The 52,343-nt window shown below is 61.9% G+C and carries 42 protein-coding genes (1 of these 42 cut by a window edge); 25 read left to right on the top strand and 17 right to left on the bottom strand.

What is annotated here, in order from left to right; genetic code table 11:
* Window positions 1-678 precede the first annotated feature (678 nt).
* Entirely contained in the window at window positions 679-3,336 is a 2,658-nt protein-coding gene (locus tag NKH28_RS20820; RefSeq protein ID WP_352980317.1) for a TrlF family AAA-like ATPase, read from the top strand.
* Window positions 3,337-3,338: 2 nt separating this feature from the next.
* Window positions 3,339-3,779 carry a GNAT family N-acetyltransferase gene (locus tag NKH28_RS20815; protein ID WP_352980316.1) on the top strand — a complete coding sequence of 147 codons (441 nt, stop codon included), beginning with the start codon at window positions 3,339-3,341 and terminating at the stop codon, window positions 3,777-3,779.
* Window positions 3,780-3,919: 140 nt separating this feature from the next.
* Here the strand turns inward: NKH28_RS20815 and NKH28_RS20810 are convergent, their stop codons facing one another.
* A complete protein-coding gene (locus NKH28_RS20810) occupies window positions 3,920-7,357 on the bottom strand; it encodes a class I SAM-dependent DNA methyltransferase (RefSeq protein ID WP_352980315.1) in 3,438 nt (1,145 codons plus the stop codon).
* Window positions 7,358-7,932: 575 nt separating this feature from the next.
* On the opposite strand from NKH28_RS20810, the gene NKH28_RS20805 reads away from it, so the two are divergent.
* Entirely contained in the window at window positions 7,933-8,358 is a 426-nt protein-coding gene (locus NKH28_RS20805; protein ID WP_352980314.1) for a DUF309 domain-containing protein, read from the top strand.
* A gap of 102 nt (window positions 8,359-8,460) precedes the next feature.
* On the opposite strand, the gene NKH28_RS20800 is transcribed toward NKH28_RS20805, so the two are convergent.
* The 5 genes from NKH28_RS20800 to NKH28_RS20780 form a co-directional block, all read right to left on the bottom strand.
* Complete coding sequence (locus NKH28_RS20800) at window positions 8,461-8,928, bottom strand: Ros/MucR family transcriptional regulator (protein WP_352980313.1); 468 nt, start codon at window positions 8,926-8,928, stop codon at window positions 8,461-8,463.
* A 225-nt stretch (window positions 8,929-9,153) separates the two neighbouring features.
* Window positions 9,154-10,473 (bottom strand): DUF2130 domain-containing protein, encoded by a 1,320-nt coding sequence (locus NKH28_RS20795; RefSeq protein ID WP_352786909.1) that lies wholly within the window; start codon window positions 10,471-10,473, stop codon window positions 9,154-9,156.
* A gap of 127 nt (window positions 10,474-10,600) precedes the next feature.
* Entirely contained in the window at window positions 10,601-11,383 is a 783-nt protein-coding gene (locus NKH28_RS20790) for a hypothetical protein (protein WP_352980312.1), read from the bottom strand.
* A gap of 46 nt (window positions 11,384-11,429) precedes the next feature.
* A complete protein-coding gene (locus tag NKH28_RS20785) occupies window positions 11,430-12,473 on the bottom strand; it encodes a nucleotidyl transferase AbiEii/AbiGii toxin family protein (protein ID WP_352980311.1) in 1,044 nt (347 codons plus the stop codon).
* Window positions 12,470-13,135 (bottom strand): DUF6088 family protein, encoded by a 666-nt coding sequence (locus tag NKH28_RS20780; RefSeq protein ID WP_352980310.1) that lies wholly within the window; start codon window positions 13,133-13,135, stop codon window positions 12,470-12,472. The genes NKH28_RS20785 and NKH28_RS20780 overlap by 4 nt, the downstream gene beginning before the upstream one ends.
* Before the next feature lie 241 nt (window positions 13,136-13,376).
* Between NKH28_RS20780 and NKH28_RS20775 the strand changes: the two genes are divergently transcribed.
* From NKH28_RS20775 to ligD, 4 genes are all read left to right on the top strand, one after another.
* Window positions 13,377-14,135, top strand: a complete 759-nt coding sequence (locus NKH28_RS20775; RefSeq protein ID WP_352980309.1) for an ImuA family protein — start codon at window positions 13,377-13,379, stop codon at window positions 14,133-14,135.
* Window positions 14,050-15,573: a Y-family DNA polymerase gene (locus NKH28_RS20770; protein ID WP_352980308.1), complete on the top strand. Its 1,524-nt coding sequence runs from the start codon at window positions 14,050-14,052 to the stop codon at window positions 15,571-15,573. Before NKH28_RS20775 ends, NKH28_RS20770 begins: the two co-directional genes overlap by 86 nt.
* Complete coding sequence (locus NKH28_RS20765; protein WP_352980307.1) at window positions 15,570-18,830, top strand: error-prone DNA polymerase; 3,261 nt, start codon at window positions 15,570-15,572, stop codon at window positions 18,828-18,830. The genes NKH28_RS20770 and NKH28_RS20765 overlap by 4 nt, the downstream gene beginning before the upstream one ends.
* Window positions 18,831-18,894: 64 nt before the next feature.
* Window positions 18,895-19,902, top strand: a complete 1,008-nt coding sequence (gene ligD / locus NKH28_RS20760) for a non-homologous end-joining DNA ligase (protein WP_352980306.1) — start codon at window positions 18,895-18,897, stop codon at window positions 19,900-19,902.
* Between the two features lie 27 nt (window positions 19,903-19,929).
* On the opposite strand, the gene NKH28_RS20755 is transcribed toward ligD, so the two are convergent.
* Window positions 19,930-20,520 carry an SOS response-associated peptidase gene (locus NKH28_RS20755; RefSeq protein ID WP_352980305.1) on the bottom strand — a complete coding sequence of 197 codons (591 nt, stop codon included), beginning with the start codon at window positions 20,518-20,520 and terminating at the stop codon, window positions 19,930-19,932.
* Window positions 20,521-20,576: 56 nt separating this feature from the next.
* On the opposite strand from NKH28_RS20755, the gene NKH28_RS20750 reads away from it, so the two are divergent.
* Window positions 20,577-21,086 carry an SOS response-associated peptidase family protein gene (locus NKH28_RS20750; protein ID WP_352980320.1) on the top strand — a complete coding sequence of 170 codons (510 nt, stop codon included), beginning with the start codon at window positions 20,577-20,579 and terminating at the stop codon, window positions 21,084-21,086.
* Window positions 21,087-21,142: 56 nt separating this feature from the next.
* Here the strand turns inward: NKH28_RS20750 and NKH28_RS20745 are convergent, their stop codons facing one another.
* Window positions 21,143-21,385, bottom strand: coding sequence for a DUF982 domain-containing protein (locus NKH28_RS20745; protein ID WP_352980304.1), 243 nt, complete (start codon window positions 21,383-21,385; stop codon window positions 21,143-21,145).
* 372 nt (window positions 21,386-21,757) lie between these two features.
* Here NKH28_RS20745 and NKH28_RS20740 point away from each other — a divergent pair, with 372 nt between their 5' ends.
* The 5 genes from NKH28_RS20740 to NKH28_RS20720 all read left to right on the top strand — a co-directional run bounded on the left by NKH28_RS20740 (window position 21,758) and on the right by NKH28_RS20720 (window position 27,187).
* Complete coding sequence (locus tag NKH28_RS20740) at window positions 21,758-22,954, top strand: DUF932 domain-containing protein (RefSeq protein WP_352980303.1); 1,197 nt, start codon at window positions 21,758-21,760, stop codon at window positions 22,952-22,954.
* Window positions 22,955-23,240: 286 nt separating this feature from the next.
* Window positions 23,241-25,391, top strand: a complete 2,151-nt coding sequence (locus tag NKH28_RS20735) for a ParB/RepB/Spo0J family partition protein (protein WP_352980302.1) — start codon at window positions 23,241-23,243, stop codon at window positions 25,389-25,391.
* A gap of 73 nt (window positions 25,392-25,464) precedes the next feature.
* The gene (locus tag NKH28_RS20730) at window positions 25,465-25,941 is read left to right on the top strand and encodes a UCP036055 family protein (protein ID WP_352980301.1); all 477 of its coding nucleotides are present in this window, start codon (window positions 25,465-25,467) and stop codon (window positions 25,939-25,941) included.
* An 84-nt stretch (window positions 25,942-26,025) separates the two neighbouring features.
* Complete coding sequence (locus NKH28_RS20725; protein WP_352980300.1) at window positions 26,026-26,418, top strand: hypothetical protein; 393 nt, start codon at window positions 26,026-26,028, stop codon at window positions 26,416-26,418.
* On the top strand, window positions 26,375-27,187 hold the full coding sequence (locus NKH28_RS20720) for a DUF1419 domain-containing protein (protein WP_352738423.1): 813 nt from the start codon (window positions 26,375-26,377) through the stop codon (window positions 27,185-27,187). Before NKH28_RS20725 ends, NKH28_RS20720 begins: the two co-directional genes overlap by 44 nt.
* Window positions 27,188-27,617: 430 nt before the next feature.
* Here NKH28_RS20720 and NKH28_RS20715 read toward each other — a convergent pair whose 3' ends face one another.
* Window positions 27,618-28,808 carry a DUF1173 domain-containing protein gene (locus tag NKH28_RS20715; protein ID WP_352980299.1) on the bottom strand — a complete coding sequence of 397 codons (1,191 nt, stop codon included), beginning with the start codon at window positions 28,806-28,808 and terminating at the stop codon, window positions 27,618-27,620.
* A 184-nt stretch (window positions 28,809-28,992) separates the two neighbouring features.
* Between NKH28_RS20715 and NKH28_RS20710 the strand changes: the two genes are divergently transcribed.
* The 8 genes from NKH28_RS20710 (at window position 28,993) to NKH28_RS20675 (ending at window position 38,738) form a co-directional block, all read left to right on the top strand.
* Window positions 28,993-33,507, top strand: a complete 4,515-nt coding sequence (locus NKH28_RS20710) for a strawberry notch-like NTP hydrolase domain-containing protein (RefSeq protein WP_352980298.1) — start codon at window positions 28,993-28,995, stop codon at window positions 33,505-33,507.
* Between the two features lie 13 nt (window positions 33,508-33,520).
* Window positions 33,521-34,585: a DUF7146 domain-containing protein gene (locus NKH28_RS20705; protein ID WP_352980297.1), complete on the top strand. Its 1,065-nt coding sequence runs from the start codon at window positions 33,521-33,523 to the stop codon at window positions 34,583-34,585.
* A gap of 245 nt (window positions 34,586-34,830) precedes the next feature.
* Window positions 34,831-35,772: a DUF2493 domain-containing protein gene (locus NKH28_RS20700; RefSeq protein WP_031241826.1), complete on the top strand. Its 942-nt coding sequence runs from the start codon at window positions 34,831-34,833 to the stop codon at window positions 35,770-35,772.
* 63 nt (window positions 35,773-35,835) lie between these two features.
* Window positions 35,836-36,096: a type II toxin-antitoxin system prevent-host-death family antitoxin gene (locus NKH28_RS20695; RefSeq protein ID WP_352443212.1), complete on the top strand. Its 261-nt coding sequence runs from the start codon at window positions 35,836-35,838 to the stop codon at window positions 36,094-36,096.
* Window positions 36,086-36,505 (top strand): hypothetical protein, encoded by a 420-nt coding sequence (locus NKH28_RS20690; protein ID WP_352442715.1) that lies wholly within the window; start codon window positions 36,086-36,088, stop codon window positions 36,503-36,505. Before NKH28_RS20695 ends, NKH28_RS20690 begins: the two co-directional genes overlap by 11 nt.
* Window positions 36,506-36,793: 288 nt before the next feature.
* A complete protein-coding gene (locus NKH28_RS20685; protein ID WP_352980296.1) occupies window positions 36,794-37,327 on the top strand; it encodes a hypothetical protein in 534 nt (177 codons plus the stop codon).
* Between the two features lie 700 nt (window positions 37,328-38,027).
* Entirely contained in the window at window positions 38,028-38,351 is a 324-nt protein-coding gene (locus tag NKH28_RS20680; RefSeq protein WP_006205585.1) for a DUF736 domain-containing protein, read from the top strand.
* A gap of 57 nt (window positions 38,352-38,408) precedes the next feature.
* Window positions 38,409-38,738 carry a hypothetical protein gene (locus NKH28_RS20675; protein WP_352980295.1) on the top strand — a complete coding sequence of 110 codons (330 nt, stop codon included), beginning with the start codon at window positions 38,409-38,411 and terminating at the stop codon, window positions 38,736-38,738.
* Window positions 38,739-38,855: 117 nt separating this feature from the next.
* Here the strand turns inward: NKH28_RS20675 and NKH28_RS20670 are convergent, their stop codons facing one another.
* Complete coding sequence (locus tag NKH28_RS20670; RefSeq protein WP_352980294.1) at window positions 38,856-39,263, bottom strand: hypothetical protein; 408 nt, start codon at window positions 39,261-39,263, stop codon at window positions 38,856-38,858.
* Window positions 39,260-40,021, bottom strand: a complete 762-nt coding sequence (locus tag NKH28_RS20665) for a nucleotide-binding protein (RefSeq protein WP_352980293.1) — start codon at window positions 40,019-40,021, stop codon at window positions 39,260-39,262. Before NKH28_RS20665 ends, NKH28_RS20670 begins: the two co-directional genes overlap by 4 nt.
* 358 nt (window positions 40,022-40,379) lie before the next feature.
* On the opposite strand from NKH28_RS20665, the gene NKH28_RS20660 reads away from it, so the two are divergent.
* Entirely contained in the window at window positions 40,380-40,787 is a 408-nt protein-coding gene (locus NKH28_RS20660; protein ID WP_352656991.1) for a hypothetical protein, read from the top strand.
* Entirely contained in the window at window positions 40,784-43,021 is a 2,238-nt protein-coding gene (locus NKH28_RS20655) for a relaxase/mobilization nuclease domain-containing protein (protein ID WP_352980292.1), read from the top strand. Before NKH28_RS20660 ends, NKH28_RS20655 begins: the two co-directional genes overlap by 4 nt.
* Window positions 43,022-43,471: 450 nt before the next feature.
* Here NKH28_RS20655 and NKH28_RS20650 read toward each other — a convergent pair whose 3' ends face one another.
* Together NKH28_RS20650 and NKH28_RS20645 are read right to left on the bottom strand one after the other, a co-directional pair.
* Window positions 43,472-44,662: an NADPH:quinone reductase gene (locus NKH28_RS20650; protein WP_352980291.1), complete on the bottom strand. Its 1,191-nt coding sequence runs from the start codon at window positions 44,660-44,662 to the stop codon at window positions 43,472-43,474.
* A gap of 52 nt (window positions 44,663-44,714) precedes the next feature.
* The gene (locus tag NKH28_RS20645) at window positions 44,715-45,233 is read right to left on the bottom strand and encodes a YybH family protein (protein ID WP_352980290.1); all 519 of its coding nucleotides are present in this window, start codon (window positions 45,231-45,233) and stop codon (window positions 44,715-44,717) included.
* Window positions 45,234-45,330: 97 nt separating this feature from the next.
* Between NKH28_RS20645 and NKH28_RS20640 the strand changes: the two genes are divergently transcribed.
* Entirely contained in the window at window positions 45,331-46,230 is a 900-nt protein-coding gene (locus tag NKH28_RS20640) for a LysR family transcriptional regulator (protein ID WP_352980289.1), read from the top strand.
* A 55-nt stretch (window positions 46,231-46,285) separates the two neighbouring features.
* Here the strand turns inward: NKH28_RS20640 and NKH28_RS20635 are convergent, their stop codons facing one another.
* The 4 genes from NKH28_RS20635 to NKH28_RS20620 are packed head-to-tail and all read right to left on the bottom strand — an operon-like array spanning window position 46,286 to window position 50,594.
* Window positions 46,286-46,744, bottom strand: a complete 459-nt coding sequence (locus NKH28_RS20635) for a nuclear transport factor 2 family protein (protein ID WP_352980288.1) — start codon at window positions 46,742-46,744, stop codon at window positions 46,286-46,288.
* Between the two features lie 59 nt (window positions 46,745-46,803).
* On the bottom strand, window positions 46,804-47,787 hold the full coding sequence (locus tag NKH28_RS20630) for a VOC family protein (RefSeq protein WP_352980287.1): 984 nt from the start codon (window positions 47,785-47,787) through the stop codon (window positions 46,804-46,806).
* A 60-nt stretch (window positions 47,788-47,847) separates the two neighbouring features.
* Window positions 47,848-49,647 carry an FAD-dependent oxidoreductase gene (locus tag NKH28_RS20625; RefSeq protein ID WP_352980286.1) on the bottom strand — a complete coding sequence of 600 codons (1,800 nt, stop codon included), beginning with the start codon at window positions 49,645-49,647 and terminating at the stop codon, window positions 47,848-47,850.
* A gap of 59 nt (window positions 49,648-49,706) precedes the next feature.
* Entirely contained in the window at window positions 49,707-50,594 is an 888-nt protein-coding gene (locus tag NKH28_RS20620) for a fumarylacetoacetate hydrolase family protein (protein WP_352980285.1), read from the bottom strand.
* A 283-nt stretch (window positions 50,595-50,877) separates the two neighbouring features.
* Between NKH28_RS20620 and NKH28_RS20615 the strand changes: the two genes are divergently transcribed.
* Window positions 50,878-52,343, top strand: the 5' portion of a protein-coding gene (locus NKH28_RS20615; RefSeq protein WP_352980284.1) for a benzaldehyde dehydrogenase. 16 nt of this gene lie beyond the right edge of the window; 1,466 of the gene's 1,482 nt are visible here — the first part of the coding sequence; it begins with the start codon at window positions 50,878-50,880; its stop codon lies off the right edge, out of view.

Genomic DNA, 52,343 nt, shown 5'->3' with positions numbered 1-52,343 from the left:
ACCGCGCGGGTTCGGACCTCGGGAGAGAACTTGTTGGTCGTCTTGCTTGTCATGGCTCCACCTTCTCAGGAGTTGGAGCCTCCGATCAACCCGGCGCGGTTCATATCGCCTCAAGCTGATCGATACTCAATGAACTAAAAGGTCGCCTCATTCCAAATCCCCCAGTTCGATTTCGCGCCTATAAGCTGATCGGAGTCAATCGTGCCATTCAGCGGCGTACCTCAGATCAGCCGAAGAAGCAGTCGTGGCCTCTCCCACAATCGGACGCCAGAAAGTGGCTCTGCCGATGCTTGGTTATGGCGCAGATGGCACGCCTCGAAGGAGGCCGTTCACAACCGGCCGGCCGTCTTGAGCCGAGTCCCGGATGCTTCTCGATTTTCTGTCCAACCATCGAGGATCCCGTTCGGCAGCGGATCCGCATCCATCTTAGATTGGCTTTGTCGAGAGGGAAACGCAAAGCGCGCACGGCCGGCCTCCCTGAGGCCTTGGCTCGTCCGCATACACGTGTCGCCCATCAAGAAGACCTTCCTAGGCACCTGAGCATCTGGCCCAGTTATCGGTCGGCTGAAGACACTCTCATAACGCCATGGCAGTCTCCCGCAGGCGCGCCAAACATGCTGGCGTTGTGAAAATAACGATCCATATCGCGCGGCGCTTGTGGGTGTGATACTTGTGCGAATGCTTCCCGATCAACAGAAGGCAAATAGCTTCGAAACATTCTTCCCCAACGGTTCCGCCTGGGTCCGGGTAGACTTCCATCTGCACACCAAGGCCGACAAGGAATTCGTCTACAATGGGCAACACACCGATTTCGTCAGCGGATACATCGCTGGCCTGAAAGCCTCAGGCATTCGGCTTGGCGTGATCACCAACCACAACAAGTTCGACCTCCAAGAATTCAGAGCTCTCAGAAGAGCTGCTAGGCAAGAAGGCATCGGCCTGCTCCCGGGTGTCGAACTCTCTGTCAACGACGGAGCAAATGGTGTCCATGCCCTCATTGTGTTTTCCGACGAGTGGCTCGAAAAAGGCCACGACTTCATCAACGCGTTTCTCGGAAACACCTTCAGTGGCCGCACGCCAGCGCAGTACGAAAACGAGAATGCCCGCTCGAACGAAGACATCGTTTCAACTCTAAAGACCCTTGAGCAGTTCAACCGCGATTTCCTCGTTGTCTTCGCTCATGTTGAGGCATCCAGCGGGCTCTGGAACGAAGTCAAAGGCGGGCGCATGCAGGAGCTGGCCGCCAATCCGCTCGTGCAGAAATACTGCCTCGGCTTCCAGAAGGTCCGCACGCACGATGTGCCGGATCGCGTCGGCCGGACGAAGGTCAAACAATGGTGGCCGCAGTACCCGGCGGAAGTCGAAGGTAGCGACCCGAAGAGCATCGAGCAGATTGGCAAAGGCGAGCATACCTTTCTTAAGCTCGGTGACCTCACCTTCGAGGCCGTGAAGTTCGCTCTGCGCGATTTCGAGTTCCGCGCAGCGGGAGCTGCACTCAAACTGACACACGGCTATATAGAGGCTGTACGCTTTGAAGGCGGGCTGCTGGATGGTGTCCGCATTCCGCTCTCGCCGCACCTCAACTGTCTGATTGGCATCCAAGGCAGTGGTAAGTCATCCGCCCTCGAATGCCTTCGATGGGCGCTCGACATTCCATTCGGCGATAGACCCCAAGATCGAAAGTACAAAGAAGACCTAGTCCCGTTCGTACTGAAGAGTGGCGGTCGCGTTATCGTCGAGGCGGTTGATCACCTCGGATCAAAATATGAGGTTCGCAGGATCTTGGGACACGACCCGGAAGTCTATCTGAACGGCGTCCTACGCAGAGGAGTCGCCGTCAGACAAAGTGTGATCCGAAACCCGCTCTACTTCGGGCAAAAAGACCTCTCGGCTGCAGGCCAGGATTTTGGAAAGGACCTGGTCGAGAAGCTAGTCGGTGAGTCTCTGCGACCTATCCGTGAGTCGATTGCGACCAAGGTTGGTGAGCTTAAGTCAGCGGTTACGCTACTGCAGGCGATCCAAACCGACACCGAAAAACTTACCGGTTTTCGCCAGGAGCTTGCTGCTCTCGAATACCAGATCGAACAGTTTGACAAGCATGGCGTGAAGGACAAGCTGGAAAAGCAGCTTGCCTATAATCAAGACGCCTCGTTCGTGACATCGGTCGGTCAGAAGGCGGAAAGTTGGAGTGAAGTCGTCGGTGATTTAGCCGACGAAGGCATCGAGCTGCTCGATGCTCTCGCTGTCCCGAGCTCAAAGTACAACGCCGCTTTCTTCGCCGACTACGCGGTAGCTCTCGCCGAACTGAAAGCTTCTGTAGCCTCGATCAAGGCAGTTCAAACAGCCATCGACACCGTCCGCGACAAGCTTGGCGAAAAGCACGCCGCTCTGAACGGCACGATCAGTGGTCTCAAGGAAGAATTTGCCTCCGTGGAGCGCGAGCTTCTCGAAGCGCTCGCCGACAAAGGTGTTACCGCGCTTCAGCCCGATGACTATCTCAAGAACACTGACCGAAAAACGCTGATCGAAGGGAAGATCGCTGAGCTCGTGACCGCAACTTCTAAGGCTGCGGACCGTAGAGAACTCGCCGCCAACACGAGCAGTGCGCTCAACGAAAAGTGGCTCGAAGAGTATCGGGTGACGGCCGCCGCCCTCGACAAGATCAATAATGTCCAATCTGAGCTAAAGATCACCCCGACGTTCAAGGGCGACAAGAAAGCCTTCACGATCCGGCTAGAGGCCGCCCTCAAGGGTAGCAGTGTACGAAGCGAAAGCATCGAAGCCATCTGTGGAAAGTACGTGGATTTCGCGGCTATCTACGCCAACCTCGACGAGGCAGCAGCCTTGGCGAAAGGACGTGCAGATGCTTTTCGTGAATACTTCCTGAGAGCGCTGCCCACGCTCCTGACCTTCCAGGTGCCCAACACTTACGAAATCAACTATCACGGACGCCCTCTACGTTCGCATTCCCTCGGTCAGCGTGCTTCCGCGATGATGCTCTTTTTGCTGAGCCAGCAGGAACACGACCTCGTTCTGGTCGACCAGCCTGAAGACGACCTCGACAGCCAAACGGTTTACGAAGAAGTTGTGAAGCGCATCCGCAAGATCAAATCCAACAGGCAGTTCATCTTCGCCACCCACAACGCAAATTTTCCGGTACTGGGAGACTCGGAGTCTGTCTCCGCATTCAGCGCATCCGATGACAGGATTGCCGTTTCCTCTGCCAGCATCGACGCCGCCGACACCCAGAAGCTAATCATCAGGATCATGGAAGGCGGCCCCGAGGCGTTTGCCCGCCGCAAGACAATCTACGAACATTGGAAGGCAGGCCTATAGCGATGGAGCGGACACACGCTTCCCAGATTGCCGAGCTGCTCAATGCGCAGAACCAGCTTGCGATAAAGTACGACGCCCAGCATGTTCTTGATCATGCGAACGAGTATGTAGTCGACCTCTCGGAAGACGGTCGCGTCGTGTGCTGTGCTCAACTCAAGCGCGTGCAGTGGTATCAGGCCGAAATTTCCCACGTGACCACACATTTTGTTCGCCAGGGACGAGGCGCACGATTGATAGAGGCGGCAGAGCAACGCGCGCGTAAAGATGGGGCGCGTTTACTTCAATGCACGGTGCGAACTGGAAACGGCCCAAGCGAGGGCATGTTCGCGAAGGCCGGTTTCCAACGTGGCCCGACATTTGGAAATCCTCAGACCGGAAACAATGTGACAGTCTGGAGCAAAGCGCTCATCCATCCTCAAAACAACCTGAGTCGCGACGGCTAAGGCAAAGCGGGGAAATGACGATGCTCAGGACCCGTCGATGGCGATTTCGCCAAATTGGTTGTGGAAGTGGCCAGTCCGCTTCCTGCCCTCACCAGGCAATGCGATTTGGCTTGGCGGCAAGTGTTTTCGAGAAGCAAGCCTTAGGCGGCTCGGAAAAAGCTTCTTCCTTTATCGTAGCTTTCCGCTTGGCCAAGCCGGACCAAGGATTGAAGCACGTCGCGTACATCGGCGACGGTCTCGTCCGGTGACGTGAACGCGACCGCGATTTCTTCTGCCGACAGGGGCGCTTTCGCACGCGTCATGAGATCGAGGACAACCCGCGCCTGGTCCAGTCGCGCGGCCGGGAACGGGGTTTTCTTCGCCCTGACTTTGGTCGCCAAGATCGCCTGGACGCGGTCGCCGCGATGGGCCAGCGGACCGATTTTGTCGATCTGATACTCGGGGCGCAGCCATTTGATGAAGCCCCGGCGCTCTTCGGCGGCCCGGACTTCGTTCAACCTGACAAGGCCGTCAAGGGTTTGCTCGACGTTAACATCCGCGTGCCACCCGTAGGATTTCAAGACGGCGGCGTCCAGCCGATCATGAAGCTCTCGCAGGATCACAATACGGCCACGGCTTCGGATGTCCTGATCCTTGCGCGAGACTGCGCTGCCCTTTCGGACGGCTTCGAGAACATTGTAGAGCGCCGTCAGGGACAGGTCGGAATGCTCGGCGAGGACCCGCTTGCGCGTGTCATCGAGTTCTTCGGCGATGGCACTTATTTCAGCACGAGCCGACGCACCTGCATCGGGATGCGGGAAGGGATCAAAACACAAGGACTTCGAATACCTTGGATCGTTGCCAACGCCCTGGCGGCCTCCGGTGCGCAAAGCCCAAGCCACATGCACCTTCGAAGACAGCACGCCGAGATGGAAGGAATCATCCGATGCAATCGCGACCAGCATGTTGTCTGGAAGCACCTCGGCCTCCATGAACTGGAAGATGCGGTGCTTCATGGTTTCGACGGTGGCGATGTAGCGGGACAAGCCGTCCAATGCTGGCCGGAGTTCCCTTCGTGGCTCACCGAACCACCACCATTTCTCTCGATATGAGGGCCGATTGTTTCGGTCTCGCTCCGGCTTCACCGTATCCAGCAAGTGTTGATAGACCTCGGGGAATTCTCGTCGGACCTCATCAGCGGCGGTGCCGAACAGGTCGATAACCATCACACCACGCGGCCGTGATGTCAGATCCTTGCCATTGCGGTATTCGCGGATGAGCCGATCGAGGCCCGGCCGCTTTCCAAGGCCGAGCTCAATGGCCCTTTCACGCGTGATGATGAAGCCATTTCCGTGCAGCTTCACGCCCGGTGAGCAGATCGCGTCGTTAGCCAATAGTGCCTTCGATTTGGTGACATCTACGCCAATCGTGAGATCGGGATTGATCTTCCCTTCACGTTCAGCGAACTCGATCTTGGGCTCATCGGTATCAAGGTCTGCCTCTCTCGTCACGATGCGCACAACCCCATCCCGTTCGCCAGCTTCAGCAACGGTCATGGCAATCCTGACCGCAGCGGCTTCTTTTGACGCCTTAGTCCATGGATGGTCCGGAATGGCGAACACGAGGGAAACTGGCCAGGGGCCCGCCAGATGTCTCTCAAGGACTCGCCGCTGGAATTTCTGCGTTATCGAGTTCGTGGTAACGAAACCGAAGCGGCGCAGCCGGGTTTCCTTCCTCACAAGCAGATCGGCTGACCTATCCCACCAGTACATCACGAAATCCGCTGCAGGATTCATCTGCGGGTTGGCGCTCCACAAGGCTTCGGCGTAGCCCGCGCCCAGTCGCGCGCGAATATCCTTCCCGCCAATGAACGGGGGGTTGCCGACAATGAAGTCGGCCTCCGGCCAGTCGGCGCAGATCGCGTTCGGATAGAAGTAGGTTTCGTTGCCTTGGCCGTCGGACACGGGCTTGCCGAGCGCATCGCGCTTGAGATGCGGATGGGGATAGCCCGACCAGGTGAGCAGCGCATCCTTCGCGTGAACATGGTCGCTGCTGCCCAACACCGGTTCTGAAGGCACGGTCGACCGAGTCCGCATGTGCCACTGGATGTATCCGATCCAGAGCACCAACTCGGCAATCTCAACCGCCCGCCTGTTGATTTCCATGCCGAAGAACTGCTCCGGCTTCACCGAGATGTTAGCGACGTGTGCGACCGCTTCGTCGCCGCCGATGTCCTGCAATTGCTTGAGCGCTTCGCCTTCCAACTGCTTCATCCGGCGGAGGGCAACGTACAGGAAATTCCCCGTGCCACATGCCGGATCGAGTACCCGTACGGACGCTAGGTGCCTGAGGAAGTCTTCAACCTCGTGAATGGCGGCCGCGTTTGAGCCATTGCGAATCGCACGCTCGGCCGCCGATTGATGGCCGATCCAGTCTTTGGTGAGGGGTTCGACGATCGTGGCATCCACCACCCGTTCGACATAGGCACGGGGCGTGTAGTGTGCACCGAGACGTCTGCGCTCGATCGGGTCCAGTGCCTGTTCGAAAAGAGTGCCGAATATTGCAGGCTCCAGATCGCGCCAATCGGCATCCGAGGCATCGCGGAGAAGGCGTATTTCGTCCTTAGTCAGCGGGAGTGACGCGGCATTCTTGAAGAGTTTGCCATTGAACCGAAGCAGTCTCTCGCCGATGCCGGGCGAGTAGTCGCCGCGATCCATATGCCGCCAGAGGTCGTCGATTTCGAAGGTAAACCGCGTCGGGTCGTCGAGACACTTCGTCAGAAGCTCCGTGAAACCCTTCTTGCGGAGCAGCCCCACGTCCTCGACGAACATCGTGAAGAGGCACCGCATGAGGAAAACTGCTACGCTGCCGGCCTCGAAGCCTCGCCCTTCGAGGGCCTTCGAGATTTCTGCCAGCTGCCCGGCAATCTCTCTGGTAACCTTGGCCGTCTTCTGTGCTGGATCAAGGGATTGAGGTTGTTCCCATACCGTACGCAACAGTTCTCGGGTACCCGAACTGGCCAGCTGACTAAGTTCGATGCGAAACTGCCGCGCATCTGGAAACTGGGCGTAGTGGCGTCCGTGACCGGAAAAATCGGCGTAGAGCTCGACAGCTCGCCCCACGTCGCAGGCTATGATGAAGGGCGGATACGGATGGTCGGAGGGCAACGATGCTGCATATCGCTCGGCCTGCCGGCGGGCCTGGACCATAACGTGATCGAGACCAGGCAATGCCGTGCCGGCGGGTCCACCCTCCGCCGTCACGAATAGGTCTACCTGGCCTTCTGGCACCGCTTTCTTGCCACCACGGAGGCGGCTCTGCTTTGCCTCTAGGATAAAGCACCCTCGCTTGTAGAGATCGATGCGCCCAGCTTCGGTCGTCCCATCCGGACGTTTTCTTTCAACGCGCCGTTCGAACACGTAGTCGTTGAAGTCATGGGCGGCTAGCGCAGGATCAGGTCGCCTGACTCCAATCACATCACAAAGCTCTGCCAAGAAAAGAGAATAATTTGCTCTCTCTTGACCTCCGTCGAGATTTGCCCATCGCCTAATGAAGTTGGCGACCGTTAATAATTTATCAATATCTTCGCCGTGTCCCACGCAGCAAAGTGACATTGCTTAGTTACTAAATCCATAAAGTGGACGCGCACCGTGCGCTGGGTCCGATCTGGTATTTATATCGGCTTGATGGCGCAGTCTATCCGGAAGAACGGATAGGTACGGACGACTATTCTACGCAGCTCAATCGATGCCCGCGAGAACATTACTCGGCTGCTTTCAGATAAATTCGCCTTAAAGCGGGCTGTCAGCTCACGGCCCCGTTCCAGCCATTGCTAATGCTTGCCAGAACTGCGGAATTGGCAGGGCTATTGACAACGCACTCTAAATGTTCGCCTTTTGTGCTTCGAAAGTCGCATAAGTGGCAGTGTGGAATTGGAGGGAGATCTCCAGAAACCGGAACTCAGCCCCATTCACGGCCTCAGCTCTGACAGATGAAGCCTATGCCGTCAGCTCCATGTGACATGAATTGCCATCAACGCGCTTTCATGCTTGCTGGGCCGATGTCTCGTCCTCGCTTGCTGCCCGAAAAGAGTTTTCCCACCTATGCGTATCTGCCTGGCAAGTATCCGCATCCGGTACGTCATCCCTTGGGCCATAGCTACCGAAACGAGCCCGTGACCATCGCCCTTGCGGAAGCACTAGGCTCGGATGTCTTTCGATGGGGAATCGACCTTTTCAACCACGGCTATTACTGGGAAGCCCATGAGGCTTGGGAGCCTCTTTGGCACGCTGCGAAACGAAGCACCCAGCACCGCCTGTTCTTCAAGGGACTGATCCTATTGGCGGCGGCCGGGGTAAAAATACGCGAGGGAAAGCGGGTCGCTGCCGTGCGCCACGCGACAAGAGCTGCCGCGCTTTTTCGTCAGGTGGTGACGGTGCCGAGCCGGCTCTTTGAGACTGCACTCGGGATGACACCTGCCGCGCTTGCAGAATATGCCGAAGCGGCCGTAACTTCCCGGGTCATTTTGCCAGAGCCAAAGCCTGACCAGCCCGAGCCCGTTTTCGATTTTGTTCTCGCACCAAAATTGGAGAGTGTCTGATCGGCAACCCTTGGTACCGTTCAACCCAGCTTCGCCTGTGGAAGGCGGGTTACTCCCGCCTTTTTTGTGTCCGGACTACATAGGCCGATGGACCTGCAGCAATCAGGCCGCGGTCTTCTTGCGCGTCCGCTTCACCGGCGCCGGCTTTTCCGGTTCTTTCGGCTTTCGGCCGAGCCCCATCGTTTTGGCCAATGCCGAGCGCGCTGCGGCATAGTTCGGCGCGACCATCGGGTAGTCCGCTGGCAGGCCCCATTTGGTGCGATATCCGTCGGGCGTCAGGTTGTGGTGGGTCGCGAGATGGCGTTTCAACGACTTGAATTTCTTCCCGTCCTCAAGGCTGACAATGTAGTCCGGAGTGACCGATTTCTTGATCGGCACGGCAGGCTTGAGAGCCCCGGACTTATCCGGCGCAGCACCGCCGCCGGCGGTGCCCTTCAATGCGGCGTGGATCTGACTGATGAGGGCCGGCAAGTCACCGACCGGAACCGGATTGTTCGAGACATAGGCCGAGACGACGTCGGCAGTGAGTTCGATCAGGTTGTCGGCATTGCTTTCAGCTTCTTCTGTCACGAAACTCTCCTGGCGGCTTGAAAGACAGTCGGCGAAATTGTCCGTTTCATAGTGGCGGTTGGCGCCAAACGCAACGAATGCATTGGGCACTATTGCGATGCCTGTTCGGCACAGCGGTCATGGCAACGCATCCCGCGTCGTGCGCGTGTTGGTCCGTCCCCTGTTCGTCTGGGCAAGCCGTTCCAGATTGCCAATCGTTTTTCTGTTGAGCTGCATGCCGATTGCCTATTCGGCATCGGGCAGAGATGCTTCGATGGCCAGAACCTCCAAGCCCTCAATTTCTTGCATCACCTTTCCAGCGATACCTTGCAAATCGCCGTACATCCCGACGGTCGATTCGATTACGACTTGTATTTGAGCTTCCCGTTTCGCCCACAGGCGTGTTGTGGCCTTGCGTTCCTTGGCCAGGTCCTCCTGCATATCAGAGAATTTTTCGACGATGGCCTCGACGCGGTGGCGGAACCGCGGACCGGTCAGATAGCCATAGACCTGCTCCATTTTGGTGGCCTGGCCGTCCTGGGCGAGGCGGGAGTTCGCCAGCTCGATGAGTGATTGTCGCAGCATGATTGCGATCGGCATCGCGCATTTGGGATGGGCGACATAGACCCCGTCTAGAAGATCGAAGGTTTCCACACCGGGAGGCAGAGCTTCCGAGATCATCAGCGCGATATCCGCCTTCGCCGCCCGCTGATCGGCCCTGAGCTTTCCCAGCCAACCCTGGCTCCAGTTCTTGGTGCGTTTCGATTCCCACAAAATGGCGCCGCATGGCTGGCCGGCCGGTCCGACCACGCGGTGCAGGACATCTCCGCCGAACTCACCCTTGGCAACCGGTTCAATGACGTCCATCGGGAACCGGCCGGCAATGAGGGCTTCCAGCTCGAGCTCCAGCACCTCGCCCTGGAGCTGCTGGGAGCCCTGTTCCGCACGGCGCTTCAGCTCCTCAATTTGACGCTGCATGCCGGCGATCTGTTCTTCTTTTTCCGCAACCTTCATCTTAAGGCCGTCTTCGGCTTCCGACCTCGCCTTGACGCGAACGGCGTCCAATCCTTCCTGGATCTTCCTCTCGATGGTCAGCGCCATCTCTCGCTTTTCGTCGTCGAGCGCACGCTGCTTTTTCAGGAATTCCGCCTGTTGCTGCTGGGCCTCGGTGAGCTTTTCGTCGCGCGCCTTTAACGTCGCCTCCAGCTCGGCAAGCTTCTTATCCTTGTCCTCCAGGTCTACCGAAAGCAGCAATTTTGCCTTGCGGGCTTCCTCGACCGCGATCCCGGCACGCTCAAGCTTGATTTGCTCTGCCACCTGGTTGGCGATCTCCTCTCTGGCGGCGGCGATCTCGGCCTGCTGGCGCTTGAGCTCCTCTTCTCTGGCAGCCATCGATGCCTTGCTCTGCGTCAGGCGCATTTCGTATTCTTCACGCGTGGCGGCAATCAAAGGGGCGGCGAGCGACTCATTGAGCTTGATTTCCGTCTTGCAGCTTGGGCAGCTGATCGTCGGTTCATTGGGAATCCTGTCCCCCTGCAGCATGGTATTGGTGGGCTGGATGGTCATCTGCGCGCTCCTCCCTAAGGAATCTGCTTTAGGACACGCCAGACTATACCTCGCCACGCGTTTTCGGAAAAGAACAAAGAGTGAACTGATGGGTTATCCCCGCCTCTCCCCGCTGTTCCGCTCATGACTAGATTTTCTGGCGCTCCATCTCCGCCAACATCTCACGGGCAAACTCGTCGATCGTCACATAGTCCTGCAGAAGCTGGGCGTGGAACACGGCGCGGGGAGACTTGTCCGTGACCGAGTGGGTCATCCATGGTCGCCAAATGCCCAGGACCCTCTGCTCCGCCTGCAGCTTGTCGTAGAGCTCGAAATCCCGCTTCTGGATGGCATCGCCACTCGCCTTCTCGAGTTCGTTGTACCTGTCGACTGTCTCGGGCGTGACGATGAAGGGCGGGATGTACAGGGGTATCCGGTGAGCGAGGCTGTCGCGGAACCCTTTGAGATGCTCGTCTATCCAGCCTTGACGCTTGCCTAAATAGGCGAGGAACTCGTTGCTAAAGGAAGCGCGGACTTCCTTGCTTTTCGGGCCGAGGCCCACTCGGAGAGACTCGAGCTCCTTGCACTCGGCGTTGAGGACCGGCTTCTCGCAGACCCAGATCCAGGCCAAATTATCGAGACACCCGAACGCATTCACTACGAATGCCTGAATAGCCAGCGTCGCGTCGACGACCGCGTCCCTCTCGGGGACTTCGTCCAGCTCTGGGGGGAGCTTCTCGAACACGACGTCAACAGCCCTGACCATGGTACCAAGGCGCCGCGAGAACCCATGATATGCGAACTCGTGGCCACGCTCGGTTTGATACTTACGACCAAGAAAGCGATCCCGCAGTTCAGCGAACTGCCGATGCATGTCCTCTCGGCCAGCGTGAAGTTTTTCGATGTCCTCGGGTTTGAAGTAGCAGACCATTTGCTTGACAACGCCTTGATGATGCCCCGGCGACGCGGCCAGGCGACTAGGAATGGGTGTTGATGTCCTGCTCAATCTGCCGTGCTGATTCCAGAATGTCATCGAAACTCGGCGGAGTGCCGAAGATCATGGCCGCCGTATTGGCATAGTCGCGCGTGAGCGCGTCCACCATCTTTGGAGCGGGCGCGATCGCGAAGCTGCCCGGGACTGCTGAGGCGAGGTCATAGTCGGGACGGTCGAAAAACATTCGTGCATGCCGCACACAATCGGCGCCAAGATCGAGATCGCCGAGCGCGGCCTTTCCGGTCTCGGATCCGAGAAGACAGTGCAGGTCATAATAGTGCCGAGACACCCGCTGGCCTTCCTGCCGCAACTCGCCGCGCCGCTCGTACCAGCGGCGCAATCCATGGGCGATCACCACCTTGTCCCAAAAGGTGCGTGTCGCCTCGATCGTGGTCACGTCGGCGACGGTGAGATCAATGCCTGCCGCTTCCTCCGCGACATAGGGCGTAATCGTGATGGGGCGATTGGGATCGAGCGCCGATTTCGCCCCGGATTCGAGGCGTATGACCGGTCGCACATAGGCGCCATCACGCGGCTCGACCTCGGGATACCAGAGCAGCAGGGTCTGACCATCGGCATCGGCTTCGTCGACCTCCACCCGGCCGGCACCGTTCGTAATGTCGGCAAGTTGAGCGGTGAGGAAGTCTCGCAACGGGCCTGTGATATAGGCGCGGCAGGCGTCCCGGATGGCGTCGAGCTTGGCGCGGCGCTTCTTGTTCGACAGTCCCTCAAGCTCTTCGACGGAGGCAGCCTCGTCGAGATCGTCGCGGAACACGGTAACATCGATGTCCTCGGAAAAACGCTGGATGAGCCCATAGCCTTTTGACAGCGACGTCCCGCCCTTGAAAAGCAGCCGTGGCTCCCCCGCAGGCCGTTCGTGGTAGAGCGAATTGAGGGTCCAGCAGACCCAGAAATCCTTTTCGACATTGCCCACCGGAGCTCCGATCCGATTGGCCGTGGCGAGGAACAGGTCGAGCCGGTCACGTGGGGATGCCGCGATGATCTGGCGGTAAGCATCGGTAGTCATGGCTTCGCCTCGTGCGGGTCCGCGCTCAGGATTTCGCGGAGGAACTCCTGCATCCAGATCGGCACGGCGGAGAGACCAGCGCGCAGATCCTCGCGAATGGCCTCGCCGTGCTTGGGGTCGGCAAACAGGCGGCGCAACGTCGCCTGGATACGCTTGCGTTCGCCCTTCTGGGTCAGCATGTCCTGCATCCAATGCAAGGCCTGGACGACCCGCATCCCCGGCCGATCCGCCCAATAGAGGCGGCTAGGGGCAGCGTATTTGAAGTGGATTTCCTGCGTGCCGAGCTTGATTGGCTTCAACCGCGCATCGACCAGCACTTCTATTCGGGCGGGGACGGCGGTCGTCAGGCCGAGGTCGTTGGCGGCCGTCATACCATCGATGACGGCGCGCGCCCGATCGCGGCGCGTGACGGTGCGGATCACAGCGCGATAATCCGGCACGGTGGCGCGGCCAGTCAGGTTGTTCGTGCGCGGCCGGTCATAGAGGCCTCGGTCGATCCGGCGCAGCTCCCCGGCGGCTGCCAGGCGCTGCAGGGTTTTGTCCACGGCGGCGCGCGCGCCGAGATCGGCGAAGTCGCCGGGGGTCCAGACCTCGTCGGGTTTGGACTGAATGCGGGCAAGCAGGCGCGAGCGAAGATCGGTATCGGGCTCAACTATGGGCATGTCCGAAATATGCTACAAGTTTCGGACAAAGGCAAGATACGAGTCCGAAGTATGCTACAATTTTCGGACACTCGTGGCGCCCAAACTCCAAAAATGGAAACCGCATTCTCGCATTGAAGGGTATGGCCCCAAGCATCGAATGCCTCCTTCCGTAGGGGCACGACATCATCCCGGTTGACTCTTAACCAAGACGAGAACAAATGTAGAACATATAACAGGCTTTCCGCGTTTCAAGGGTCAGATGAGTGTATCGGCGCCCCCTGCTGCCATTTCAGACCTTCGAGAACGCATCGCGCGCCTCGAAGGCGGAAATGCGCGCGAGCGTACGGTTTTGCCGTTCGGAGTGGCCGCGATTGACAGGGTTCTGCCGGGAGGGGGATTGGCTTTTGGCGGTCTGCACGAGGTCGCAGGCGGTGGCAATGGCTCCGTCGATGGCGCAGCCGCGGCACTCTTCGCGGCAGGAATTGCCGCTCGCACGGTCGGCAAGGTGCTGTGGTGCGTTACCCGGCCAGACCTGTTTGCGCCGGCGATCGAACAGGCCGGCCTTCCTCCGGGAAGGGTGATCTATGTCGAGGCCGGTGACGAAAAATCTGTTCTAGCCTGTTTCGAAGAAGGTCTTCGTGGTGGTTTTGGCGCGGTCGTTGCCGAGATTGCCCGGCTTTCGATGACGGCCTCACGGCGGCTTCAGCTCGCCGCCGAAAGCTCCGGCGCCATCGGCATCGCCATTCGCCGCTGGCGTCGGCAGACGGAGGCAACGGATTTTGGGCAGCCAACCGCCGCAGAGACACGCTGGCGGGTGTCGGTCCTGCCGTCGACGCCATTGCCTGTTCAGGGAGTCGGGCGTGCGCGCTGGCAGCTTGAACTGATCCGATGCCGTGCAGGCGAGAGTGCAGATTTCATAGTGGAGGCTTGCGATGCCAAGGGTCGTATCGCTCTTCCTTCCGATGTGGCCGACAGACCGCTTCAGAAGGAAATCGGGCGACGCCGCGCCTCCGCCTGAGACGCCGCTCGTTTTGATCGGCCGCGACGGACGCCGCCGTGTTGTGCTTGCCGCCGACGCGGCAGCGCACGCAGCCGGCCTGCGCATCGGCATGCCGGCGAGCAAGGCGCAGGCCCTTGTTCCGGGCCTGATTGTTCACGACGCTGAGCCCGACGCCGACGAAATCGCGCTCAAGCGCTTGGCGCTGTGGGCGTTGCGCCGCTACGCGCCAATCGTCACGGCCGATCCGCCGGACGGCCTCGTCATCGACACCACCGGCGCCGACCATCTGCATGGCGGCGAGGCGGCAATGCTCACCGATATGGTGGATCGCCTTGCCGCGTCGGGCCTCATCGCACGGGCTGCGGTTGCCGACAGCGGGGGTGCGGCCCACGCGCTGGCGCGCTTCGGCACCCGGGCCACGATCGTCGTGCCAGCTGGCAAGACAGCCCAGGCGATCCTGCCATTGCCGATCGCGGCGCTTCGCCTGCCCGCCGCGACGATCGACAGCCTAAGGCGGCTGGGATTCGAGACAATCGCCGACCTCGCCGGCACGCCGCGCGCGTCGCTCGCTCTGCGTTTCGGTCCGGAACCCGGTCGCCGCCTCGACCAGGCGTTTGGGAGGGTGAGCGAACTGATCGAGCCGATCCGGCCGGAGGAGATCGTCGAGGTACGCCGCAATTTTGCCGAACCGATCGGCGCGCCAGAGACGATCGCCCGCTATACAGGCAAGCTGGTGGCGGAACTCTGCATTGACCTTGAGACGCGGGGGCTTGGCGCGCGCCGGCTCGATCTTCTGTTCTTCCGTGTCGACAATCGCATCGAGGCGATCCGTGTCGGCACAGCAACGCCGGTTCGCGACACGAAGCGCATGACCCGGCTCCTCACCGACAAGATCGAGACGATCGACCCGGGATTTGGCATCGAGCAGATGCGGCTAGCCGCGACTGTCGCCGAGCCGCTGCGGGCGAAACAGACGATCTCTTCACTTGCCGAGGCGCCGGAGCCGGACGTCTCGGATGTGATCGACATCATCGCCAACCGTGTCGGCGAGGGCCGGCTCTATCGCTTCGCCCCGGTTCAGAGCGACGTTCCCGAACGCTCCGTTCAGCGCATTGCCCCGATGGCGCCTGATACCGGCGAGGGCTGGCCGGGCCATTGGCCGCGACCGTCGCGGCTGCTGCCGCGGCCCGAGCCGATCGAGACGGTAGCACTTCTTCCCGACCATCCGCCCGTGACCTTCACCTGGCGCGGCGTTCGCCGGCGCGTGAAGCGTGCGGACGGCCCGGAACGGGTCTTCGGGGAATGGTGGAAACGCGACGCCGAGCTCGCGGCGGTGAGGGACTATTTCCAGGTCGAGGACGAGAATGGCGAACGTTACTGGGTCTTCCGTGCCGGCGACGGCGAGGATGCGGCGACCGGATCGCACAAATGGTTCATGCACGGGATCTTCGGATGACTGTCGGAACCCGATATGCCGAGTTGCAGGTCACCTCGCATTTCTCCTTCCTGCGTGGGGCATCGTCCTGCGACGAGCTGTTTGCGCAGGCCGCGCTGCTCGGCGTCGAAGCGCTCGCTGTCGTCGACCGCAATTCGCTTGCCGGCATAGTCCGCGCCCACGAAGCGGCGAAGGCGACAGGCGTCCGGCTAATCGTCGGCTGCCGTCTCGATCTCGCCGACAGCATGTCGGTCCTTGTCTATCCGACCGACCGACCGGCCTATTCGCGTCTCTGTCGGCTGCTGTCACTCGGCAAGGGTCGGGCCGGAAAAGCCAAGTGTCATCTCGACTGGGCTGATGTCGTTGCCTATGGCGAAGGACTGATCGCGGTCCTGGTGCCGGACGAAGCCGATGATCTTTGCGCCGTTCGGCTGCGGCGGTTGCGCGACGCCTTCGACGATCGCGCCTATCTGGCGCTCACCTTGCGCAGACGCCCGAACGACCAGGTGCGACTTTACGAGCTGGCTAACCTCTCGGCCGCGATGCGCGTGCCGAGCGTCGTCACCAATGACGTGCTCTTCCACGAGCCGGGGCGCCGCATGATGCAGGATGTCGTCACCTGCATTCGCCATAACGTCACCATCGATGACGCCGGCTTCCGGCGCGAACGTCATGCCGATCGCTTCCTCAAACCGGGCGACGAGATGGCGCGGCTGTTCAGCAATTATCCTGAGGCGCTGGCGCGCACCGTCGAAATCGCCGGCCGCTGCCGGTTCTCGCTCGACGAGCTCGCCTACCAATACCCGGAGGAAAAGACGATGCCGGGGCTCACCGCCCAACAGGCGCTGGAAAAACTGACCTGGGAAGGTGCAGCCCGCCGCTATCCCGAGGGTCTTCCCGACAAGGTGATCGGCATTCTGAAGCATGAACTCAGGTTGATCGAGACGCTCGAATATGCGGCGTACTTCCTGACCGTCAACTCGATCGTCCGCTTCGCGCGCAGCCAGGACATCCTTTGCCAGGGCCGCGGCTCGGCCGCCAATTCCGCCGTCTGCTATGTGCTCGGCATCACCTCGATCGATCCCGAACGCAACAACCTTCTGTTCGAGAGGTTTGTCTCCCAAGAGCGGCGCGAGCCACCCGACATCGATGTCGACTTCGAGCACGAACGGCGCGAGATCGTCATGCAGTGGGTCTACGAGACCTACGGCCGCGACCATGCAGCACTTTGCTCCACCGTCATCCGCTATCGCACCAAGGGCGCGGTCCGCGATGTCGGCAAGGCGCTTGGCCTGCCCGAAGACATGACCAAACTGCTGTCCTCGCAGGTCTGGGGCCATGGTGAGGCGGTCGATGAGCAGCGCGCGAGAGAGCTCAACCTTAATCTCGGCGATCGGCGGCTGCGCCTGACCCTGGAATTGGCGGCGCAACTTGCCGGGACACCGCGCCATCTTTCGCAGCATCCGGGCGGCTTTGTCCTGACTCACGATCGGCTTGACGATCTCGTGCCGATCGAGCCGGCGGCAATGAAAGACCGCCAGGTGGTGGAATGGGACAAGGACGATGTAGACGCTCTCAAATTCATGAAGGTGGATGTCCTGGCCTTGGGCATGCTCACCTGCATGAAGCGGTCATTCGATCTCCTGTCCGAGCACAAGGGCATCGCTCTCGACCTGGCGACGATCCCGGCCGAGGATCCGCGCACTTATGCGATGATCCGCAAAGCCGATACGCTCGGCGTGTTCCAGATCGAATCCCGCGCGCAGATGTCGATGCTGCCGCGCATGAAGCCCCGGACATTCTACGACCTGGTCATCGAGGTCGCGATCGTTCGGCCGGGGCCGATCCAGGGCGACATGGTCCATCCCTATCTTCGCCGTCGCGATGGGACGGAAGAGGTGACGTTTCCGACACCAGAGCTCGAGCGCGTTCTCGGCAAGACGCTCGGCGTGCCGCTGTTTCAGGAGCAGGCGATGCAGGTCTCCATGGTCTGCGCCGGCTTTTCCGCCGGCGAGGCCGACCAGCTGCGCCGCGCCATGGCCACTTTCAAGCACACTGGCGGTGTCTCGAAATTCCGCGACAAGCTCGTCAACGGCATGATCGCCAACGGCTACACGCCAGAGTTCGCCGAAAAGACCTTTTCGCAACTGGAGGGATTTGGAAGCTATGGTTTTCCCGAAAGCCACGCCGCCAGCTTTGCATTGATTGCCTATGCCTCGTCCTGGATGAAATGCTGGCATCCAGATGTCTTCTGTGCCGCACTTCTGAATTCGCAACCGATGGGCTTTTATCTGCCGGCCCAGATCGTGCGCGACGCACGCGACCATGGCGTCGAGGTGCGACCGGTCTGCATCAATGCCAGCCGCTGGGATTGCACGCTTGAGCCGACCGATGTCGAAGATCGCTTCGCTGTCCGGCTCGGCCTGCGCATGGTGAAGGGTCTCGCCAATGATGACGCGGCCCCGATCGTCGCGGCGCGGACCGACGAACCCTTCCTCTCCGTCGACGATCTCTGGCGCCGCGCCGGCGTGCCGGCGGCGTCGCTTGTGCAGCTCGCCGAGGCCGACGCATTTCTGCCGGATATGAATCTTGCCCGCCGCGATGCGCTCTGGGCGATCAAGGCGCTGCGGGATGAGCCTTTGCCTCTGTTTGCGGCCGCGACATCCCGCGAGCAGAAAACCGTTCCGGAGATCCAGGAGCCTGTCGTGGCGCTCAGATCGATGACGGCCGGTCGCGAAGTCGTTGAGGATTATGGCCATGTCGGACTGACCTTGCGCAGCCACCCTGTTTCGTTCCTGCGTGCCGATCTTCGTCGCCGTCGCATCGTGACCTGTCAGGAAGCCATGCAGGCCCGAGACAAACGATGGCTTGAAGCAGCCGGCCTGGTATTGGTCCGGCAACGGCCGGGCTCGGCCAAAGGCGTCATGTTCCTCACCATGGAGGATGAGACCGGCGCCGCCAACGTCGTTGTCTGGGTCAAGGTGTTCGAGAAATTCCGGCGCGTGCTTCTTTCGTCGGCCATGCTCGGCGTGCGCGGCCGCATCCAGCGCGAAGGGGAGGTGGTGCACCTCGTCGCCCACGAGTTGACCGATCTTTCGGCCGAGCTGGCCAGCGTCGGCAACCGCGAGACGCCGTTTCCGTTGCCGCACGGCCGCGGTGACGAGTCGCACCATGGCGGATCGGGGATCGATCCGCGCGGCATGCCGAAGGCGCGCGACATCGTCGATCCCAATGACCATATCGACCGGATCAAGGTGAAGACGCGGGATTTCCGATAGAAGCTGCAGCGGATATACCGTCATCATGTGGTAGTCTGGCTCGCATGACGACGCTTTACCTCAATTGGCGCGGAAGACGGTGAATCCCACAAAGCCGAATAAAACGCATCCGCCGAAATGGATCGAGCCTCAGCTGACGCGCCTGGTCGACGAAGCGCCCAACGGCCCTGATTGGCTTCACGAAATCAAGTACGACGGATACCGCATGCACGCGCGGATCGACGACAGCGACATCCGCTTGCTCACCCGCACCGGCCTCGATTGGTCGCATCGCTATCAAGCGACGATAGCGGCCCTCCGCGCGCTCCCGGTGAAAGAGGCCTATGTCGACGGGGAGCTGTGCGCCGTTCGGGCAGACGGCGTCACCTCCTTCAGCCGCCTGCAGGCCGCTATGGACGAGGGCCGCACGGGCGATCTTGTCTTCTTTGCTTTCGATCTTCTGTTCCTGAACGGAGAGAGCATTGCGAAGCTGCCGCTCATCAATCGCAAGGCGCGTCTGGAAGGTCTGTTTTCGACCGACTTGCCTGGCCTGCGCTTCAGTGATCACGTGATTGGCGACGGACCTGCCTTTCGCAAGCACGCCTGCCGGCTTGCACTTGAGGGCGCTATCTCAAAGCGGATCGACAGCGGCTATGCATCCGGCAATCGCGGCCTATGGGTCAAGTCAAAGTGTCTCAACAGAGAGGAGTTCATCGTCGTCGGCTGGACCGATCCGACTGGAAGCCGCCCGCATATCGGCTCGCTGCTTCTCGGCTACTACGCCGATGATGGTCGTCTGATGTACGCGGGCCGCGCCGGCACGGGCATCACGGTTGCAGAGCTCAAGCGATTGGCTGGCCGGCTTGAGCCACTTCAGGCAGCTCGAATGCCCCTCGACGCCCCACCGCCTCGTGAGAGCCGGTTCGGCTCGCCGCTTGAGCTGTCGCGCGTCCATTGGGTCAGGCCTGAAATGGTGGTCGAGGTCGCCTATCTCACCTGGACGGAAGACGATCTCCTGCGTCAGGTCTCGTATCAAGGTGAGCGGCAGGACAAGCCGGCCCGGCAGGTGGTGCGTTCCGTGCCCCATCCTTGATCGGCATCGGTCGCCGATCGCTTCATTTCATCCGGCTTGCTCCACCTGCAGCGTGCCGGGTGGAAGGGGCTTGATCAGCGACTTGGCCGACACCGAAGGGTCGAGCCAATCCGCCCACGCGCTGCTATCGAGGATGACGATCTGCCGGTCATGATAGGGCGCGATGTCGGGTCCTGGCTCCATCGTCAGCATGGTGAATGCCTCGCCGACCTCCGGCGTGTCACGCCAGATTCCAGCAATGCAGAAGATCGGCTCGTCCTTCTTTGTGAAGAGCCACTTGTCTTTTCGCTTCTTCTTGGGATCTATCGGATCGGTGAACTCGTAGAAGCCGTCCGCCACGATGAGACACCGGTTCGACGAGAACTCCCGGCCCTCTGAACGGAAATTATAGACGGGTCGCTTGTTCGGTCCGGGCCAGCTCCAACGCCGTTGCACCAAGTCGCCCTCGCCGAGCACGCCCTCGATCGTCCTGATGATCGGCGCCATGTCCGTGATCTTGATGTCTTCGCGCGCCTCGATGTTCGGCGCGCCTTCGCCGAAACGGATCTTGATCTTGAGGTCGGCGAAGTCCTCCACGATCGAAGCGACATCCACCATCAATCGATAGTCATTGCACATCGGTCCTCCGTCCGATCGCCATTGCAGCGCGACCGTGTTCTTGTTATGTTCGCGTAATCATGAGCGCGACGGTTTTCGATTCCGACGCATCGCTCGACGAACGCCGCGTCATCATAAGGCGCTACGGCGGCGATGTTGAGATGGCAGAGCTGCCTTGGGGCCTTCAGCCCAGCGAAGTTGGAGGCAGGCCCTTCACCGTTGTGCGCGCTGAGGGCAGGACGTTTCCCAGTCACCGTTGCCTCGTTCCGGCATCCGAGTTCCGGCACCGGAGTAGGGGCAAGGCCTATAGCTTCTCGCTCGCCGACGGTGACTGGTTCTATTTCGCTGGAGTCTGGCGCCCGGCGACACGGGACTGGCCTGAGGCTTATGCCATCCTGACGATCGACGCGAACGACGACGTGGCGCCCTTCCACGACCGGCAGATGGCGGTGCTGCGGCGCGATCAGCGGATGGCTTGGCTCGACCGGACCTGCTTGGAGGGAGAGCTACTTCGGCCGTTGCCTGCCGGCACGTTCGTGGTTTCGAAGCCTCGCGAAGCATCTGCACAGGCGGTGCTCGCATTTTGAACCAAAAACCCGAACTTGGTGATCTCGCCGGCCATCCGGCCAATATCATTTGGACCTCAGTCGCTGCGTAGGATGTTCGCTTCCAACGCCGCTGCAACGAAGGCCCGTCTCGCAACCGGCGTCCGAGCTTCACCGCGCAGAACCTGAAGACATGCATCCATAGCCAGTTTTCGCTTCTCCGTCTGATGAGGCAAACTCCGCAGCAGGATCGTCGCTGCGTCGTTCACATCGAATATGATGCGCTCACGGTCATGCCGGCCAACTTGCACCACCACGGGCCGGACGAACCTGCTCGACATCCAATTCACTCTCATTCCCGACCTCGATAAAGTCTTCGCGTATCATGACGTTGGGTCAATTTATACATTTCTGGCTAGGGCCAGAACAGAACTGGCAATTGCCCAATCTCCAGACAAGTTCCGGACGGTCTCGTTGCCCAAGAAAGCAGCGCGGAATTCTGTCGCGGCCGGAAGGTGAACGGCGCTTGGTCCCAGGCTCGGGCTTTCCGAAGCCCGCGCCTTCCTTCCTGGGTGGCAGCCTTGAAGCGGCGGCTGCTGCAATGGCGACCTGATAGGGCGCGCTGGTGCAGGAGAGGAAGAGGGCGGGCGGGTTGCGGTGGCGGGTAAAGGTCCGGGAGAGAGTCTCCCGGCGCCCGCCAAGGAGCAACACCCATGACCCAGATGGAAATTCTTGCGCCAGAGCGCAACGAGCGTGCCGGTTACAAGGTCGACGTCAGCCGCGGCCAGCGTATTGGCCGCGTGTCGTCAGAATGGTTCAACCGGCCGGCGGACGAGCGATACCTGTCGCTTAAGGACCTTGGAAATGCGGTGAAGAGCCGGTCGGAGCGCAGCAAGACCCGCATCGTCGAAAGTGAGCTGATCCGCGTCGAGGCCAGCCGCGACGATCCGGAGCGTCTGAGGCTAATGCTGCCCGATGCGCGTGGCCCTGTTGCCCCCACGCATTGGAGTTTTGGCCAACTCGCCTCCTTGGTCGGCGCACCAGCCACCTATCTGCGGCAGCTTCCAGCCCCGCTCGCGGCGATCAACCTTCAGCACGGTCTCCTCAACCACCGCGCCGAACAGGTTAAGACGCTGGAAATCGAGAACGGGCGCCTCGAGTTGCGGGCGGTGACAGGCCCGGATTACGGCAGAATATTTGACTCAGAACTCGTCGACGCCGTGCAGAAAATCGCCGGCAACGGTACTGGCGACACCCGTTGGAAGGTGCCAGGAGTGCTCGATTGGTCGACGGGAATCTACAATCCGCACGTCGACATCTCCCGCGACACCACGACGCTCTACGCGTCAGATCGCGATGTCTTTGTCTTCCTCGTCGACGATCTGAACCCGATCGAGGCCGGGCGGCTGCCGAATGGGGAACCGGATCTCTATTTTCGCGGCTTCTACTGCTGGAACTCCGAAGTCGGAGCCCGCACGCTCGGCATCGCGAGCTTCTATCTGCGCGCAGTATGTCAGAATCGAAATCTGTGGGGCGTGGAAGATTTCGAGGAAATCACCATCCGCCATTCAAAATACGCGGCCTCCCGTTTTGCCCTGGAAGCCGAACCGGCCCTGATCCAGTTTGCCGATTCCTCGCCCATGCCGTTCGTCAACGGCATCAAGACGGCGCGGCAAAGGATCGTTGCCCGAGACGAAGACGATCGCCAGGGCTTCCTGCGCAAGCGCGGCTTCTCCAAGTCCGAGACCACAAAGATCATCGATACTGTTCTCATGGAGGAAGGCAGACCACCGGAATCGATCTTTGATTTCGTGCAGGGCATCACGCGGGTCGCGCGCGACAAGTCGCATCAGGATGTCCGCCTGGACATGGAGGGCAAAGCCAAGAAGCTTCTCGATTTCGCCAACTGAGTCCACAGAAGCCGGCGGCGAAAACTCTCGCCGCTGGCCTCGTCTCCGGCCGTCTCCATCAATTCCAGCGCGGTCCTCCTAAGCAGGAGGACGGCGCTTTTTTCGTGGATAGAACCCGGTGAGCCAACATGCTGGAGGCCCCTCGGGCGGCTCGGTCGCGTCGAGATCCGCGAGCCGGGGCCGGGTCGGCGTGAGGCCTGGAGGCAGAGGGGGGAGGGGAGGGTTTCCTGACGGGCTTGGAGGTTCGGGGAGAGGCCCCGGGCCGCCCGTCATGGAGAACCTGACCATGGCAAAGAACGCCATTCAGAAGATCGCGATGAACGCCGCGGAGAATATTCCCTATGACAAGCTAATGCTGTCGCAGAAGAATGTTCGGCGCATCAAGGACGGCGTGTCGATCGAGCAGCTGGCCGAAGACATCGGACGGCGAAAGCTGATCCAGAGCCTGAACATCCGTCCCGTGCTCGACGGCGAGGGCGAGGAGACCGGCACGTTCGAGGTGCCCGCCGGCGGCCGGCGTTATCTCGCGCTCGGCATCCTCATCAAGCAAAAGCGCCTGGCGAAGACCGAGCCAATCCCCTGCATCGTCAACCGCGGGCAGGAGACCTCGGCCGAGGAGGATTCGCTTGCCGAAAACCTGCGGCGCGCCGACCTGCACCCGCTCGACCAGTTCCGGGCCTTCAAGACGCTCAGCGATCAGGGTCTTGATCCCGAGGAGATTGGTGCCCGCTTCTTCGTATCGCCGGCGACGGTGAGGCAGCGCCTGCGGCTGGCATCGGTATCGCCGAAGCTGCTCGACCTCTACGAGAATGACGAGATCCGGCTTGAGCAAATCATGGCCTTCTCGATCTCGGACGATCACGGGCGCCAGGAGCAGGTCTGGGAGCGAATCTCCAGCTCCCACACGCAGGAACCCTATTACATCAGGCGTCTGCTGACGGAGACCACCGTTCGCGCCGACGATCGCCGGGCCGTCTATGTCGGTGCCGAAGCCTATGAGGCTGCCGGCGGGGTCATCCTTCGCGACCTGTTCGAGCAGGATTCCGGCGGTTGGTTCCAAGATGCGGCGCTCCTCGAGCAGCTTGTCTTCGACAGGCTGAAGGTGGATGCCGAGGCGATTCGCGCCGAAGGCTGGAAATGGGTCGAGGCGGCGATCAGCTTTCCCTATGGCCACACCTCCGGCATGCGGCGCATCTACGCCGAGGCGCAGGAGCTCAGCGCCGAGGAGATCGAACGCTACGACGCGCTGAAGGCCGAATACGACAAGCTGGATGCGGACTACGCCCAGGCCGAGGATGCCGACGAAGCAATCGAGGCGAAGCTCGACCAACTGGGTGCCGAGCTCGATGCGATCAATGATCGTCCTCAAAGCTACGATCCCGCCCAGAAGGCCATTGCCGGTGTGTTCGTTACGCTTTCCGCGAACGGCAAGCTCCAGGTCGACGCCGGTTTCGTGCGGTCCGAGGACGAGCCGCGGACCGAAACCGGCGACGTCGATGAGGGGGAGGAAGGGTGCGCCGACGGCGGAACCCGATCCAATGGCGACGACGATGGCGATGGTGTTGTCGTCAACGGCAAGCCGGTGAACGACAGCGCTAGTGACGACGGCGAGGACGATGGCATCAAGCCACTGCCCGATCGGCTCGTCTTCGACCTGACAGCGCAGCGGACGCTGGCACTGCGCAACGCGCTCGCCGGTGACGTCGACATCGCCTTCGTCGCCGCACTCCATGCCTTCGTCCTGCAGGTCTTCTATCGCTTCGCGCCGGACACGTGCCTGGAGATCAGCCTGAAGAGCGGCAGCTTCAGCCAGGTCGACGGTCTTGCCGAGACATCCTGGGCCAAGGAGATCGCCGAGCGGCACGAAGCCTGGGATCGCGATTTGCCCGATGAAGCGGATGGCCTGTGGGACTTCCTTCTCGGCCTCGACGAAGCAAGCCGCAAGGCGCTGTTCGCGCACTGCGTCTCGCTGACTCTCAATGCGGTGGTCGAACCCTGGAACAGGCGACCGAAGGCGCTCGAGCATGCAGAAGTGCTTGGCCGCTCGCTCCAGTTCGACATGGTCGACGCCGGCTGGACGCCTACCGTCGAGTTCCTCGGGCGGCTCACCAAGGCGCGGATTCTACAGGCTGTCCGTGAAGCTCGTGGCGCAGACTCCGCGCAGCTGATCGACCACATGAAGAAGGACATCATGGCCCGTGAAGCCGCCCGTCTTCTCGAAGGATCAAGCTGGCTGCCCGAGCCGCTGCGGCTTGAGGTCGATGAAGTGGCTACCGATGCGGGCGACGCGGTTGCCGGCGACATGTCGGAAGAGGCGGCTCTCGACGGCGATGCCGCCGAGCTGCCGGCCTTCCTCGCCGACGATGCGGATACGTCGTCCGATGAGCCTGTGACCATCGACGGCGACGAGGCGGACCACCTCCAGGCCGCTGAATAATCGGCCTCACGCTCGCACCGGGCCCGGCACTCTCGCCGGGCCCTTTTTCGTTTTCTGACATGGAGAAACCCGCATGTCCGCACATATCGTGTACGAATCCGCTCCTCTGGGGAGCGTTATCCGGTACAGCGACGGCACCGCGAAACCGCCTGCTCGCTTCACCAAGAAACTCGCCGCCTGGGAGAGCCGCAACGGCGTCGGGCGCCTGGTCAGGAAGGAACCGCCTCGCGATCGCGCGACCTATAGCTCGCCGGCCTACTTCACCCTGCACGAGGGCGATTTCGGACAGGGCGGCATCATCGTCGTCTCGGTCAGGCGCACCTGGTCCGTCGAGAGCGACCTGCGTTTCGAGATCATCGAGCGTCCCACGGTCGGCATGGTCCGCGTCCTGCAGGAACTCGGCGACAGCCCGGAACTCTTGCATCTCGCCAAGAACCGCGAGGCGGCCGAACGCTGGCTCGCCGGCAATTCATACAGCCGAGCCTATCTCGAGGAAGTCTCCTCCGATGAGGTCGGCGCCGACGTCATAGAGGGCCGCACGGCCGCCTGATCGCTTCACCATTTAACCCCGCCCGATGATGGGCCCGGGATCGCGCGAGGGATCGCGGGCCTGTTCCATTTCATGGAGATCGACATGTTCGACTGGAACAGAAGCTGCTCCTATGACGAGCAGCAGAAGAGACGTTTTCACACGACAGCCCGTTCACGGCTGAAGAAACTCGCTGCCCAACTAAACCTGCCGCAGGGAAGCTTTGACCTGCGCTCGAACAAGGGGGGCATTGCCGTTTCCGGCGAAATTATCCTGCACCATGACCGCGCCTACATCCAGGTCGGCCAGTTCGGTTTGTCCTCAGGTCACGGCATCCTGATCCGCACCTGCAAGGGCCGCAAGGACTATACTGGCGGGGCCAACCACTTCGTTGCGCTCGGCATGCTCGACGACATCCCGGCGCTCGCCGCCGCCGTGCGTGGCATCACCGGGGTTGGTCGAGACGCTTCGCCTTCCTCCGAACGACGCGCCGCCTGAACCCTGCAAACCCCATCATCGCCGGTACAACGCGCGCCGACCGCAGGCTCGGCCAGTCGACAACTTCAAAACCACCAAGCAGTTGCCACGACGCGGTTCATGCCGCGCGTGGCCGATCTGCGTTCAGGAGAACTCCATGACCGCACATCCACCCTTCAGGAAGGTGCTTAACGGCGTCGCCACCCGAGAGCAGATGTTCCAACTGTTCAGCCGACACAAAGACACTCCCGGCATCGATCCGCTTTCCGGCACTCCCTATTCAGGCGAGTGGTTCCAGATCACCGCGTCAGAATATCACTTCATGCTCGATTTGCTGCCGCCGCTCTTCATGCGCACCGGCATGTTCGGCATGTCGGAGTTCAAGGCCGGCAACGTGACCAGCGTATTCTTCGCGATCCGGATCCGGGGCCGCGAACGCTGGTTTCATGGCTTTTGCGACCTCACGGATCGACAGTCCCCGGACAAGATGCGCGCCGCCATCATCGCCCACGAGACCGGCGCGAGCGACAGCATGACCCGCGAGGAAAAGCTCGAGGCGATCTGGAACGCGACGCATCCCGACTTCAAGGGGATCGCCGGCGAGATCAATCCCCACGCCTGGCCCGCGGAGCATCGTGGCAAACGCGTCGTTCTCGTCAACAACGGTGGCCACGGCACGATCCTGAAACTGCTCGAAGAGCTGTCGGACGACGAGATCGACAGCCGCATGCCGGCAATTCGCGCACGCCGCGCCAGGAGGGGAGGGGACAACGATGAGGACCCTTCGTAAGCAGCCGACACGGGCGGACAAGCGCAGCTATGAAGCGTATTCGACTTATACCGTCGGCTTGGGTGTCCCAGATCGTTGCCGATACCGGCGCACACCGCCACCCACCGCAACCATCGACCGCAGTTCCGCCCCGGACGGACGCCGATGCGAAAGCCAACTCTCCAGCGTTTCGCTCGCCGATGCAACGCGGGGTTCGGACAGGTCGAATGGCATGCCGAGTTCAACGCTGAGAACGACCAGGCGCCCACTGTGCTTACGCCGCGGACCTTCGCAAACCCGCAGCATGCTCACCGAAAAGGACGATCGCTGGTCACCCCTCACCATACCGTCATGGCCCAAGACAGCGGGGATCCTTGTCCAACGCATTGTCTGAATCGGTGACTGCCAATCGATTCACGACATTGATGGAAATCTGAGATGCCGTCCCAGCCTATGGAAGGGCCGGCATCTCCCCGTCACCGACCCGCCAGGTCCACGCACCCATCTCCGGTCGGTTCGCGATCATATCCTGCAACGAAGCCTCGTATGTCTCGTCCGAACCGGCGGGGACGACAAAGAGCGCGATCGGCTCATCCCTGTTCTGGAGCAAAGCGTTGGCGATCGGCTGGTCGGTTTGCAGGTCGTAGCGCAATCCCTTCACGCTCTTCTCGTGAAGGCGCGCAAGCGCATCGACGAGCCGCTTTTCCGGCACCGTCTCGTAAGGAATCCAGTTCTCTGATACCACCATCAACGCGACCTCCTCGACAATGGCGAGGCCGGCCGGGTTCAGTCCGAAGTTCGCGATCACCATCAGATGTGAGCTGGAATCCGCTCCCCACAGCGACAATTCTTTCTCGAAACGAGCCTGCAAGCGGCGGTGCAATGCATCGTCGATGATGAAGGGAAAGCCGGGCAAATGTCTTATGACAAGTTTTTGGCCGGAGCGGGCAGGAACAATCTCTTTCACCTCGCCGACCAGAACCAGTAGCTTTCGTGGGCCGGATTTCGGCGGTAGAGCGGCAGCAAGGGCAGCGTTACGACGATGTTCGATCGCTTGCCTGTTCTCGGCGCGAAACGGCTCGGGTACGAACACGATATCCGCGAGCAATCCGCCCCTCACCGTCATTTGCCCGGCAGCCTCGAGCAGATGCCAGCGGACATTCCACCAATGTCGCTTGCCGGCCCATCGGGATGTCCAGACCGTCAATTCGGCCTCGTGCCAGAGATAATGAAGGAGGCCACGCAGCGACATCCTCCTGGGATCGGCGGTTACGCTGGCGGAGCTCTCGCCAGCGGGCACCGACGCTGCCCGGCTCCCCGTCTTCGACAGGCTGAAATCGAGCTTCAAAGCCGCCATGCCGCTTTGCGGATCGAGCTGTATCGCGCTGCCCATCAAGGCGCCCAGGCCGGATAGTTCGTAAGGCGATTCATACGAATCGCAGGACGGATCATGCCCGCCGCCGCTCAGTGGCATGCGCTTGATCAGATGAAGGTCGCCGATGCGAGCGATGTACATCGGGCAGCCCGGCTCGCGGCACAGGCATAGCGGACGCTCGGTGCGGGTATAGGCGTTCGCCAGCGCAGCCTGCAGGTCAGGCGCTCCCTCCTCGTAGACCTCACCGCCAATTCTGAATCGTCGCATCACCTCCGCAGCTCCAGGTCGCCGCCGCATCCCTGTCCGCGCATTGAGTCATGGCTTTGCGCTGAGTGCAACCCCTTTGGTGCATCGGCGCCAGAGGCAGAGGGGAGCCGGGAGGAGTGCGGCCCGGCTGGCGCGGAGAGAGTGCCGGCGCGGGCGCCACTCCCCTCTCGCGAAGGACATCTCCATGAACATCGTTTCGACCACGTCGACCGTTGCCCGGACGGCCGCTCCCCTCGCCGCGCCGGCACAGATCTATCAGGCGGGAATGCGGCTTCTGCCTTTCCTCGAACAGGGCGAGCCTGTCACCACCGCCGCACTGCGCGTTGCCATGACCGACAGCTTCGGCGGCAGCGATGCGCAAGGGTTCTGGGTCTGGAAGGACGCCTATGAGGCGCTCGAAGTCGCCCAGGTGCTGTTTCTGCGCCGGTTCGGCCCGGCGATCCTGTCCCGGTCGACCACGCCGCAGGCAACACTGGCGATGATGAAGCGCATCGCTGACCTTCTTCCCACCCATACGCGACGGTCCGACGAGAGCCAGGCCATGCAGCAGCTCTCCACGCCCTTGCCGCTGGCCTTCGTCACGGCGCACGCCGCGGCGATCGCAACTTGCGACCTCGTTCTCGAACCCTCGGCCGGCACGGGCCTGCTGGCCGTCCATGCGGAGATGGCGCGCGCATCGATCGCCCTCAACGAGCTTGCCGCGACGCGGGCCGATCTCCTCGGCCTGCTGTTTCCCCGGTTCACCGTCTCGCGGCACGACGCCGCCCATATCGACGATCATCTCGACGCGGCCATGGAGCCGTCCGTCGTCCTGATGAATCCACCCTTCAGCGTCGGCGCCTATGTCGACGGCCACGTCACTGACGCGGCATGGCGGCATCTCTCCTCCGCATTCGCACGCCTGCGTCCGGGCGGGCGCCTGGTCGCCATCACCGGCACCGGGTTGTCTCCGGAAAACCCCAAATGGCGGCCGGCCTTCGAACGGTTGCAGCAGCAGGGCACCACCATCTTCACCGCGGCGATCGACGGCCGTGTCTACGCCCGCCATGGCACTACTACTGAGACCCGCCTGACAATTATCGACAAGGTACCGGCCGCCGACCCGACCTGCTTCGTCCGGTCGCCCGGCAAGGCCACGGATGTCGAAACGCTGCTCTCCTGGATCACGGATCTGCCGCCCCGGACACCGGGCGGCTTTCCGGACTCGATCGGTGCCCAACCGAACGGGATCCTGAGCAATGCCGCCATGCACATGGGTGCCCGATCGTGGACGAGAGCCGCACCCCTCGGTGTCTCAACGGCTGCTGCGAAGGCCATCCAATGGGTCCGTCCGATTGTGCGGGCGAAGCCCGCTCGCCGGGTCACGGCAAACAGCACGCCTGCCGTCCCGATCGCCTATGAGCTGCGCGACTGGATTCCGGAGGAGGGCGGCCGGCTTACCGACACGATCTACGAACCCTACGCGCTCCAGTCGATCGACATTCCCCGCGCCAAACCGCATCCGACCCCGCTGGTGCAGTCGGCCGCGATGGCCGCCGTCGCGCCGCCCAAGCCTTCCTATCGGCCGCTTGTTCCTAATGCGATCATCGACGAGGGCCTTCTGTCGGACGCCCAGCTCGAAAGCGTCATCTATGCCGGCGAAGCCCATTGCGGCCATCTCACCGGAGCCTGGACGGTTGACGAGACCTGCGATGTCGTCTCGGCCGCGCCAGAAGGTGCTGCGAACGCTGTCCGCTTCCGCCGTGGATGGTTTTTGGGTGACGGAACCGGCTGCGGCAAGGGGCGGCAAGTCGCCGGCATCATCCTCGACAACTGGCTGCAGGGCCGCCGCCGTGCGATCTGGATTTCCAAGTCCGACAAATTGCTGGAAGACGCCCAGCGCGATTGGGCGGCACTTGGCCAGGAAAAACTCCTCGTGCAGCCGCTCTCACGCTATCGGCAGGGCACGCCGATCCGCCTCGCCGAAGGCATCCTGTTCACGACCTACGCAACGCTCCGCTCGCAGGAACGGGAGGGCAAGAAATCCCGGATCGCTCAGATACTCGACTGGGTGGGCCAAGAGGCGAGGAGGGCCGAAGGCCCGACGGGGACTAAAGAAAGCCAGACAGGGATTGGAGAAAACCCGTCGGGGACAAAAAAATCTTTCGATGGCGTCATCGTCTTTGACGAAGCGCACGCCATGGCCAACGCCGCTGGCGGCAAAAGTGAGCGTGGCGACGTCGCGCCGTCGCAGCAAGGCAAGGCAGGCCTGCGGCTGCAGCACGCGCTGCCCGATGCCCGCGTTGTCTACGTCTCCGCGACCGGTGCGACCGCCGTCGAGAACCTCGCCTATGCGCAACGTCTCGGCATCTGGGGCAGCGAGGATTTTCCATTTGCCAACCGTGCCGAATTCGTCGCCGCGATCGAGGACGGCGGTGTCGCGGCGATGGAAGTGCTCGCCCGCGACCTCAAATCGCTCGGCCTCTATACGGCGCGTTCGCTCTCCTATGACGGGGTCGAATACGACCTTCTCGAGCACGCGCTGACCGACGAACAGATCCGCATCTACAACGCCTATGCGGACGCCTTCCAGGTCATTCACAACAACCTGACCGCCGCACTCGAGGCGACCAACATCACCAGTGAGGCTGGCACGCTGAACCGCAACGCAAAATCGGCGGCGCGCTCGGCCTTTGAAAGTACCAAGCAACGTTTTTTCTCGCATTTGATCACCTCGATGATGACGCCGACGCTGATCGGCGCGATCGGACAGGATCTTGCCGGCGGCCATTCGGCGGTCGTGCAGATCGTCTCGACCGGCGAAGCGCTGATGGAACGGCGACTTGCCGAAATCCCGACCGAGGAATGGTCGGACCTGCATGTCGACGTCACGCCGCGGGAATATGTCGGCGGGTACCTGATGCATTCCTTCCCGACGCAGTTGTTCGAGGAATACTCGGACGCCGATGGCAATGTCTATTCGCGGCCCGTTCACGACGAAGATGGCAATCCGGTTCAGTGCCGGGAGGCCGTTCGCCGGCGCGACGAGATGGTCGAGCGGCTTGCGTCGTTGCCGCCGGTCGGCGGTGCCCTTGACCAGATCATCCATCACTTTGGCACCGACACCGTCGCCGAGGTGACCGGCCGCTCGCGGCGCATCGTCAAGAAGACCGGCCGCGACGGTATCGACCGGCTTGCCGTCGAGAACCGCCCGGGCTCGGCCAATCTCGCCGAGACCCAGAGTTTTATGGATGACCACAAGCGCGTGCTGATCTTTTCCGACGCCGGCGGCACCGGCCGCTCCTACCACGCCGATCTCGGGGTCAGGAACCAGAGGCTGCGCAAGCACTATCTGCTCGAGGCCGGCTGGCGCGCCGACAATGCCATCCAGGGTCTCGGACGGACGCACCGCACAAATCAGAAGCAACCGCCCTTGTTCCGGCCGATGGCCGCCAATGTGAAGGCGGGCAAGCGCTTCCTGTCGACGATCGCACGACGGCTCGACACGCTGGGCGCGATCACGCGCGGCCAGCGCCAGACCGGCGGGGCAGGGCTGTTCCGTGCCGAGGACAATCTCGAAAGCCCCTACGCGCGGGCCGCACTTCGCCAATTCTACATGCTGCTGCATCAGGGCAGGATCGAAGGTTGTTCGCTCACGACGTTCGAGACCGTGACCGGGCTGTCGCTGACGACTGACCAGGGCGGGGTGCGTGACGAGCTGCCGCCGATCACGACCTGGCTCAATCGCCTGCTGGCGCTGCGCATCGAAACCCAGAATCTGCTGTTCGAGGTGTTCGAGCAGCTGATGGCGGCTAAGATCGAAGGCGCCATCGCCGCCGGTAACTACGACAGGGGGCTGGAGACGATCACGGCGGAGAGCATCGTCGTCACCGATCGCCGCACCGTCTACGCGCACCCGGTCTCGGGCGCGCAGTCGCATGTGCTGACCGTCGCGCGCAAGGACCGGATTCTGCCGCTCAGTCTCGTCGACGCGCTGGCCATCGTCCGGGCCGAGCCGCAATCGGTTCTGTTGGTGAACACGCGGTCGAACCGCGCGGCGATCCGGCTGCCGACGGCGAGCCTGATGCTCGACGACGGAACCGTCGAACACCGAGTGCGCCTGCTGCGGCCAACGGACGGGCTGCGCTTCGGTCTCGACGCGCTTGCCGAAACCCACTGGCAGCCCGCCGACCGAAAATTGTTCTGCGACCTGTGGCAGGCAGAAGTCGCCGCCGTCCCGGAGTTCACCACCAGCACCTTTCATATCGTGACGGGTCTGCTGCTGCCGATCTGGCGTCGGCTGCCGGACCATGATTGTCAGGTCTACCGGATCCAGACCGACGCCGGCGAACGCATCATCGGCCGCCACATCGCGCCGACGCTGGTCGCGACCATGTTGCGCAATCTCGGCGTCGACGATGTTCCGACCCTCGCTCCGGACGAGGCATGGACCGGCTTGATCGAGGGGCGGATCGGGTTGCAGCTTGCCGACGGCCTGATCCTGCGCCGCAGTCGGGTCATGAACGACTACCGTGTCGAATTGATCGGCTTCACCGACGCGATGGTCCCTCGGCTGAAGGCGCTGGGGCTGATCTCCGAGATCATCTCCTGGAAGCTGCGGCTGTTCATCCCGACGACCGCGCAAGGGTCCGCCATTCTCGCCACGCTTATCGACAGCCATACGCTGGTTGGCGTCACCGACCGTACAGCAGCGGTTTGAGGGGGAGGCGGTCATGTCCGGCTCGGCATCCGAGCTGGCACGCCGCCTCGGCGAACATGCCGAGGCGGCGTGCCGCGAATATCTCTCCAACGGCCATCGCTTCGGCAATTACTGGATGGTCGGTGATGTCCGCAACACGCGCGGCCGTTCCATGCATGTGCGGCTCAAGGCGGTTGGCGGCAAGGCAGCCGGAAAATGGGTCGACGAGCAATCGGGGGAATATGGCGACCTGCTTGACGTCATCGAGCAGAGCTGTGGTCTGGTCGACTTCCGCGAGGTCGCGGATGAAGCACGTCGCTTCCTCTCCATGCCGCTGCCACCGCCCCAGCTCCCGCCCCAGCCCCTTGGCTCGCATCGCCAGCCTGCTGCGACACGCGGCTCGCCTGACGCCGCGCGTCGCCTGTTCGCCATGTCCCATCCGATCGCCGGTACGCTGGCCGAACGCTATCTTGCCGGTCGCGGCATTTTGCTTTCGACGCATGAGCGCGCGCTGCGCTTCCATCCTGGCTGCTACTACAGGGATCTCGTCACGGGCGAGACGCGGACCCTGCCTGCGCTGATCGCCGCTGTCACCAGCCTCGACGGGCGTATCACCGGCCTGCAGCGCACTTACCTGTCCTCTGGGCTGGACCCGAGTGGCAAGGTCGGCAAGGCGCCGGTCGCCGATCCACGCCGCTCGCTTGGTCACCTGCTGGGCAACGGCATCTGGCTAGGCCAACAGTCCGGTGCGCCCGTCATGGCCGCCGGCGAGGGCTTCGAGACGATGGCGTCGCTCCGGACGGTGATGCCGGCGCTGCCGTTGGCTGCCGCCACCTCAGCCAATCACCTCGCCGGCCTGATCTTCCCGCCTGGCTGCCGTCGCCTCTACATCGCAGCCGATGCCGACGCCGCCGGCCGGCACGGCATAGAGCGTCTCAGCCAGCGCGCAGGCGAGGCAGGGATTCTCGCCCTGGTGCTGCGGCCGCAGCTCGGCGACTTCAACGACGATCTGCGTCATCTCGGCCAAGCCCACCTCGCGGCGTGGCTCCGCGATCAACTCGTCCCGGAGGATGCCCGTCTCTTCCTGCCGCCCGGATGAATGGGTCGGGCCGGCACGCGGCTCGGCGCGGCGTCGGACAGCCTGCAGATATGGCGGGGGTCCACCGGAGAGGCCGCGCCCGCGGCCTGCCTGAGAGGCGACCCCTGCCACCCCCCAGTCACGGCCGCAACGGCTTCGCCGTCCTCCGCTCGCGCTTCGGCCTTCGGTGCGGCCGCGCCCGGCGCGCGGCCGGGATGCGCTGTCAGGCCGCGATAGGCGCGGCCACAACCGACGGAGACACCGCCATGACCTACGACATTCCTCTCGACGACGCCTACGAGCCCTCCCACGCCTCCTCGCCGACCGACCGCGTCATCCTCGAACTGCAGATGTACGGCCATCGCCCGCATCAGGACGAACCTGACCCTCGGCCGCTTCCCGACGACGAGGTGATCCGGGCCGGCCTCGCCGGGATCGTAGAAACCTTCGCCGGCATGCTCGGGGACACCAGGCTCGAACCCGATCTCGACGACCTGCTCTGGTCGTTCGCAAACGTCTTCCACCGTGCCGCCGAGCGTGTCGCCCGCAGCCTCGACCGCAACGAGGAGGCGCAGCGCTCGAGTCAGCAGGAGCAGGACGGCTCGGAGGTGAAGTCGGTCGAGCTGGAGCGGCTGACCGCGGAAGGCATCAGCTATATCGAGCGCCGCAACGTGCTCGAAATCATGCGCGATGAGGCCGCCGATCTCTACGAGGCACAAACCGGATCGGCATGGCGACCGCGCACCGGCTCCAAGGTCAGCCACCAGGCGATGACCGCTTCGGTGATCGACAGCCGCGACTTCCTCGCCGCCCGCCGACACGCCGAAACCGAGGTGCTCGTTCCAGCAGGGACCAAGATCGCCTTCGCCGGCGGCCTCGACTGCAACGATCACGACAGGATCTGGGACGCGCTCGACAAGGCTCGCGAGAAGCATCCCGACATGGTCCTGCTCCACGGCGGCAGCCCGCGCGGCGCCGAACGCATCGCCGCCTGCTGGGCCGAGAACCGCAAGGTCACCCAGATCGCCTTCAAGCCGGACTGGACCCGGCACGCCAAGGCAGCCCCGTTCCGCCGCAACGACCAGCTTCTCTCCGTGGTGCCCTACGGCCTGATCGTCTTTCCCGGCTCCGGCATTACCGACAACCTTGCCGACAAGGCCCGTCGGCTCGGCATCCCCGTCTGGCGGTTCGCGGAGGGCGGCGCGTGAGCGCCGTTTTCTTGCAAATCTGGCGAATCCAGATAATATGGAGATCGATCAAGGAGTCTAGCCATGCGCCAGTTCACGACGGGGGATCTCAACAAGCAGGTTGGCGACGTCACCGACGTTGCCAGCCGCGAACCCGTTATTCTTACCAAGCACCGGAAACCCCGGTTCGTGCTGATGAGTTACGAGCACTACGAACGGATGCGCATCGGCGGCGATCCCCGCCGCGCATACCATGTCGCCGAGATGCCGGAGGAACACACGGAACTCTTCGCCGCCGAGATCGACCGATTGGCGCGCGGGGAAGGATACGATGATGAGCGGTAGATTTCTGCCCGGTCAGGTGATCTCCTATCCTTATCTTTGGGCATGGCAATACGAGCGCGGCGAAACGGAAGGCCGCAAGAGCCGGCCGACCTGCGTGGTCATCGCTGTCCGCGGCGCAAGGGATGGCCTGACCCATCTCGCGCTCCTGGCTATAACCACCCAGCCACCGACCAGCGATCGGGTCGGTTTGGAAGTCTCCGCTATCGAGTGCCGCCGCGCCGGTCTGACCGATCTCAAACGCTGCTGGATAGTGGTTGACGAATACAACTACGATATTGCCGAACGCTCCTGGTACATCGAAGCCGACGGTAAGCCCCTCGGTCGTTTCAGCAAGGCATTCATGATGAAGATCGCAGGCGCCTTTATCGAAGCGCGCAGCGAGGGCCGCCGCGTCAGCCGTCTGGATTGACGTTCTCTTTTCGCGGCCATGCGCTCGATCCAGGACGGGAGCCTCTGGCTGGCCGACAAGACCACTAGCTCCAGCGCGAAGCGCCACTAGCCAGATGCGCGTAGCGCCTCCGGCAGCTGCAGGATCCGGGCGCGCCGGCCTGCGGCCGGCCGGGCTCTCGTCGCGGCGTCCCGCCGCTTCCCGAGCCGGCTTTGCCGTCTCGGCCTTCGGGTGACGATCCCTCGCGCAGGGCCAGGGGAGAGGGCGGCCGGCGCGGGGCGGGGACGCGGGAGAGAAGGGAAAGTCACCATGTCGATGATATTCATAGGTGGATCACGCGAGATATTCGAGCTGCCGGAACCTGCCATCGCTCGCATCGGCGCAATCGTTGCTGCCGAGCACGGCGTGCTGGTTAGCGACGCGTCGGGAGCGGATGCCGAGGCGCAGGGCCTGCTCGCGGGCTACAAGTACGAGCATGTCGGGGTCTTCCATGCCGGCAAGGAACCCCGCAACAATCTGGGCGACTGGGCCGCCTACCATGTCCCGTCACCTGGAGGCACTCATGGATCTTGGTACGACGCCGCCAAGGACCGGGAGATGGCGCGGCGCGCCGACTTTGGCATGATGGTCTGGGACGGCGCATCACCCGGTACGGCCGTCAACGTGCTTCGGCTCGCCATCGCAAACAAGCCGTGCGTCATTTACGATCTGGCCAGGGGCCGGATGGCAACGACGTACAATGTGGAGGACTGGTGCGCCATGCTCCGCCATGCCGGTTCGGACATTCGCCGCCAAGCCGAAGCCCGCATGATGCCGGAGGAGCGTCTAACGTTGCCAGGATGATGGCTGCCGACAGCCCGGCGGGTTCAATCCGATATGTTGATCCGGCTCCGCGCCGCCTAATCCACTGTATGTGCGGACGGAGCCGGCCCCTTTCGAAACCGGTCCACGCGCAGAGCCGCGGGGCGTTGTGCGGATGATCATCTTGACGCTTCTCGCCTCAAGCGGGTGCAAGCGTGCCGAACAACATCCTGGCTTGCCGGGTCATCCAACCTGACTGCGCGGTATCGTCCCCGAGGGGCGTGAAGGCCGCTGCCAGCCGGCTCCGATCTCGAAACCACTCTGCCGCGAGACCGAACATGCAAGGCGGCCACGCGCCGGGCTGCTGTTCGATGTGTTGGCGATGCCGACGACATGACCCGAGAGGCTGCAGCATGTTCCTGCGATCCGGCAGCGTTGCGTCGGCGGTCTAGCGATGGCGGCCTGAGTTCTTTTCCTTCGGTCGCATCCGGGGCCATTCCCGTTTCATGTCGCCTTTGTAGACGACCGCCTGCTTTGTGCGGTCAACCCCCGTTGGGGGTACACTCGGCGAATATTCAGGAAAATTCGATTTCTGTTTTTGTCTGCGGGCAGGCGAAGGGCCTGCCCGCAATTTTTCGGCAAATAGAATTTTCCAGAATTTTCGCCGAGATGACCGCAGCAGGACGGCCCTCTCCTTTGGCGCCATCGGGAATGGTCCCGATGCAACCGAAGGAGAACTACCATGGCCACCACGATCGCAAACCTCACCACCAAGGCCGACGGCTCGATGGAAGGCGTCTTTGCCACACTCCGGGTCAACGCCCCGATCACGCTGATCCCGAACACCAACAAGTCGCGCGAGGACGCGCCCGACTACCGGATCGTCAACAAGCGCACGGGCTTCGAGATCGGAGCCGGCTGGCACCGCATCTCCCAGCGTTCGGGCGAGGAGTACCTCTCGGTCAAGCTTGAAGCCCCCGAGATCGGCGTCATCTTCGGCAACCTCGCGCCCGCCCCGGGTGGCGAGGAAAACAAGAAGGTCATCCTCTGGAACAACCCCCAGTGAGGCATCGGTGGCCGGCCCCGCGAGGGGCCGGCTCCCCACCGGCAAAAGGAGGTTGCAATGAGCCGCTACACCATCACTGTCACCGGGCAGGGGCGCTCAGACCAAGACGCTGTCATCGGTTACGACCCACCGCTTCGGACCTACTTCCTGCAAGCGTTCCCCCACGAAGAAACCGACGAGCCCCGTCTTTGGCTTGGCACCCACGATCGCGCGTTCGAAACGCTTGGATATCTTCGCCACGCCGCGACTGCGCACGGCTACGACTTCATGCCGCTGCCGCCCGAAATGGCTGCAAAGCTGGTCGAGGATAAAGCGGCAGCTGGCGATCGTTCGGAACGGGACGGAATCCTCGGTGAACTGCTGAGACACCTCAACCAACCCGAGTAGGCAAACACATCTCAGGGCCCGCGACGGAACACTCCGTCGCGGGCCCTTTTTTTGCGCGTCGCAAAGAGCCACGAACATCACCCGTCACAGCATGCGACAGCGACTCCAAACCGCCGATTATTCCTTTGGCAGTTTGTGCTTATGAACGCGGATATAATCCTGCACAGCCTTTCGCAGCAGTTCGGTCATGCTGTGCCCGTTGCTGATCGCCAGTAACTTGAACTGCCGCTGCTCCGCAGCCGTCAGGTAGTAACCGCAGCGGATCATCTCCTCCTCGCGAATCTTCTTTCCGGCGATGGGGTCCTTTTTCTGACCCTGCCGCAGCAGCTTGCGGAAATCGGGCCCGACTGCCGGGGACGGCTTTGTCTCTTCCTGCATCTGTAGCGTGGCTTGCTCCTTGATCCCTGACGGCTCGACCTTCGGTGGGATGAACATGCTCGGCAGTGCGGGCGGCTGCGTGGAGATCGCCTTCATCATGCGGGCCTTCTTGTCGTCACCGGGTTTCGGCGCGGTCTCTTCACTCATGCCGCGTTCCTTGTGGCTTCGATGAAGGTTTGCAGAAGGTCGTCAAAGACCCCTTCGCTTTCGGCAACCGCCTTCGCGTCGGGTACCTCAGGGCTGTAAAGGGTCTGCCCGGTCTGAAGGTCGCGGTAGGCAACGCGATTGTGCAGGACGTGTTCCGCAATCGGTGTCCCGTTGGCCTGGATGATGGCGCGCAGTTCTGTCAGGGCTCGCGCCCTGCCATCGATGATGGTCTGCTTGGTCAGCACGAATATCGCAGGCAGCGGTCTACCCCGGCTCTCGACCGCCAGCGGGATGTAGTGGTCGGTGATCTGGATGGCGGCGGTCACATCGTCGAGGGCAAAATAGACCGGCACGACGACAATGTCGGCCGCGAAGAGCCCGGCCATGAGGTTGTCATTTGTGGTGCCTTCCGTATCGATCAAGACGACCGAGCGTTCTCCGTTGTGAGTGGTTGCCGCGCGAAGGATCTCCTGCGGCGTCATCGCGCTCACCATCGTAAGTTTGTCAGGACGATTGCCAGCTTCGCCGAGCATCTGGAACCAGCGGTTCATGTTCTGCCGCCGGTCGCCATCGATGAGAGTGACCGAATAACCCCGATGCAGTGCGACGGATGCGAGGGCACGCAGCATCGTCGATTTGCCAGTGCCGCCCTTTGGGATCGCAGCGGAGATGATCATGGGGGCCTCCTTCCGGCGTTGTCTCCTTGTTTCCATGTTAACATGGAAACAAGTCATCATGGACACATGAAACAAAATCACGGTCGAAACATGGTGACATACTCAACGGGGAAGACTGGGTTGGCAACCCAGGCGCGCATAGATAAGGGCTCGCTAAAGGTGCAGTTTTTGCGCAGCTGCTATCTTCAGGAAAGAAGGGGTCCGGTGGCCCATCGACTACGCTTTTCCGACTAGGCATCGTCCTCAACGCATCATAGACACATCGCATCAAACCACGATGGGAACGTTTCGCCCGCGCTGGGCTGGTGAGAAGACGCGCGACCTGAAATGTTTTCATTCTTCCCTTGGTTGCTATTGGCAGGATAGCCTATTTTGTGATACACACAAAGTAGGCGGCGCGGCCCTCTCGGGCCTTAGCGCCCGCAAGCGGGCTTGAGAGATGGATGCAGACGCCCAGAAAGCAGCGGTTAAGAGTGCGTCACGACGCTATGGCGAGGTGACGCACATCCGGTTTTCGGGGGACGAGCTGGCTAACCTCAAAGCCATTTCGGAGCGGGACGGCATAACCGTCAGCGAGGTCGTGCGGCGTCTAGTGCGGGCAGAGGTCGGGCATCTGCCCATCGCGTCAGAGGCGTTGCGGCCGGCGATCGTGGACATGACCGACCAGCTGCGGCGTGTCGGCGTCAATTTCAATCAGGCCGTGCGCACGATGAGCGACGGCCGTGTTGCCCACGATGAGGATCTTGAACAGGCGCTGGTCGCCGTGGGCAACCTGGTGCGGCAGTTTCGCGAGGAACTGAAGGCGATGACTGGCGGGTCACGCAAGGCGAGGGAGGTCAGGCCATGAGCGGTCGTCTTGCTGGCTACGCGGCCGAAATCGAACGCTATCTTCGAGGCGAGTCCGGCGTGAAGCGTGAGGAGCTGGACGACGACAAGTCCGTGACGGGCGCCCGACGCGAGGCCGGTGAATTCCAGGCGATGAAGAGTTATGAGGGGACCGGTGGCGGCGGACGCCTCGGGCAAGGACAAGCCGGCTCGGCGCTAGGTGGCGGCAGGAACGCCCCTCGTTCGTCGGCGGGAGGGACAGGACTGGCGGGGAGCTCCATGTCCAACAGGGCACCGACCGTTGTTGCGAGCTCGCCCAAGGCCGCTAGCGCGCCGATCATCGTCTATGGCGCCACGCTCGCCGGTTTCCGGCCGGAAGAGGAGGAGGAAGACTGGAAGCGGCGCGGCGGCGGCGGCGGCCGTGGTGCGGGTCGCGCGAGCGCTACAGGGCGAGCAGCGCGGGCGGGCTATCAGGCGCGGGCCGTGGCGGCACGGGCAGGCTATGCGGCGGGCGCGCAGCCTGCCGTGTTTAAAGTCATGCCCAATCCTCCGTCGACTAGGCAAGCCGCTGCTCGGCTGCTCAATTACATCGGGAAGCGCGAGGACGAAAAAGGCGAGAAACACGACATCGAGATTTTTGACGAGGACGGGCAGGTCCTTGCGACAGGCGGCGCACGAAAAGCGTTTCTGGAGACGTTTTGCGAGACGTTCGAACCGCCCCTGGAAAACACCAATTTTATCGAGGTTCGTTTCGAGCTCGCCGGCGAGGTCACCGATGCCGCCCTGAGCGAGGCGCTGAACGAGGCCTTCGGTGCAAAACCGTTCGTCTATGCGCAGGATAAACAGACGGTGCAGGTTTACGCACACACCGCTGAGCGGGCAGGGCCGCTTGCCAAGGTGCTGGCCGGTGGTCGGGAAAATTCGCGCAGCAAGGCGCTCGACAAGTTCGAGGCGCGCTTGTCTGAAGCCATGGGCGCGGCTGGTGTGGTAGCCAAGGCAGAGGTGACTGCCGCCGTCAGCCGTGAACCCAAAGCGAAATACTTTTTGCAAAAGTTCATCCGTACAAACAAAGACGTCCGCACTGCGAACGGCGAGCCAATTCGGGGCGCGAGGAACCCCGCCAAGGCGGCGGCTTCGGTCTACGAACAATGGCGCCCGCAGTTTTCGGGGCGTGAGCGCCGCAATGCCTATCATCTGCTTTTCTCGGCGAGAGCCGGCACCGAGGCCAATGCCGTCATGGCCGCGGCGCGCGCCGTGCTTGAGGAGCGCGCGCCAGGTTACAAGTTCGTCCTGGCTCATCACAAGGACACCAAGCACGTCCATATCCATGCGATGGTGCAGGCGCGCTCTGCCGACGGCGAGCGCCTGAAATTCTACAAGCCAGACCTGATCGCCTGGCGCGAGAGCTTTGCGGAAAAAGCACGCGAGAACGGCATTGCGATGGTGGCGACGCGCCGCATGGATCATGCGATGACGCGGCCATTCACGAAGGAGCATGCCGGAGCCTACAGCCGCGCTCAGAGCGATCCGCGCTACCAGGTCAGCGCGAGGACGATCGAGCGGGTGGAGGCCAAGCGGCAACGCCGGTTGGATCGACAATCCCTTGTCGTGAACGGCGATGCAATCGCTGCCGCATGGCAAAAGACTGTGACGACGATGCGGACTGCGGGCATAGTCGGCCAGGCTCTCACGGCAGCGGAGTCGATCGGCAACAATTTTCTCCGGTTCCGTCGCGATCGGGCAGGTGAGGGGCAACTAGGTCCTGACGCGGGTCGCGGAGTTGATCAATCGGGGCAGAAGTCTTTCCTGTCCCATCCCGGTATGAGAGAATTGAATGCACTGATAGGAGATTTGGACATGGCGCAAACCCCCTTGGAAATGCGGCGTCAGATGGCCCGCGTCAATCAGGCTCTGGACAACATGCGCGAGACGCTGCCGCCGGCGCATCGAGGACAGTTCGAACAGTATCATGAAGAGGTCAACGACAAGATGCACGACCGTCTGGCGCGGCTGCAATTCGAGCGGCAGCAGCAGCGTCGTGGTGGTGGCGGTGAGGAGCCAATCCCCGAGCGCGAGGCGCGAGGGCGAGACCTCCCAACTCGGGACGATCCCCGCCAGCCGGTTGAGCCGCACACAGGCACCGAGCAGGAGAAGGTGAGAGCCAAGCAGAAGGACGCCAACAAACAGAAGGCGCGGCAGTCGGAAGAGCAGGATCGGAAGACCCAGCGCTCAAACGATAACGACTACGAGCGCTGAGCAAAGATCGCTGTTTGCCTTCTCAAGCGGGTAGGAGAGTGGAGGGAAGGCCAGCCGTAGCTGTCCACGCGGGTCAGTTTCAGCCAGACGTTCAAGCTGGCCGACCACATGAAGATTTTGAGAGCTACCTTGATAATGGCCTGCTCGCCATCGACATCATCCGAGAGATTCCCAAAGAGCTGAAGCCGCGTCGCATCAGCATCGGTTCACGCCGAAAGTCAGCAAGCAGATCGGCTGCTCTTGGGAAACACGGGATAGGCTTCACTTCCTCTCCCGGTCGCTCGCACGCCAGCTGCGACACAACTCGAAGGATTTCTGGAGATACCGGCTGAAGAATGGAGGCTTTTTGCGGGTTTCTGATGGTTAGAGGACCCGCCCGGTATGTACGGCGAAGTTGCCGGCAAACTGTATAGGGTTATTCGGGATCCGTGTCGCAATCGCAAATTCTGTTCAGGGCTTGTTCGTTGCGAAATTTTGCTGGCCAAGTTGGACAAGCACACGTCCACCCGCGCCTTGTTCGACGAGTTCGTGGGCATATGCGATCTCGCTGAGCGGAAATCGTGCCGCGATGTTCACACGCAACGATCCGTCTACCAGCGCGTCGGTCAACTCGCTGGCGGCCTGCGCTTTGACCGATGGCGCAAAATCGTCGCTGCCGAGCAATCGCAGCGTAACGTCGGCGAAGCCGAGCTGCCAGTACGGGATCGCCGGGCGATCTTGGGACGAGTAGTAGGAACTGATCACCCCGCCGACCGCGACGATCGCGGCGTCGACCTCGATGTGGGCCGCGAGATCGACCTCCGCAATGCGATGCACGCCATCGGGTGCCGCCTGGCGGATCCGGGCGATAAGGTCTGGGTCGTCGTAGAGGAACGCATGATGCGCGCCGATTTCGCGAACCGCCTTCAACTGCGCCTGGTGACGGACAGTCGCGATGACTTGGGCCCCATCTCGGCGGGCCAGTTGCACGGCGATCGAGCCAACGCCACTGGCCGCGCCGTGAACGAGTACGCTTAGGCCCGCAATGGAGCCGTCGGCGAAGACCGCCCTATGTGCGGTGATACCGGCGATCCCCAGACATGCTGCCTGCTCCGCGAGGTCCTGTTCGCTTACACCGACTGCCGAGGAAGGCAAGGGCACTGCGAACTCCTCCGGCACGACAACCAACTCGGCCGCCGTCCCGAACGGCCGATAGGATTGGGCGCCATAGCACCAGACATGCTGGCCGATGCGGTTCGGGGACACGCCTGCGCCGACGGCGTCGATGACGCCGGCGCCGTCGCTGTGCGGAATAACCCGGGCATAGCGCATCGGCGCGCCCTGCCAGCCGGACCGTTTCTTCATATCGCCGGGATTGATCCCCGACACGGCCAAGCGAATACGAACTTCACCATCGGCTGGCTCGGGGTCAGTCATCTCCCCGACCACAAGCACGTCTCGGGCGGAGCCTTGCTTTTCATACCATGCCGCACGCATCGTCGTTCCTCGCGAAGTAGTGTTTCGTTTGGCGGTGAAAGGGCACACTGCCGAATTGAGGCGAGCGGCCGAGTTTTCCACGCGGGCATCAGCGACGATCCGTGTCTGATCGTCGACGATGATCAACCGACCTGCATCGACCTCGAAAAGGATGCCCGTCCACAACGAGGCACCTTGGAGGACCGCGCTTGCTAAGCCACCGAAAGTGTCCCGACGATCAGCGTTGCGCTGGCGGAAGCGTGGAAGAAAAGCTGTAGCGGGCGAGCTTCCACGTCCCGACCTCCTTGTGCAACACAAACAGTTCCTGATTGTGCGACGGAACTTCGTTGCCGGTGGCGTGAATCTTCATGGTGCCAGTGGATGTCGTTCGCAAAAACGCCCATTCGTTCGAAAGAACCTGCACCTCGGCAATCTGGAAATGGAGGTTGAGATCGATCGCCTGGAACGTTGCAACGTAGAATTGCTCGACGGCCTTGATGCCCACGACGGTTGGGATCTCTTGGGGCATCAACACACTATCGTCCGTGTAAAGCTTCACGACAGCCTTGACGTCGGAGTTGTTGAGCGCCTGCTCGTAGTTTTGAAGCTGCTGCGTTATGGCGGCTTTGACCGGTACGTCGGACTTGGCTGGCGCCGCCAGCATGAGCAGAGGAAGCGCTGCGAGCGCCAGCGCTGCCAGGTTCTTGCGAAAGATTATAGACATCATTCTCTCCTGTTGCCGCTCGCCCGAGAACACTTCCCGATTGCGGATATCGGCAACTTAATCCGCTCACGGATGGTGCGATATCCACGCATCTGGTAACATCCCTCTCATAAGTGATAGGGATTTAGCCATGGACCTGAACGCCGTGCAGATGTTCGTGGGCGTCGTGCAGGCCGGCAGCCTGTCGGCCGCAGCGCAACGGACGGGCATTCCGCTGCCGACGCTCAGCCGCCGAATCCGCGAACTCGAGCGGGAACTGAAGGTTCAGCTGCTGGAACGTTCCGTTCGAGGCACCCGGCTGACGGACGCTGGAACGCGCCTGTATGAGCACGCGACCAGAGGCATCGAGGCATTCGCGGAGGCCGAACAGGCGGTCAGGAGCGACCAGGCGCGTCTAAGGGGACGCCTCCGGCTCTCCCTGCCGACCGCCTTCGAACCGTGGTGGGAGCTGCTCGGCGCATTCCAGCGACAACATCCCGACATTCAGCTCAGCGTGTACACCACCGACCGCCGCGTCGACCTCGTCCAGGATGGTATCGACGTGGCGTTGCGCGTTGGAGAAGTCCTGCATGAGTCGATGGTGGCACGGCGACTGCTCTCCTATCGCCACGGGCTGGTTGCCAGCCCCGCATTGCTGGAACGCTTGGGGACGCCCGTCGCTCCAGATGCGCTGCACCGCTTTCCTTGCGCTACTTGGTGCCGGGACGCCAACACGCAGGGCATCTGGCGCCTCGGCGAGCACATCATCGAGCCGAAGGCGGTGCTGACCACAAACGATTATCTGCAGCTTCGCGGCCGGGCGCTGGCCGGCGAGGTCGTCACGGAACTGCCTCCGTTCCTGGCTGCGGAACCTATACGGAGCGGCCAGCTACGCGCCGTGCTTGCCGACCACCCGATGCCAGAACAGCAGGTCAACCTGCTTTATCCTTCGCATCGGAATCCTTCCAGCATCGTCCGGGCGTACCTGGATTTCTGCCAGAAGCATCACGTCGCGCAGTTCCTTGTTCTTCCCGTTTCAACAATTTCGTGAAGCGCGCCGAGCAGCCGACCCGCCAACGCGGCGAACCAAAATAGGAGAGATGCAATTACGCACCGATCCAAGGGTAGCGAGCCGTATCCTTCCCCGCATAGTCTGGGTCGAGATAGATCGACACGCGCTGGATCAGAAAATCGCGGATCTCGAATACGTCGCACCATCGGCCGGCGCCCCAGGTCGGATGGTCTGCCTCCCAGGGTCCGTCGCGATGTTCGCCGCTGCTCCTGCCCTCGACGACGATCGTGTCAGACCCGGAGAAGATATAGTTGAAGTCCTGGCTGTGATGACGGATCGACTTGAAGGTTGCTCCGACATCACCAAACAGCTTATCGATCTCGCTACGGCCGTGGGCTACCCCCCATTTCGGGAAATAGACGACGGCATCCTCGGCAAACAGTTCCAGGAAAGGCCGTTCGTCCGAAGTGGAGCCGCGATCGAGAGACTTCAGATACTCAAGAGCTACCGACTTTCGCTGCTCGTCGGTCATTGTCGTGTGCACTATGCCCATAACGTCTTCCTCCTGCGGGTTTTCGGAAGTCTCAAGTCGAACACGTCTGCCTGCTCCGTTCAGGCGGGCAGCCTGGCGTCCGGGTCCATCTCGTAATTGTGGACGAAATCTGCTGGCGGCTGCGGCCCCCAGAAAGCCAGGCCGTCCTCGTCGGCGAAGTCGCGCGCATCCCACAGGTAGCCCTTGGGGATGTAATCGATATCGCAGGAATATTCGGAGAAGCCGCCCCATGGATCCTGGACGTAGTGGAAATAATTGGAGCCTATCGTATGACGGCCGACACCCCAGCCGCGCTTGTAGCCCTTGTCGGCCATATAGAGCGCGCCGCGGCCGATGTCGTCGATGCTGCCGACGTCCCATGAGCAGTGATGCAGACCGGGACCGCTGGAGCGGGCCAGCGCCAACAAGTGATGGTCGGAACCGTGGACACCATGCATGAAGGCGACATTGCCGCCGGAGTGATCGGAAAGCCGCAGCCCGAGCACTTTCTCGTAATAGCTGATGGCGCCATGCACATCACTGGTGAAGATCAGACAGTGCGCGAGCCGTGTCGGCAGGATCTGCTTCAGTTCGATATGGCCGAGGCCGCTGCCGCGACGGCCGGCCGGGGCCGAATTGAAATGGGCCGCGGCCTTCTGGTCGGGTGAGGTCTTCAGCGCGACTTTGATCTCAGTCAACACGCCATCGTGTCCGACGAACCACAGGCCGTTGGATTCGAAGCCCGGGGGGGCGTCGATCAACCGGATGCCGAGGTCTTCCAGATGCGCCTTGAAGCGCGGCAGATCCTCGGCGTAGGCGCCAAAGGACAAATGCTGCATCTTGCGGCGCGGTCCTTCCACGACGTTCGCCCAGACATGGTCGTTGCCGAACGTCCTGAGTGTCAGCGCGGATCCTTCTTCGCGGACGTCCAGGCCGAAGGAGACGAAAAAGATCTGCGCCTGCTTGAGGCTGGGAACCTGCAGCACAAAGGTGTCGAGCGAATGAATCCCGAGTTCGCCGGCCTTGCTTGCCTCGACGAAGGATCCCGTTGCGATGCCGGTCATGGTTGCATCCTCTCAAGAGACAGGAGCCTGGGCTCCAATGTTGCGAAGAAGAGCGCGCGCCTAGTTCACGCTCTCGACAGTCCGTGCCTTCGTGCTTGCGAGGCGCCTGGAACGGCCCAGGATCTTGGCAAACACATCGACGAGCGCGCCCTGAGGAACCTGCAGTATCGTCGCTGCTCGCCATGCGACGTGCTGGTCGGGCCGCACCAGCACGCAGCCGTCTTCCTCGACCTCGCTTCGCCAGTACCAGTCAGCGTAGATGTCGAGCGCATCGCACCCCGAGGGTCCGATCGAAACGACGTCCACGGCCACGCCAAATCGCTTTTCAATTGTCGTCGCGGCGTCGCGCCACTCTTCGCCGCCGATCCCGGTCAGCAGGGTGAACCGCCCCTTGCCACACAGGTCCAGTGTCGACTTGCGGACGCGATCGTGCTCCACCCAGACGTGAGGCACGGTCGCACCCGGCCAGGTCGTCGCGTGGTAGTAGAGTTCGGGATCACGCACATAGGCGGGTTCGGGACTTCCATCCGAAACCACAGCGGCTGACCGATAGCGCTGATTGAGTTCGACGCCGTGCGTGTTGAACTCGTAGTTCTTCCTTGCGATGGCGTCGTTGAGTTTGCGCCGTCTGCCCTTGCCCTCGGCGCTCGCATCCTTGCGGCCCGCGATCGCGGCATTGACCTGTTCAGGGTCCGTCGACGCCAAAAGTCCCAACGCCTCGAAGATCGGCGGATAGTCCGCGATGCTCTTGTTGGCACGCGTCACGATCTGCTTGCCGATCGGCTGGCGCTCGACGCTGTACGTATCGAGCAAGGACTCGTCCGCCTTGTTGTCAAGCACGAGCTTCAATTTCCAAGCGAGGTTGTAGGCATCCTGGATCGACGTATTGGAACCAAGGCCGTTGAGCGGCGGATGGCGATGGACGGCGTCGCCCATGCAGAACACGCGTCCCTCGGAATAGCGGGTGGCGTAGACTTCATTGACCGTCCAGGTGGATGTGGAGCGAATTTTGATCGGCACATCGACGTCGCCGATCAGGTTGCGGACGATGGCTTCGGCCTTCTCCTCGGTCAGCTTCAACTCGCCGCCACTGATGTCGTAGCCCCAGATGGCGAGCCACTCATTCCACGGCCGCACCATCCGCAGAACGCCGGCGCCAATACCACCGATGTTGGCGCCCGGCTGGAGCACCCAATAGAGCACGCTCGGCCGATGCGCGACATAACGCGACAGATCCGCGTCGAACAGGATTTTCATGGAGCCTGAAAGTCCCATCTGGCCTTCCATCGGCAGACCGATCGCTTCGGCGACCTTGCTGCGGCCGCCGTCGGCCCCGATGAGATATTTGCAGCGGATCGGATATGTCTCGCCGGTAAGCCGGTCCTTGACCGTGGCGGTCACACCGTCCCCATCCTGAACGAGCTCGATGAACTCGGTGTTGAGCCGCAGCGCCGTGCCACGGCTGACCGCTGCCTCGAGCAGGATGGGCTCCATGAACGTTTGCGGCAGGTCGCAAATCTCGGTCGGGCTGGCGAGCTCATAGTCAGCTTTGCGCGCGGGATGATTGCCCCAGGATAGGATTCGGCCGAATTCCTCGCCCGTCAGGCTGTAGCAGAAGACGTTGTTCGCCATCAGGTGCTGGTGACTCGAAAACTGCTTCGCCTTGTGTTCGACGCCGAGATCGCGCAGCACTTCCATCGTGCGCTGGTTGGTGATGTGGGCGCGCGGCGTATCCGACAGCCAGCCGTATTTGGTGATCTGGACGTTCTTGACCCCGTAGCTCGACAGCAACGCCGCAGCGGCCGAACCCGCCGGACCGCTACCGACCACAAGCACATCCGTCTCCAAGATCTGCGGCATCTTACTCCTCCCGATAGCCAACCCACGATATGGCTGCCGTCTCCTCGCGGCTTCGCAGGTCAGGCAGCAACGCCGATGACGCGCTTTTCGTCGATCACCGGATTGTGCAACAGTCCAATCCCTTCAATCTCGACTTCGCAGATATCGCCATGACGCATCAGCAAGCGCGGTGTACGCGCCCAGCCGATGCCGGCCGGCGTGCCGGTGACGATCACATCGCCCGGCGCAAGTGTGATCGCTTCGCTGACGACCGCGATCACCTCGGCAACGTCGAACAGCATGTCGTCGGTCGTTGCCGACTGGACGACGACCCCATTGAGGCGGGTTTCGAGGCGCAGCCCCTTGCCGCCAGCGGGCAGCTCATCGCTGGTTACAAAGACCGGGCCGAATGCGCCAGTTCCGTCGAAATTCTTGCCGACGGTCCATTGCGGCGACTTGAACTGATATTCGCGGACCGAGCCGTCGTTGAAGATCGAGTAGCCGGCGACATGCTCCAAGGCGCGCGCCCGCGAGATATGCCGTCCTCCCCGCCCGATGACGGCGACCATTTCTCCTTCGAAGTCGAGACTGTCGGAAACCAGCGGCCGGACAAGCGGCTGACCATGCCCGATCAGACTGGTGGCGAAGCGTGGAAACAGGGTCGGATAGTCAGGCTGCTCGTAGGGAGATTCCCTGGTGTGATCCGCATAGTTCAATCCGACGCAAATGATCTTGGCCGGATTGGCGATCGGCGGCAGGTAGGCGATCGAAGCTGGATCGACCACCGGCGCGTTGGCCAGCGCCTTGCCGACGCGCCGCAATTCATCGTCGCCCAGCGCGATCAACGCGCCGAGTTCCGTAGGGTGCTTGGCGCTGGACTTCAGGCTTCCGCGCAATTGTCCGCCGACCTCGACCGCGAGGCCGAATTCGTTGCCCATGCAAAAACCGACGAAGCGCAACTGGTTCACCTTCCCTGAGCGTATCGACCCTAAAACTACGACGAACGATGCAGGCCTACTTGTCCGTGGAAGCACCGGATTTTAGTCAGGCCGGAATCGACTTGGTGGTCGTCCGGGCTCTGGGCGCACGACAATCACGTTCGCACAGTGCGTGCGATCGCTGCGGCAGTTCCTTCCGGAACCACAAACAATGCCGTCTCGGCAAAGTCGCGGATGAACGCGCGTCTATGATACGGCCGCCGATGAGGAGAATGCCCTTTCAAGCACGCGCAGACATCGAGTGGAGGAAGTCATGACCAGACAAGACGTGTCATTCGCAAGGGAGTTGGTGGACGACGAAATGGCCGGGTCGGTCTACGTCGGCCGCTTTCGAAAAGCCGGCGGCGGCACGGTGTCCGTTACCGACAAGGCGACCGGGGAAATGCTGTTCACGAGCGGCGTGGCGAGCTCTGAGGACGTAGTCGATGCCTGCCGAACAGCGAAGCAGGCCCAGGAGCAATGGGCGCAAAAGCCTCCGGTCGAGCGCGGCGACATTCTGCGTAAATTCGCCCAACTGTGCGAGGTCCATGCCGACGAGATCGGTAAATGGATCATTCGCGAGACGGGTTCCATTCCGCCGAAGGCCCCGTTTGAAATCATGACTTCGGCCCGTGAGGCGATCGAAATCGCAGGCACGACCGGTCAGCCGGTCGGGCACATATTGGCGAGTGCGCTTGCGCGCAAGAGCTACGCGCGCCGCGTCCCGTTGGGGGTCGCCGCTGTCATCACGCCATGGAATTCTCCCTTCATCCTGGCTGCGCGCGCTATTCTTCCGGCTTTGGCCATGGGCAACGCCGTCGTGCTCAAGCCGGATCTACAGACGCCGGTTTGCGGCGGCTATCTGCTGGCCAAGCTCTTCGAACTGGCCGGCGTTCCAGAAGGCGTATTCAACGTAATCCCCGGCGGCGGCGACGTTGGGGCAGCGCTGGTCGACAACCCCGACGTGAATATGATCTCTTTCACAGGGTCGACCGCCACGGGGCGGAAGGTGGGCGAAGCTGCCGGCCGCGATTTGAAGAAGGTCGCGCTTGAACTAGGCGGCAACAACGCCGCCATCGTGTTCGAGGACGCGGATATCGACGGCACGGTTTCCGCGACGGCGTTCGGGTCGTTTTTTCACCAGGGACAGATCTGCTTCACTGTCGGCCGCCACCTCGTCCATGAGGCGGTCGCCGAGGAATATGCAGCGAAACTGGCCGAAAAAGCCAGGAGCCTGCATGTCGGCAATCCGTTCACGCAACAGGTCCATCTTGGGCCGATCATCAATGAGAAACAGGCGGCCCGCGCCCAGAAGCTGCTTGATGACAGCGTTGCAGCTGGCGCCAATGTGCTGGCGGGCGGCAGCCGCGATGGCCTGAATTTCAGGCCTACCGTGTTGACCGCCGTTACCACCCAAATGGGCATCTACGCGGATGAGATCTTCGGGCCCATAGCTCCCATCGTGACATTCAAGACCGAGGACGAGGCAGTGGCGCTGGCCAACGGCGTTCCGTTCGGCCTGGCGACCGCGATCTTCACGCGCAACCAGGCCAGGGCCATGCGCATCGCCGACAAGGTCAAGACGGGAATCGTGCACATCAACGACCAGACTGTCCTGCACGAGGTTTTCGGTCCCATCGGTGGCATGGGCTTCTCCGGAAATGGCGCCCGTTCTGGCGGCCCCTCGGTAATGGACGAGTACAGCCAATGGCAATGGATCACCGTCAACGAAGAGATCCC

Origin of the sequence: Mesorhizobium sp. M1227 (assembly GCF_040318315.1) — a bacterium.
Classification (GTDB): Bacteria; Pseudomonadota; Alphaproteobacteria; order Rhizobiales; family Rhizobiaceae; genus Mesorhizobium.
Note: the sequence above shows the minus strand (reverse complement) of the source record. Positions and strands in the feature narration are given on the sequence as shown.

Excerpts from the sequence above, each read along its gene's own strand:
- NKH28_RS20660 (WP_352656991.1), top strand. The coding sequence starts at position 40,380 with ATGGATGCAGACGCCCAGAAAGCAGCGGTTAAGAGTGCGTCACGACGC.
- NKH28_RS20670 (WP_352980294.1), bottom strand. The coding sequence starts at position 39,263 with ATGAGTGAAGAGACCGCGCCGAAACCCGGTGACGACAAGAAGGCCCGC.
- NKH28_RS20630 (WP_352980287.1), bottom strand. The coding sequence starts at position 47,787 with ATGACCGGCATCGCAACGGGATCCTTCGTCGAGGCAAGCAAGGCCGGC.
- NKH28_RS20635 (WP_352980288.1), bottom strand. The coding sequence starts at position 46,744 with ATGGGCATAGTGCACACGACAATGACCGACGAGCAGCGAAAGTCGGTA.
- NKH28_RS20730 (WP_352980301.1), top strand. The coding sequence starts at position 25,465 with ATGTCCGCACATATCGTGTACGAATCCGCTCCTCTGGGGAGCGTTATC.
- NKH28_RS20700 (WP_031241826.1), top strand. The coding sequence starts at position 34,831 with ATGACCTACGACATTCCTCTCGACGACGCCTACGAGCCCTCCCACGCC.
- NKH28_RS20705 (WP_352980297.1), top strand. The coding sequence starts at position 33,521 with ATGTCCGGCTCGGCATCCGAGCTGGCACGCCGCCTCGGCGAACATGCC.
- NKH28_RS20785 (WP_352980311.1), bottom strand. The coding sequence starts at position 12,473 with ATGACTACCGATGCTTACCGCCAGATCATCGCGGCATCCCCACGTGAC.
- NKH28_RS20640 (WP_352980289.1), top strand. The coding sequence starts at position 45,331 with ATGGACCTGAACGCCGTGCAGATGTTCGTGGGCGTCGTGCAGGCCGGC.
- NKH28_RS20765 (WP_352980307.1), top strand. The coding sequence starts at position 15,570 with ATGACTGTCGGAACCCGATATGCCGAGTTGCAGGTCACCTCGCATTTC.
- NKH28_RS20655 (WP_352980292.1), top strand. The coding sequence starts at position 40,784 with ATGAGCGGTCGTCTTGCTGGCTACGCGGCCGAAATCGAACGCTATCTT.
- NKH28_RS20820 (WP_352980317.1), top strand. The coding sequence starts at position 679 with ATGCTTCCCGATCAACAGAAGGCAAATAGCTTCGAAACATTCTTCCCC.
- NKH28_RS20690 (WP_352442715.1), top strand. The coding sequence starts at position 36,086 with ATGAGCGGTAGATTTCTGCCCGGTCAGGTGATCTCCTATCCTTATCTT.
- NKH28_RS20675 (WP_352980295.1), top strand. The coding sequence starts at position 38,409 with ATGAGCCGCTACACCATCACTGTCACCGGGCAGGGGCGCTCAGACCAA.
- NKH28_RS20780 (WP_352980310.1), bottom strand. The coding sequence starts at position 13,135 with ATGCCCATAGTTGAGCCCGATACCGATCTTCGCTCGCGCCTGCTTGCC.
- NKH28_RS20715 (WP_352980299.1), bottom strand. The coding sequence starts at position 28,808 with ATGCGACGATTCAGAATTGGCGGTGAGGTCTACGAGGAGGGAGCGCCT.
- NKH28_RS20685 (WP_352980296.1), top strand. The coding sequence starts at position 36,794 with ATGTCGATGATATTCATAGGTGGATCACGCGAGATATTCGAGCTGCCG.
- NKH28_RS20695 (WP_352443212.1), top strand. The coding sequence starts at position 35,836 with ATGCGCCAGTTCACGACGGGGGATCTCAACAAGCAGGTTGGCGACGTC.
- NKH28_RS20735 (WP_352980302.1), top strand. The coding sequence starts at position 23,241 with ATGGCAAAGAACGCCATTCAGAAGATCGCGATGAACGCCGCGGAGAAT.
- NKH28_RS20790 (WP_352980312.1), bottom strand. The coding sequence starts at position 11,383 with ATGGTCTGCTACTTCAAACCCGAGGACATCGAAAAACTTCACGCTGGC.
- NKH28_RS20625 (WP_352980286.1), bottom strand. The coding sequence starts at position 49,647 with ATGCCGCAGATCTTGGAGACGGATGTGCTTGTGGTCGGTAGCGGTCCG.
- NKH28_RS20795 (WP_352786909.1), bottom strand. The coding sequence starts at position 10,473 with ATGACCATCCAGCCCACCAATACCATGCTGCAGGGGGACAGGATTCCC.
- NKH28_RS20725 (WP_352980300.1), top strand. The coding sequence starts at position 26,026 with ATGTTCGACTGGAACAGAAGCTGCTCCTATGACGAGCAGCAGAAGAGA.
- NKH28_RS20775 (WP_352980309.1), top strand. The coding sequence starts at position 13,377 with ATGAGTGTATCGGCGCCCCCTGCTGCCATTTCAGACCTTCGAGAACGC.
- NKH28_RS20745 (WP_352980304.1), bottom strand. The coding sequence starts at position 21,385 with ATGTCGAGCAGGTTCGTCCGGCCCGTGGTGGTGCAAGTTGGCCGGCAT.
- NKH28_RS20740 (WP_352980303.1), top strand. The coding sequence starts at position 21,758 with ATGACCCAGATGGAAATTCTTGCGCCAGAGCGCAACGAGCGTGCCGGT.
- NKH28_RS20770 (WP_352980308.1), top strand. The coding sequence starts at position 14,050 with ATGCCAAGGGTCGTATCGCTCTTCCTTCCGATGTGGCCGACAGACCGC.
- NKH28_RS20815 (WP_352980316.1), top strand. The coding sequence starts at position 3,339 with ATGGAGCGGACACACGCTTCCCAGATTGCCGAGCTGCTCAATGCGCAG.
- NKH28_RS20710 (WP_352980298.1), top strand. The coding sequence starts at position 28,993 with ATGAACATCGTTTCGACCACGTCGACCGTTGCCCGGACGGCCGCTCCC.
- NKH28_RS20680 (WP_006205585.1), top strand. The coding sequence starts at position 38,028 with ATGGCCACCACGATCGCAAACCTCACCACCAAGGCCGACGGCTCGATG.
- NKH28_RS20755 (WP_352980305.1), bottom strand. The coding sequence starts at position 20,520 with ATGTGCAATGACTATCGATTGATGGTGGATGTCGCTTCGATCGTGGAG.